This is a genomic window from Streptomyces sp. NPDC058773, from assembly GCF_042746015.1.
Taxonomy (GTDB): Bacteria; Actinomycetota; Actinomycetes; order Streptomycetales; family Streptomycetaceae; genus Streptomyces.
Genome location: NZ_JBHYPE010000014.1, coordinates 1 through 57,671 on the forward strand (window position 1 = coordinate 1; position 57,671 = coordinate 57,671).

Consider the following 57,671-nt stretch of genomic DNA (forward strand, 5'->3'; position numbering starts at 1 on the left):
GAGGGGACGGGCCGGAGGGGTCTGGTGTGTGGACGTAAAGCGAAGCAGTCCACACACCAGGCACCGGAGGCCCGTCACCGCACCCACAAACCACCTGGCCCGCCGCAGGCGCAACGGCGAGCAACCCACACGGCGGGCAAGCCGAAAACGCGGGCCGAGGCAAAGCGCAGCGAAACGGCGGGCCAGCCGAAAACGCGGGCCGAGGCAAAGCGCAGCGAAACGGCGGGAAAGCCAAAAACGTGGGGCAAAAGCAAGGCGCAGCCACTACGTGGATCCGTGCCAGTCGTCGCCGTTCACGATCAGGCCCGCGACGATCGCGCCGGACATCCCGGCATGGGCCGTCCCGCCGCCCGGGTGCGACCAGCCGCCGACCGCGTAGAGCCCCGGTATCCGGGTGCGGTTGCCGGGCCGCAGGAACCGGCCGTCCTGGCCCGCCAGCGCCGGTCCCGGCACCAGCGCGTCGTCCGCCGGGGGCAGCACCTCCCGCCACAGCACCCGCTCCCGCAGCCCGGGAACCGCGGCCTCGGCGACGTCCGTCATCCGGTCCGCGCCGGCCGTCACGGCCGCGCTGTCGTGCCAGTCGACCGGGCCGTGCGGAGCCACCGTCGCGGTCAGGGTCACGGCCTCATGGGCGTCGTCGGGCCGGGTGGCCGGGTCGTCCGGGCGCAGCACCGTGACCGTGGGCCGCTCGCAGGGGGTCCGCGGCCCGGAACCGTCGCCGAACACACCCGCCAACTCGGCCGTGCGGTCCGCGGCATGGACCACCGTCCGATGAGCGGCGTCCGCGGGGCGCGCCCCGCGCAGCGCGAGGCAGACCGTGAGCCGCGCGGTGGCACGGTCCCCGGGCCGCGGGGCGGGGCGGACATCCTCCGCACCCCACGGCTCCCGCCCCCGGCAGAGCTCCACGAGCCGCACCGGATCGACGCCCGCGACCACGAACTCCGCCTCGGACACCCGGCCGTCGGCCAGCTCCACGCCCGCCGCCCGGCCGTCCTTCTCGACGATCCCGGTCACCGCGGTGCCGAAGCTGAACTCCACCTTGCGCGCCACACAGCGCTCGTACAGCGCGTCGGCCAGCGCCCGCATCCCGCCGCGCGGATACCAGCTCCCGAAGGTCTGCTCCATGTACGGCAGCACGACGGCGCTCGCCGGGGCGCTGCGCGGATCGAAGCCGTACGCCAGCGCATGGCTCTCCAGCAGCGCGACCAGCCGGGGATCGGCCAGCTCCCGGCGCGCCACCTCGGCGAGGGTGGCGGTGGTGGGTCCCTTGCCCCGGCCGAACAGGCCGCGCCTGCGCACCGCCGGATACGGATCGCGGCCCAGCACCCGCCAGTCCTGCCAGAGCGGCTCCTCCAGGAGCGGCCGGCGGGTGGCGTCCCAGGCCTGGCGGGCGCGGCCCACCAGCTCGCTCCAGCGCTCCCCGGAGCCCGCACCCAGTGCCTCGTCCAGGGCGGCCAGCACACCGGCCCGCGAGGCGTTCGGCAGCGAGACGGCCGTGCCGTCGGCGAAGACATGACGGGCGGCGGGGTCCACCTGGGACAGCTCGACGCAGCTCTCCAGCGGCTCCCGGCCGGTCTTGAGGAACAGATCGCGGTAGACGGCAGGCAGATGCAGCAGTCCGGGCCCCGTGTCGAAGCAGAAGCCGTCCCGTGTCAGCCGCCGCACCGCGCCGCCGTGCGTCGCGTCACGCTCGAACACCGCCACCTGGTGGCCCGCGACGGCCAGCCGGGCAGCGGCCGCCATCGCGCCCATCCCGGCGCCGATCACCGCAATCCGTGCCATGCCTGCGACTTTATCCGGCCCCACTGACAACGCCCGCACGGCCGTGGCGGACCGCCCCGCGACGGCCGCGGGCCGACATCGGGAGCGGCCGGCGGCCGCCGCCGTCAGGTCACCGGCGGTGCCGCACCGCCCGCGGCGGCCGGGCGCTTGTCCGCGCGCCGCTGTCGCCGCCGCTGGAGGAACCGGCGGATGCGCGACCAGAGGAGGACCACCACCGCGATGCCCGCGGCCAGCAGCGTCCCCGCGATGACCGCCGCGGCCACGGGATGGAACACGGCGAAGGCGATCAGCCCCGCGACCCCCAGATCCTCGGCCAGGCTCAGCACGATGTTGCTGGCCGGCTCCGGCGAGGTGTTGACCGCGATCCGGGTGCCCGCCTTGACCAGGTGGCTCAGCAGCGCCGTGGAGCCGCCCACCGCGCCCGCCGCCAGCTCGGGCAGCGAACCGTTGTGGCCGGCCAGCAGCGCAGCCACCACACCACCGGCGACCGGCCGGATCACCAGGTGCACGGCGTCCCACACCGAGTCCACGTACGGGACCTTGTCGGCGACGGCCTCGGCCACGAACAGCAGCCCGGCCACGATCAGCACATCCGGGCGCTGCAGCGCGGCGGGCACCTCATCGGTGACGCCGGTCGCGCCGAGCAGGCCGAAGAGCAGGACGACGGCGTAGGCGTTGATCCCGCTCGCCCAGCCACTGGTGAACACCAAGGGAAGTACGGACACGCCGCAGATCGTAGGCCCCTGCTGGGGGCCGGTGCTCAGCTTTGAGTATCCGTACTCAGACGCCGAGATGAGTAGGTACGCGGATGGGCCGGAACCCGCCCGGACGGAAGAGTAGGGGCCACGGAAGGGAAGCGGTGCCGCACCGCCGACACGGGGCGGCGGAACGGCACGGCTCCCGGACGTGACGGGGGAGCACGGGGATACGGGGGATACGGGGGAGAACGGGGGAAGCGCTGTCCTGGTCGGATCGGTGGGGGAACGATCCGTGCCAGGGCAGCGCACTCTTTTGTGCGGGCCCAGGGGGAAGAAGAAGGGGTGCGCGCCGTACCTGACCACTACGGCGCGCACCCTCTTCCCGTTCCCGGGCAACGCCCTCCCGTCACTGCGAGGGCCGGCCGCTGATCCGCCCCTGGAGCAGCCGCGACAGCGCCGCGTGCACCTCGTCGAGCGACCGGTCCGGCTGGTACGACTGCCAGTCCAGGGCGGCCACCAGGACCATCCCGAACAACGCCGAGGCGGTCAGCGGGATATCGATCTCCTCGCTCAGCTCCTCACGGGCGACCGCCTCCCGCAGCACGTCCTCCACCACCGTGATGGCCCGCTGCCGCACCACCATCAGCGTCGACTGCCAGGCCCGGTTGGTGCGCCACAGTTCCGCGACGTAGAGCTGGGTGAGCGCCGGGTAACGGGAGATGAAGTCCAGCCCGGCCCGGATCATCGCGTCCAGCGCGTCGATCCGGCTGCCGCCCCCTTCGGACACCTCCTCCGCGGCCGCCTGCAAGGACGTCGCCAGCATCTCGATGCCGTGCCGCAGCAGCTCTTCGAAGAGCACGTTCTTGCTCGCGAAGTTGTAGTAGACGGTGCCCTTCGCGACACCCGCCCGCTCGGCGATCTCATCCACCGTGGTGGAGGAGAAGCCTTGTTCGGCGATGAGTGTGACCGCGGCCTCGAAGAGCTTGCGCCGGGTGGCGTCGCGGCGTGAATTGGAGCTGTCCATGGGGGCGATTGTGCCGCCCCCGGACGATTGATGCGCCTCCGGCAGGGCGGTGGTGGGCGACGGGTGGGCGCTCACAGGCTCAGTTCCGGGTGCAGGTCCTTCATCCGCACCACCTGGCGCCCGCGCGCCGTCAGGGACGTCAGCACGAGTGCCCCCACGGTGAACGCCAGCAGCACCACACTCCCCTGCCACACGGGCGCGAGGCCACCGCCCGTGATGAGCCGGCGCAGCCCCTCCACGATGTAACTCATCGGCAGATACGGGTGGATGGCGCCGAAGAAGCCGGGGCTGGTCTGCACCGGGTAAGTGCCGCCGGCCGAGGTCAGCTGGAGCATCAGCAGCGCCAGCACCAGGATCCGCCCGGCCGGTCCGAACTGCGCGTTCAGCCATTGCACGATCGCCGAGAAACACGCCGTGACCAGGACCAGGAAGCCGATCGTGCCGGCCGCCCGTACCATCTCCAGACCGATGGCGAAGTGCAGTACGGACATCAGCGCCGCGGTCTGCAGCACCCCCACACCGAACACCGGCAGCCAGCCGGACAGCGCCACCCGCCAGGAGGCCGCGCCCATCGCCAGCGCCCGCCGGTTGAGCGGCTGGATCAGCATGTACGCCACCATCGCGCCGACCCACAGGGACAGCGGGATGAAGTACGGGGCGAACCCCGTGCCGTAGTTCGGCGCCTTGTGCGCCGCGTCCGAAGACAGCTGCACCGGGTCGGACATGACCAGGGTGCGCGCGTCGCGGTCCTTCTTGCCGTAGTCGGGGATCTGCTTCGCCCCGTCGTGCAGCCCGCCGGCCAGCTTCTGCGAGCCGTCCGAGAGCTTGAACATGCCGCCGTTCAGTGTCTGCGCACCGTCCTTGAGCCTGCCCACACCGGAGTCGAGGTCGCCGATCCCGGCGGCCGCGCGGCCCGTGCCGTCGTGCAACTGGTGCGCACCCTCGTTGAGCCGGTCCGCGCCGTCGGCCAGCCGGGCGTTGCCGGCGGCCAGTTTGCGCGCCCCCGCGGACACCTGGTGCGCCCCGTCGTTCAGATCGTTGATCTTCTTTACCGCGGCGTCCATGTCGGCGCCCAGAGTGGGCCCGTGCCGCGCCAGTTCGCTCGCCAGGGAGTGCAGCGTGTCCAGGTCCCGGCCCAGTTGGTCGAGGTTCTTCTGGTCGTGGACGTACCCGCTGACCTCCTCGGCCTTGTCCGCCGCGGTGGCCGCCTCCTCCTTGAGCTGCTTCAGCTCCGCGCAGGAGGTGTCGAGCCGGATCCCGCTCTCACAGCGCAGCCTGTAGTAGGAGGCCATGTGGTCGGAGATCCCCCGGGAGAGCTTCGCCCCCGTGGAGGCCGCGGCGGGAAGCTTGTCCAGATGGTCCCGGATCGCCTGCGAACCGTCGGCGACGAGCTGCGCCGCCTCGCCGATCTCCTTGCCGTGCGCCCGTACGAACGGCCCCACCTTGCCGACGACGCCGTTGACCTTGTCGGCCAGCTGCTGGGTGCCCTGCGCCACCTGCCCGGAACCGTCGGCCAGTTGGCGCGAGCCCTGGGCGGCGCTCCCGGCTCCCCGGGCGAGATCGGAGCTCCCCCGGGAGAGCCGCCCCGCACCCGCGTCGAGGTCGCCCAGGCCGGTGACCAGCTTGCCGCTGCCGTCCTTGGCGGTGCCCAGGCCGTCGGCCAGCTTGCCCGTGCCGTGCTTGGCCTGCCCGATGCCGTCCTGGAGCCGGTCGGCGCCGTTCGCGGCCTCCTCGGTCTTGCCGTGCAGCGTCGAGAACGAGACGAAGATCTTGTCGAGGAAGGTGCGCGCCGATTTCGTGGAGGCCGCGGAGCGCACCTCGGAGAACACCGTCCGGGAGATCTGCCCGACGATGTAGTTGTTCGCGTCGTTCGTCCGCACCTTCAGGGCGCCGGTCTCCGGATGGTCCCCGGAGCTGGAGGCGATCCGCCGGCTGAAGTCCTCAGGGATGGACAGCGACAGGTAGTACGAGCCGTCCTCGATGCCCCGGGCGGCCTCCTTGGCGTCCACCGGCCGCCAGTCGAAGGTGTGGCTGTCGCGCAGCCCGGAGACGATGCTGTCGCCCGCCGAGATCCGCTTCCCGTCGACGGCCGCGCCGGTGTCCTCGTTGACCAGCGCGACCGGGATCTTGTCCAGCCGCCCGTACGGGTCCCAGAAGGACCACAGGTAGAGCGCGCCGTACAGGAGCGGCAGCAGCAGAAGGGCGGCCAGTGCGGCGCGCGGAAGCTTGCCCCTCCCGAAGCGCTTCAGTTCAAGCGCGGCCAGTTTCGGCGAGCGCATCGGCCACCCCCTCCTCGTCGTCGGGCCCGTCGCCGGAGGTGGGGCCGGCGGGTGTGCGGTCGGCGCCCTCGGGTTCGGGCGTACCGCCTTGCCCGGCCTGCTCGTCTTTCCCGTCCTGCCCGGCGACGCCCTCCGTGCTGCCCTCGCTGCCCTCCTGGTCGTCGCCGTCCCCGTGTTGCCGGCCGCCCTCGGGGTCCGTGGTGGCGGTGGAGGCGCCGGGCGCGCTCTCAGGGGTCGGCTCCGGGCGGCTGCCCGTACGGACCAGCACCACGTCCTCATCGCCCACGGGCGGCTCGCTGCACACCGCGAGCACCGTGGTGCCGGCCGCCGCGAGACCGTGCAGCATCTTCCAGGCCGCGCCGCGCTCCTCGTCCGACAGTTTCAGATCGGTGTCGTCGACGGCCAGCAGCCGCGGACCGCCGATCAGCGCGAGCGCCACGGACAGCCGCAGCGCCTCCAGCCGTTCCAGGTCACGCACGGACGTACGGATCCCCTTGGGCAGCGTCTCCAGGTCGAGACCGGCCGCCGTCAGCGCGGTGTCCACCAGGGCGCGGGCCGCTGCCCTGCGCTCGCGCCGGGGCCGCAGCAGCGCCCGCAGCGAACCGCCGAACCGGCCCTGCAGCAGGGCGCGTTCGCGCAGATGCTCGCCCACGGTGAGCACCGGATCGAGCTCGGCGACCCCCGGCACATGGGCGAGTGCGGTGGTGGACCGGACCGCGGCCTTCTTCTTCGGCAGCGGCAGTCCGCCGACTTCGGCGGTGCCCGCGGCGGACTTCATCCTGCCGGTGAGCGCGAGCAGCAGACACGTACGGCCCGAGCCCGATGGGCCCTGGACGGCGATCAGCGAGCCGGGTCCGGCCGTGAAGCCGATGTCCTGGAACGCCCATCCGCGGGGGCCCTTGAGCCCGAATCCCGTGGCCGTGACCGCCGCTCCGTGCGGGGTGCTGTCCACGATCCCCTCCCTTGAACTGACTGGTCAGTTCAAAAAGTATCCGCACGCCACCCCCGGTTCCGCAAGGGGATGCTGCGAATCCGATCCCGGGAATCCATCCGCGCATGCGCGCCCTTTTCGACGAAAGTGCAGGTCGGTGCCGATTGTCAGTGGCGTACGTCACGATGGCTGCATCCGGTCCGAATCGGCATTCGGTCCCGAACCGGCATGCGACGACAGGAGGTTCGTCATGGCAGCTCGTCCCGCCAGGGGCAGCTCCGCTGCGTACGGTCCCCCGAGCGATGTCCACCCCGTCCTGCGGCGGGCGGCCGCACCACCCGCCGCACTCGACCTGCTCGCCCAGGCCCAGCAGGGCCTCGACGAAGCACAGGCCCTCGAAACCGCCAACGAGCAGTTCGCCACGGCCCATCTGGCCGCGCTGCGCACCGCCGCTGCCGTCCTGGCCGTCCGTGGCCGGCCGGAGGCCACCGTGCGCCGCAGGCAGCGTATCCGCAGCGCCTGGGAAGTGCTGCCCGAGGTCGCTCCCGAACTGGCCGAGTGGAGCGCCCTGTTCGCCGCCGGCGCCACCCGCAGGGCGAAGGCCGAGGCCGGTATAGCGAACGCGGCGAGCCGTCGCGACGCCGACGATCTCCTGCGTGACGCCGCCATGTTCCTGCGCCTGGTGGAGCGGATGCTGCTCCTCCAGCCCTCTCTGCCACCCCAGCGGGAGCGGGCGGGGTGAGCAGCGACCTGAGGCGGCTGGGGCGGCGGGGGAGCGGGTGGCGGGGGAACGGCTGAGATGAAGTGAGCCGGAGGAGGGGGAGCGGGGTGGGGTGGGGAGGGGCCCCGGGGGGGAGGGGAAGGGGAGGAACGGCGCGGCGGACCCGCCCCCACCCCTCGCGGATGCGGGCGCCTTGGCCCCCGTCGCTTCCCCGCCTGCCTCTCTGCCCCCCTGCCCCTGTCCCTCTGCCCCACCGCCCCACCCATCGCCACACCCGTCACAGGCGCCTCCGCAGGCGGCGGACGGCGCGGAACGGAATAGGGTGGTGCACGCCTAGACGTTCATGCCCCCGCCGAGGAGCCACCCGCCGTGTCTGACCCGCTGCGCCCGCGCGCATCCCTTCGTACCGCCGTGGTCTGGGAGGTCCTCAAGGACGCCCTGGAGCGCAGGGTCAAGGCCGCCGGCCGCGACGCCCTGGACGTCCTCGACACCGGCGGCGGCACCGGCAACTTCGCCGTGCCGGTCGCCCGCCTGGGCCACCGCGTCACGGTCGTCGACCCCAGCCCCAACGCCCTGTTCGCCCTGGAGCGCCGCGCCGCGGAGGCGGGCGTCGCCGACCGGGTGCGCGCGGTCCAGGGCGACGCCCACGGCCTGTTCGACGTCGTCGAGCGCGGCGGCTACGACACCGTGCTCTGCCACGGCGTGCTGGAGTACGTCGACGACCCGGCCGAGGGCGTCCGGAACGCCGTCGACGCGCTGCGCCCGGCCGGTACCCTCAGCCTGCTCGCGGCCGGACTGGGCGGCGCCGTCCTCGCGCGCGCCCTGGCGGGCCACTTCACCGAGGCCCGCCAGGCCCTCACCGACCCGGCCGGGCGCTGGGGCGAGGGTGACCCGGTGCCGCGCCGCTTCACCGCCGAGCAGCTCACCGAGCTGGTCTCCGCTGCCGGTCTGGAGGTCGGCGCGGTCCATGGCGTACGGGTCTTCGCCGACCTGGTCCCCGGCGTGCTCGTCGACACCGAGCCCGGCGCGATGGAAGCCCTGCTGAAGCTGGAGGCGGCCGCCGCCGAACAGCCCGCCTTCCACTCCGTGGCCACCCAGCTGCACGTCCTCGCGGAGCGCGACTGACCCAGGCGGTGCACGCGACTACCGCGTGCAGTCGGCCACAGACCACCCGATCAGCCCCTTCGCCCCGTATGATCGGGGTACGACGTTCCGGCATGGCGGACAGGCGGGTGGGGAATGCAGGCAGCATCACCACCGGCCGCCGCGGCGGCCCGGACAGTGAACTGGCGTCGAGGGGCGGGTTTCACGGGGGCGAATCCCTGCCTATCCTGAAAGGGTCGCACCCCGGTCGCCCCCCGCGACCGACGAGTAGGAGGACTCCGTGCCGCTCTCGGAGCACGAGCAGCGCATGCTCGAGCAAATGGAGCGAGCGCTGTACGCCGAAGATCCCAAGTTCGCGACAGCGCTTGAGGGAAGCGGGCTGCGTACGTACACCCGGCGACGGGTCTACCAAGCGGTCGCGGGCTTCCTGGTGGGTATCGCCCTGCTCATGGCCGGTATGGTCGCGCAGCAGATCTGGATCAGCGTGGTGGGCTTCCTCGTGATGCTCGGCTGCGCCGTGCTGGCGGTCACCGGCTGGCGGAAAGCGCCAAAGTCGGGCGAGCAGCGGCACGGTGCGGGTTCCGGAGCCGGTGCGGGTACCCAGGTACGCCGTCAGGCCAAGCAGCGGCGCTCGATGATGAACCGCATTGAGGACCGCTGGCAGCGACGCCGGGACGAGCAACAGGGCCACTGAGCCCCGACGAAGCGTCGTGCCGTGGAATTCCCTGCGTCCGTCGATTGTGTCGAGAGCGTCACCTCGGGCGAGTTCCCCGCGCTCTGGAAGACGTTTCCTTGCGCCTCTTTCACGTCTTTTTGCCCTTTCCGTCTTTCCTTTCCCGGTTGCGCCCTGCGGCGCTTTCCGTCACCCTTTTCCGCCGGATTTTCGTCGTCCCGCGCCGGGATTTCGCCAAACCCGTTCGCCAAACCGGTTCACCGCTCCGTCCCGCGGTTCCTTTTCCGCCGGGCCTGAGTGTTCTCCGCTGATTTCCCGCCGCCGGTGCGCAACCGCGTGCCCCGTTGGCGCAGTGCGTCGTGCCGTGGGTCAGACCCGCCGTGGGCCCCGCCGGACGGCGGCCGTTGCGCGCCGGGCCCAGGCCACCGGGCGGCTGTCACGGCACCGGAGCCGCAGCGCCGACCAGCGGGCCGACCCGGCGTGACGGAGCCGGGCCACGGAGCGCGGAGCGAATTCGGCACGCAGTCGCCGGCCACGGCCCGCACCGGCCCGCAGCCCGGAGCGCACCTGCGCCACGTCCGCGGCGAGCCCGGATACCGACTGCGGTTGCGGGGCGTACAGGACCTGCTCGACCGCCGCGGCGACCCTGCGGGTGGCCTCGGCGGGCTCCGGTTGCAGATCTCCGATGCGGATGATCCGCTCGGCGGCCTTGCGCGGGGTCAGTGACTCGTCCGGCAGGATGCCGAAGTCCCAGGCGGTGTCCAGCAGCTCCTGCCAGGCGGCCAGGGTGCTCGCCGCCGGGTCGCCGTCCTGGTCCGCCAGCCGTGCGGAGCGTATGCGCCGGCGCCACAGCAGCGGGCCCGCGGGCAGCAGCAGGACGAGCAGCGCGGCCGGTGCCAGGGCAACGACCGTCCAGGGGGACGAGCCGCCGTCCGGCGGCTGGGTGCCGGACTCCGTGGGCACCGCGATACAGGCCATACCGGAGCCGGCCCGGCGCTCATCGGGGCCGCAGGTCGGGTCCGCCGACGGGCTGTCCGGGGCCGTGGGCCGCGAGGGCTCGGGGTCCGGGCTGTCCGGGTCGGGGGTGTCCGGGGCGGCGGGGTAGGCGTAGTCCGGGATGCTGCCGCGGCTCGGGGTCGGCTCGAAGCGGGTCCAGCCGATGCCCTGGAAGTACAGCTCCGGCCAGGCGTGCGCGTCCTTGAGACCGACCGAGGTGGTGCCGTCGGGCTGCTTGGTGCCGGGGGTGAAACCGACCGCCACCCGGGCCGGGATACCCAGCGTCCGGGCCATCGCCGCCATCGAGAAGGAGAAGTGGACGCAAAAGCCCTCCTTCTGCCGCAGGAAGCGCGCTATGGCCTGGGAGCCGCTGCCGGCCCGGACGTCGGTGTTGTAGCTGAAGCCGCCGTTGAGCGCGAACCAGTCCTGGAGTTTGACGGCCTTCGCATAGGCGGTCGGGGCGCCGCGGGTGACCTGGCGTGCGGTGCTGCGGACGACCCGGGGCAGCGAGCGCGGAACCTTGGTGTACTCGCGCAGCAGACCGGACGGGGGCGCGGGGGCGGCGGCCAGCTGCCCGGACGTGGGCCGCACCTGGAGGCTCTCGACCTGGTACTGGAGGCCGCGGGTGTTCTGTCCGCGGTCGCCGACGAGCGTGCGGCCCTTGGGCTCGAAGCGCCAGCGTCCGGAGATGTCCACCTTGGCCGCCGGGTAGGGGAGCGGCAGCCAGTTCTGGGCGTACCACTCGGCGGTCGAGATCGAGGTGTTGATCCGGTTGAGGTCGACGGCGGGGCTCAGGCCGGGCGGTTCGGGCAGCCGGTCGGGGACGTCCGTGACCGTGCGCTCGGACGGCTTCCAGGTCGTGCCGTCGAACTGGTCGAGGGCGACGATCCGCAGATACAGGTCGCGGGTGTCGGTGGCGGTCGTGCGGTAGTTGAGGACTTCCTTGTCCTCGGGCTGGTTGAGGCTGTCCTGCAGCGACACCAGGGGGTTCACCGCGGAGATCGTGCCGCCCCCGCCACCGGGGCCCGCACCGCCGCCGGAGCCGCCGAACAGCCCCCCGCCGAGGGAGGGCAGCAGGGCGGGCACCACCAAGGCGATCCCGAGGACCAGGGCGCCGATCCTGCGGCCCGTACGGACCGGGGCCAGGGCCGGACCGCCGAGGGCGGCGAATCCCGGTCCGCGGTCCGGCCGGTCCGCTCCGCCGCCGCCGAACACCCGGCCCCACTGGGAGAGCCGGTCCCGGCCCTCGGCCAGCAGGAGCAGCAGATAGCCGGCCGCCGCGACCAGGAACCGCAGCCAGCCCGCGCCGCCCTGGGACAGTCCCGCCGCCACGGAGTAGAGCGCGAGCAGCGGCAGCCCGGCGGGAGCGGCGCTGCGGTACGTGACCGCCAGCGCGTCCACGATCAGGCCGATCAGCAGCACACCGGAGATCAGCAGCAGCCGGATGCCGGGGGTGACGGGGGCGGGGGTGGCGTACCGGCCCACGTCCCGGATGCCGGCCTGCACCAGCCGGCCGAATTCCCCGAGGGCGTCCGGGCCGGGCAGCAGGCCGAGGATCGCCTCGCCCGGGGTGAAGAGCAGGGTCATCAGCAGCACACAGGTCAGCACCTGGGCGCCGATAACCAGTGGTCCGGCCAGGGGGACCCGGCGGACGGCCGCGCCCACTCCGGTCACGACGGCCAGCAGGACCGCCGCCTGGATCAGCCAGCTGATCGGTTCCACCAGCGGCAGCAGCGCGCCGGCGGCGCACAGCGTGGCCACCGCCGCACACAGTGCCAGCCGGGCCCGGCCGCTCATGCCTGTGCCTCGCTTCGCTCGGGGCCGCCGGGGCGAGGGCCGCGCCGGCCGCTGATCCGGCCGCGGGAACACCGCGCTCCCGGCCGTCCTTCCGCGGGCGGCCTCTCGTCCCTCAGCGGCCGCCCGTCCCTGATACGTCCACGGCGCGTGTCCCCGTTCATGACCGGCCACCCGCCACCGTCTCCGGGGCGCCCGTACGGTCCGCGGCCGCGCGCCACAGGGCGGCGAGGCTGTCGCCGGGGGCCACCGGCAGCGCCGTCCAGCCGGCCTCCCGCAGCAGCCGCAGCCGTTCGGCCAGCGGGACCTGGCCGTCGGAGAAGGCGAGGCCGCCGGGGCCCCGGGTCCAGGCGTCGCCGTCCAGGACGAAGGCGACGGCCGCGCCGCTGCGCTGCCGCATCCGTCCGGCGACCGCCGCCTGTTCCTCGTCCAGATCACCGAAGAAGGCGACCAGCAGTCCTTCGTTGCCGCCGCGCAGGACCTCGTACGCCGCCGACAGGCCGGGCTGCTCGGAGTGGTCCACGACGGCGAGGGTGTCCAGCAGCAGGCCCGCGGCGTCGGCGGAGTCGGAGCCGCCCGCGAGGCCGCCGGTGCCGTCGGGGCCCGGCACCGAGCTGCCGGTGTCGGTCAGCAGCCGCACCGAGAAGCCGCGCTCCAGCAGATGCACCGCGGTGGAGGCGGCGCCCGCCACCGCCCACTCGAAGGCCGAGTCGGGACCCGAGCCGGGGTGGGCGGTCTCGCGGGTGTCGAGCAGGACCGTGCAGCGCGCCTTCTGCGGCTGCTCCTCCCTGCGGACCATCAGCTCGCCGTAGCGGGCGGTGGAGCGCCAGTGGATGCGGCGGAGATCGTCGCCGTGCCGGTAACCGCGCGGGATGACGTCGTCCTCTCCGGCCAGCGCCGGTGAGTGCTGCCGCCCCTCGCCGTAGCCGGTGGCCTCGCCCGGCTGCGGTACCGCCGGCAGCGGTTCGACCCGCGGCACGACCGTCAGGATGTCGGAGGTGCTGAACGAGCGGGTCAGCTCGCACATTCCGAACGGGTCCGAGAGCCGCAGTTGCAGCGGCCCCAGCGGATAGCGTCCGCGCAGGTCGGAGCGGACGCGGTAGGAGACCTCGCGGAGGCCGCCGGCCTCCACCCGGTCCAGGACGAAGCGCGGCCGGGGTCCGAGGACGTACGGCACCCGGTCCTGGAGCATCAGCACGCCCGTCGGCAGCCGGGAGATGTTCTCCATCCGCAGCCGCACCCGGGATTCGGCGGCCACCGGCACCCGGGCGGGGGTGAGCGCCCGGCTGCCCGCGACGCGGTAGCGGGTGCGGTGCAGGACCAGCACACACACCAGTGGGAGGGCGGCGAGCAGCAGACCGACCCGCAGCAGGTCCGCCTGCCCCAGGAGGTAGGAGCACACCGCGGCGGCCACCCCGGCCGCCAGGAACGAGCGGCCCCGGGTCGTCAGTCCCCCGAGGGCGGCCCGCAGCCCGTCCCGCTCCGGAGCGCCCTCGCTCCCCCCGCCCGACATCACAACCCCCGTACGCCGGGCGGTCGTTGTCCGGGGGTCCGCCATGGTTGTGCGGTCGGCTCGGGGACCGGGACGCGCTGGAGGATCTCCAGCACGATCTGCTCGGCCGTACGGCGGTTCAACTGGGCCTGGGCGGTGGGCAGCAGCCGGTGGGCGAGCACCGGCACCGCCAGTGACTGGACATCGTCCGGGAGGGTGTACTCCCGCCCCTGGAGCGCGGCCGAGGCCTTGGCGGCGCGCAGCAGATGCAGGGTCGCCCGGGGCGAGGCGCCGAGCCGCAGCTCGGGGTGGCTGCGGGTGGCCACCACCAGATCGACGGTGTATCTGCGCACCGTATCGGCGACATGGACCGTCCGCACCGCGTCGATCAGTTTGACGATCTCGTGGGCGTGCGCGACCGGCTGGAGGTCGTCGAGCGGTGAGGCGCCGCCGTGCACATCCAGCATCTGGAGCTCGGCCGCCGGGCTGGGGTAGCCGATCGACACCCGCGCCATGAAGCGGTCCCGCTGCGCCTCGGGGAGCGGGTAGGTGCCCTCCATCTCCACCGGGTTCTGGGTGGCGACCACCATGAACGGATCGGGGAGCTGGTAGGTCTGCCCGTCCATCGTGACCTGGCGCTCCTCCATGGACTCCAGGAGCGCCGACTGGGTCTTGGGCGAGGCGCGGTTGATCTCGTCGCCGATCACGATCTGGGAGAAGATCGCGCCGGGCTTGAACTCGAAGTCCCGCTGCTGCTGGTCGAAGATGCTGACGCCGGTGATGTCGGAGGGCAGCAGGTCGGGCGTGAACTGGATGCGCCGCACCGAGCAGTCGATGGAGCGGGCCAGTGCCTTGGCGAGCATGGTCTTGCCGACGCCGGGCACGTCCTCGATGAGCAGATGTCCCTCGGCCAGCAGCACCGTCAGCGCGAGGCGTACGACCTCCGGCTTGCCCTCGATCACTTCCTCCACCGACCGGTGAACCCGCTCCGCGGTGGAGGTCAGATCGCTGAGGCTCGCTCGTTCGTCATACGTCGTCACTCGGCCCTCCTCGGCCCGTACCACGGGCCGATGCCCCCTTTGCGGACCCGGCCCACCCCGACACAGTGCGCATCGTGCCCGGCCGGGGCCGGGACGACGGCACTTACGCATTCTTGCCGCCCGCGCGGCTCCGCGTCATGACCTGTGGATAACTCACAAGGTTATCTCCCGGCGTTCCGGGCGAACCCGGTCTTTCCGGGCCGGTCCGGACGCCGGGAGCGCCGGGGCGGGGGTCAGCCCTGCGGGTCGATCTCCCGCAGCAGGCCGGTCGTCACGTCGAAGACGAAGCCGCGGACGTCGTCGGTGTGCAGCAGGAACGGCGAGGTGCGCACCCGCTGCATGGACTGCCGGACGTCCTCGTCGAGGTCCTTGAACGCCTCGACCGCCCAGGTGGGGCGCTGTCCGACCTCGGCCGCCAGGTCGTGGCGGAAGTCCTCGGTCAGGCTGAGCAGACCGCACCCGGTGTGGTGGATGAGGACGACGGTGCGGGTGCCGAGGGCACGCTGGCTGATCGTCAGGGAACGGATGATGTCGTCGGTGACCACGCCGCCCGCATTGCGGATGGTGTGGCAGTCGCCGAGTTCGAGACCGAGCGCGGCATGCAGGTCGAGCCGGGCGTCCATACAGGCCACGACGGCGACCTTGCGGACCGGCCGGGCATCCATCCCGGGGTCGGTGAAGGCCGCGGCGTAGCGCTTGTTCGCCTCGACGAGACTGTCGGTGACCGTGTCACCGGTACGGACGGCGGCACCATCGGCGGACGGGGGCAGCGGCTGCGACGCAGGTATGGACATGGAATCACCGTAATCGGCGCCGGTCGTTTCAGCCGCACGAGAGGTCGGGCATAGGGGTCATCATCACCCCTTGTGAGGTAACCCACAGGTCCGCCCGTGTCGCCGCCGTCCGGGTGACGAGCCCAAGGGGGAGGCGGCGGGAAAGCCGTCGCAGGACGCGCTGCACCGGTTGATTGACCGGGGCAGCCGGTGGACTAAAGTGGCGCGAAGTGGGAGGCGTGACGCTCTCCTTGGATACCGAATTCCTCGCGTGCGCGCGTCGTACGTACGGCTCGGCCTCCTCCCGCTCCCAGGGTCTTCCGACGTCACTTCCCCGTCGCCGGAGGGCCACTTCCCCTTCAGAGCGGGCGGGGACCAAGCGGTACGTGCGGCATCCCCCAGCCAGCGGCCGGGGCCCCACCTGCCGCCCAGCCCCATCGGAAGGCACATGAGCGAGCGTAGCGAGCGAATCAGGAAGAGGTGCGCGCTCTGTCCCGGCAGGCGGGCCGAGCGCGTGGGGGCCGCCGCATGAGCAACAACACTCGCCACGTACCCGTCATGCTCCAGCGGTGTCTGGACCTGCTCGCTCCCGCCCTCGCCGAGCCCGGTGCGGTCGTCGTCGACTGCACGCTCGGCCTCGGAGGCCACAGCGAGGCACTGCTGTCCACCTTCCCGGCGGCCCGGCTCATCGCCCTCGACCGTGACCCCTCCGCCCTGAAGCTGGCGGGCGAGCGGCTCGCCCCGTACGGGGACCGCGCCACCCTGGTGCACGCCGTCTACGACGAGCTCCCCGAGGTCCTCGACCGGCTCGGGACCCCGCGCGTCCAGGGCGTGCTGTTCGACCTGGGCGTGTCCTCCATGCAGCTCGACGAGGCCGACCGCGGCTTCGCGTACGCGCAGGACGCCCCGCTGGACATGCGGATGGACCAGTCGGCCGGCATCAGCGCCGCGGATGTCCTCAACACCTACGCGCCCGGTGAGCTGGTCCGCATCCTCCGCACCTACGGGGAGGAGAAGCAGGCCAAGCGGATCGTCGAGGCCGTTGTACGGGAGCGCGCCAAGGAACCGTTCACCAACAGCGCACGGCTGGTCGAGCTGATCCGTGACGCACTGCCGCAGGCCGCCAAGCGCACCGGCGGCAACCCCGCCAAGCGCACGTTCCAGGCGCTGCGCATCGAGGTCAACGGCGAGCTGGCGTGTGTGGAGCGGGCCGTCCCAGCCGCCGTCGACGCCCTCGCGGTGGGCGGCCGGATCGCCGTGCTCGCCTACCACTCCCTGGAGGACCGCCTGGTCAAGCAGGTCTTCGCGGCCGGCGCCGCCAACACGGCGCCGCCCGGCCTGCCGGTGGTCCCGGAGCAGTATCAGCCCCGGCTCAAGCTGCTGACCCGCGGCGCCGAACTCCCCACGGAGGAGGAGATCGCCGAGAACCGCCGCGCCGCCCCGGCCCGGCTGCGCGGCGCGGAGCGCATCCGCGAGAGCGTCGGGGCCAGCGCATGAAAGGCCAGGGGGCGCGCGGCGGGCAGAAACGCCTCGCCGCGCTGTTCCCCTCCGGCGGCGGTGCCCGCGGTACCGCCGCACGCACGCCCTTCGTGCTGCTCATCGTCGTCCTCCTCGGCTCCGGCCTGATCACCCTGCTGCTGCTCAACTCCGCCCTCAACCAAGGGTCGTTCGAGCTCAGCAAGCTGGAGAAGCAGACCGACGAGCTGACGGACGAGCAGCAGGCGCTCCAGCAGGACGTCGACGCCTACTCCGCCCCGGGCGCGCTGGAACGGCGGGCCCGGAAGCTGGGCATGGTGCCCGGCGGCACCCCGGCGTTCCTGCTCCCGGACGGCACGGTCCGCGGCAGGCCGAGCGTGGCCGGGCCGGAGGGGGCGCCGCTGAGCAGCTCCGCCGGGCCGTCGCCGCTGGGCGCGCCCGCCTCCGCCGCCCTGCCCCGCCCGGCGGTGCCCCCGGTCCCGGCGGTGTCCGGCGTGCTGGGCCAGGAGGGCGCACCGGGTATCGCCACGGGCCCGGCCGCTCCCGCCCCACCGGCCTCCCCGGCCTCCCTGACCTCGTCCGCCACCCGCGCCCCGTCCGACGGCGGCGCCCCACCCGGGCCGGGCACCGCGGCCCCTCCTTCCCCGACGACCTCCGGCAGGTGAACGCGGCATGACCGAGCCCAGGGACCCCCGCCGGGTGCCGCGCCCCGCCCAGCGCGGCGGCCGGGCGGGCAGCGGGGCCGGCCGCCCGCCCGCTGCCCGGCGGCCCACACCCCGCCCCGGCTCCCGGCCCCGGCCCGCCGCCCGTCCCGTACGCCCCCGCCCCGGCTCCCCGGCGCTCCGGCTCGGCAGCCCGCGCCCGCGGCTGCGGCTGGTCGCCCTCGGGCTGACGCTGATCATGCTGATCTTCGTCGTACGGCTTTTCCAGGTGCAGGCCGTGGACGCCGCGGCGTTCGCCGCCAAGGCCAACGAGAACCGGTACGTACCGGTCAAGCTGGCCGCCGAACGCGGTGCGATCACCGACCGCAACGGCGTGGACCTGGCCACCACCGTCGACGCGTACGACATCACCGCCGACCCGAGCCTGCTGGCGCCCGACAAGACCAAGATCGACGATGCCCCGCAGCGGGCCGCCGCGCTGCTCGCCCCGATCCTCGGCACGGACAAGGCCACCCTGGCCGGCAAGCTCGACCGGCCGAAGGCGCGCTACGCCCTGCTCGCCCGGCAGCAGAGCCCGCAGGTCTGGAAGAAGATCAAGGACCTGCGCACGACCCTCGACGCGGAGGCGGCTGCCGCGCCCAAGAACGCGCCCCGGCCCGACGTCCTGCTCGGGATCTTCGCCGACAAGCACAGCAAGCGCCTCTACCCCAACAAGAACCTCGCCGCCGGCGTGCTCGGCTTCGTCAACGGCGCCGGCAAGGGCGGCGGCGGCCTGGAAGCGCGCCTGGACAAGCAGCTGGCGGGCAAGGACGGCAAACTCGTCTACGCCCAGTCCGGCGGCCGCCGGGTGCCCACCGCCGACACCCAGGAACACCCCGCCGTCCCCGGCAGCGATGTCGAGCTGACCCTGGACCGCGACATCCAGTGGGCGGCCCAGCAGGCCATCACTCAGCAGGTCGCCAAGTCCGGCGCCGACCGCGGCTACGTCGTCGTCCAGGACACCCGGACCGGTGAGATCCTGGCGCTCGCCAACGCTCCCGGCTTCGACCCCAACGAGGTGTCCGAGGCCGACCCGGAAGCGCTGGGCAACGCCGCGCTGACCGACGCGTTCGAACCGGGCTCCACCAGCAAGGTGATGTCGATGGCCGCCGTCCTGGAGGAGGGCGTCGCCACACCGGCCACCCGGGTCACCGTGCCCAACCGGCTGCACCGGGGCGACCGGCTGTTCGCGGACGACGTCGACCACGCCACCTGGCATCTGACCCTCAACGGGGTGCTCGCCAAGTCCAGCAACATCGGCACCATCCTCGCGACCGGCCAGCTCGGCAGGACCCAGCCCGAGGCCAACCGGGTCCTCCACTCCTACCTGCGCAAGTTCGGGATCGGCCGGCCCACGGGGCTCGGCTTCCCCGGGGAGACCGACGGCATCCTGGCCCCGCCGCAGAAGTGGAACACCTCGCAGCAGTTCACCATCCCGTTCGGCCAGGGGCTGTCCCTCAACGCCGTACAGGCCGCCTCCGTCTACTCCACGATCGCCAACGGCGGCCGGCGCATCGCCCCTTCCCTGGTCCGCGGCAGCACCGGGCCCGACGGGCACTACACCCGGGCGCCCGCGCCCGCCAAGAACCGCGTGATCAGCCGGAAGACCGCGGCCACGCTGGCCACCATGCTGGAATCGGTGGTGGACGACGAGGAAGGCACCGGCGCGAAGGCGAAGATCGACGGCTACCGTGTCGGCGGCAAGACCGGCACGTCCAACCGGGTGGACCCCAGGACCGGCCGCTACCACGGCTACACCGCCTCGTTCGCCGGCTTCGCCCCCGCCGACAAACCCCGCATCACGGTCTACTGCGCCGTCCAGAACCCCACGACGGGCAGCTATTTCGGCGGCCAGGTCTGCGGCCCGATCTACCAGCAGGTCATGGCCTTCGCGCTGAAAACCCTCCAGGTACCGCCGACCGGCGCCAAGCCCCCGCGGCTGCCGGTCACCTTCACGCCAGGCCAATGAAATCGAGGCAATTCCGCCGTGATGACCATCACTCCAGACGGCACCCCGGAGGGCACCCCCACTCCGGGAAACTGCTCCTCCACAAGGCCCTCACTTCGCCCCGGGCCGGTGGTGCCCGGTACGCTCACCGCCGTGTCACACGCTGATCAGTCCCCGAAACCCCAGCACGCCGAGAAGGGCTCCGGTACCTACCCGGGAGCTCCGCGCCCTGAACGGGTCCGCCCCACCCCCCTGGCGGACCTCGCCGAGCAGCTGGGAAGCCCGGCTCCGGACGCCGGCCACCCCGGTGCAGGCACCGGCTCCACCGGAGCGGCTGACGCCGCGCAGCCCGTCATGGTCACCGGCATCACCCATGACTCCCGGGCGGTCCGCCCCGGTGACGTCTACGCGGCGCTGCCCGGCGCGCGTCTGCACGGTGCCGACTTCGTCGCCCAGGCCGCCGACCTCGGTGCCGCCGCGGTGCTGACCGACCCGTCCGGCGCCGAGCGCGCCGCCGCGACCGGTCTGCCGGTCCTCGTGGTCGAGAACCCCCGCGCCCGGATGGGTGCCCTCGCCGTCTCCATCTACGGAGCGCCGGGCGAGGACCTCCTCCAGATCGGCATCACCGGCACCTCCGGCAAGACCACCACGGCCTACCTCATCGAGGGCGGACTGCGGGCCGCGGCCGCCCGGCGCCCCGACGGCGGGCTGACCGGACTGATCGGCACTGTCGAGACCCGTATCGGCGACGAGCGCATCAAGTCCGAGCGCACCACCCCCGAGGCCACCGACCTCCAGGCGCTGTTCGCGGTGATGCGTGAGCGCGGCGTCCGCGCGCTGGCCATGGAGGTCTCCAGCCACGCGCTGGTCCTGGGCCGGGTCGACGGCTGCGTCTTCGACGTGGCGATCTTCAACAACCTCAGCCCGGAGCACATGGAGTTCCACTCCGGCATGGAGGACTACTTCCAGGCGAAGGCCCAGCTCTTCACCAAGGCCCGCAGCCGCGCCGGTGTCGTCAACCTCGACGACGAGTACGGCAAGCGGCTGGCCGAGGGCGAGTCCGAGGTCCCGGTCACCACCTTCTCCGCGGAGGGCCACCCCGACGCCGACTGGCGGGCGGCCGACGTCGAGGTCGGCACCCTCGGCTCGACCTTCACCGTGCACGGCCCGGACGGCGTCACCCTGCGCGCCGCGTCCCCGATCGCCGGCCCGTTCAACGTCGCCAACGCGCTCGCCGCGATCGTTTCGCTGGTCGTCGCCGGTATCGACCCGCAGACCGCGGCCGACGGTGTCGCCGCCGTCCCCGGCGTCCCCGGCCGCCTGGAGCGCATCGACGCCGGCCAGCCGTATCTGGCGGTCGTCGACTACGCGCACAAGACCGACGCCGTCGAATCGGTTCTGCGCGCCCTGCGCAAGGTCACCGACGGCAAACTGCACGCCGTTCTCGGCTGCGGCGGCGACCGCGACCCGCACAAGCGCGCCCCCATGGGTGCCGCGGTGGCCCGGCTCGCCGACACGGCCGTACTCACCTCCGACAACCCGCGCGGCGAGGACCCCCTGGCGATCCTCGCGACCATGCTCGCGGGCGCCTCGGAGGTCCCCATCCATGAACGCGGCACGGTGCTCGTCGAAGAAGAGCGTGCCGCCGCCATCGCCGCCGCCGTCGCCCGTGCCGAGCCCGGTGACACCGTGATCGTCGCCGGCAAGGGCCACGAGCAGGGCCAGGACATCGCCGGAGTGGTCCGCCCCTTCGACGACCGCCAGGTACTGCGCGAGGCCATCGAGGCTTCCTTGAAGTCACCGCAGCCGAACCACCAGGGATGACACACCGCCATGCGTGCACAACCCGTTTACCGTCACCGCCCGCCCAGAGCCGGGGGTGACCTGTGATCTCCCTGTCGCTCGCCGAGATCGCGAGCATCGTCGGAGGGCAGCAGTACGACATACCGGACGACGGCCGCCAGGTGACCGGACCGGTCGTGGCGGACTCCCGTGCGGTCCGCCCCGGCGCCCTGTTCGTGGCCTTCGCCGGTGAACGCGTCGACGGCCACGACTTCGCGGCCGCCGCCGTCGAGGCCGGCGCGGTGGCCGTGCTGGCCGCCCGTCCGCTCGGCGTCCCCGCGATCGTCGTCGACGACGTGGTCGCCGCGCTCGGCGCACTCGCCCGCGCCGTCGTCGCGCGGCTGGGCACCACCGTCGTGGGCCTCACCGGCTCGGCCGGCAAGACCAGCACCAAGGACCTGATCGCGCAGCTGCTGCAGCGCCACGGCCCGACGGTCTGGCCCGAGGGGAACCTCAACAACGAGATCGGGCTGCCGCTGACCGCGCTGCGCGCCGAGGACTCCACCCGCCATCTCGTCCTGGAGATGGGCGCCCGCGGCGTCGGCCACATCCGCTACCTCGCCGGGCTGACCCCGCCGAGGATCGGTGTGGTGCTGAACGTCGGCAGCGCGCACATCGGCGAGTTCGGCGGCCGTGAGCAGATCGCCCTGGCCAAGGGCGAGCTCGTCGAGGCGCTGCCCGCGGCCGACGACGGCGGGGTCGCGGTGCTCAACGCCGACGACCCGTACGTCCGTGCCATGGCGCCGCGCACCAAGGCCCGCACGGTTCTGTTCGGCGAGTCCCCGGAGGCCGCCGTACGTGCCGAGAATGTCCGGCTCACGGATCTTGGTCAGCCCGCTTTCACGCTTCGCACACCCTCCGGGTGCAGCGATGTGACCATGCGGCTGTACGGTGAGCACCACGTGTCGAACGCGCTCGCCGCGGCCGCCGTAGCCCATGAGTTGGGCATGCCCGTGGACGAGATCGCCGCAGCGCTCTCCGAAGCCGGCACGCTCTCCCGCTGGCGTATGGAGGTCACCGAGCGCGCGGACGGCGTGACGGTCGTCAACGACGCCTACAACGCGAACCCCGAGTCCATGCGAGCGGCGCTGCGAGCGCTGGTCGCGATGGGCGCAGCCGGCCAGGCGAAGGGCGGTCGTACGTGGGCGGTGCTCGGTGAGATGGCCGAGCTGGGCGAGGAGTCACTCGCCGAACACGACGCGGTCGGGCGCCTGGTCGTCCGGCTCAACGTCAGCAAGCTCGTGGCGGTCGGCGGCAGGGAAGCGGCCTGGCTCGACATGGGCGCCAAGAACGAGGGTTCGTGGGGTGAGGAGTCGGTGCACGTGTCCGACGCGCGGGCGGCGATCGACCTGTTGCGCAGCGAGTTGCGGCCGGGAGATGTCGTGCTGGTGAAGGCGTCCAGGTCGGTGGGGCTGGAGCGGGTCGCCGCAGCCTTGCTGGACGACGGCATGCTGGGCGCCGCGGGCGCCGAGGGTGGAGCCGCGTCCCGATGAACTCGATGAAGCAGATCCTCTTCTCCGGAATGATCGGTCTCTTCCTGACCCTGATCGGCACTCCGCTGCTGATCAAGTTGCTGGCCAAGAAGGGGTACGGGCAGTTCATCCGCGATGACGGCCCACGGACCCACGGCAGCAAGAAGGGCACGCCCACCATGGGCGGTATCTCCTTCATCCTGGCCACGATCATCGCCTACGCCGTGACGAAGGTGATCACCTCCAGCGATCCGACGTTCTCCGGTGTGCTGGTGCTGTTCCTCTTCGCCGGGATGGGCCTGGTCGGCTTCCTGGACGACTACATCAAGATCGTCAAGCAGCGTTCGCTGGGCCTCCGGGCCAAGGCGAAGATGGCCGGCCAGCTGATCGTCGGTATCGCCTTCGCAGTGCTCTCACTGCAGTTCGCCGATCTGCGCGGGCAGACCCCGGCGTCCGACCGGCTCTCCTTCACCCAGGACTTCGGCTGGCAGATCGGCCCGGTGATCTTCGTGATCTGGGCGCTGTTCATGATCCTGGCGATGTCCAACGGCGTGAACCTCACCGACGGCCTCGACGGCCTCGCCACCGGTGCCTCGGTGATGGTCTTCGGCGCGTACACCTTCATCGGCATCTGGCAGCACCAGGAGTCCTGCGCCAACCAGATCACCGCGGGGCCGGGCTGTTACGAGGTCCGTGACCCACTCGACCTCGCGGTCGTCGCCTCGGCCCTGATGGGCGCCTGCTTCGGCTTCCTGTGGTGGAACACCTCGCCCGCCAAGATCTTCATGGGTGACACCGGCTCGCTGGCCCTGGGCGGCGCGCTGGCCGGTCTGGCCATCTGCTCCCGTACGGAGCTGCTGCTGGCCATCCTCGGCGGTCTCTTCGTCCTGATCACCATGTCGGTGGTGATCCAGGTCGGGTCGTTCCGGCTGACCGGAAAGCGGGTCTTCCGGATGGCGCCGCTCCAGCACCACTTCGAACTCAAGGGGTGGTCGGAAGTCCTTGTGGTGGTCCGGTTCTGGATCATCCAGGGCATGTGCGTCATTGTGGGACTCGGCATCTTCTACGGCGGCTGGCAGGCAGCAAAGTGACCACCCATGCTCCGGCGGACTTCGCCGGTCAGCACATCACCGTCGCCGGCCTGGGCGTGAGCGGCAGCAGTGCCGCCCGCGCGCTGGCCGGCCTCGGCGCCCGCGTCACCGTCGTCGACGGCGGCGACGGCGAGAAGCAGCGGGCGGCCGCCGGTGAACTGGCGGAGCAGGGGATCACCGTCCGCCTCGGTGACGGCGACACCCTCCCCGAGGGCACCGACCTGGTCGTCACCTCGCCCGGCTGGAAGCCGGACAGCCCGCTGTTCGCGGCGGCCGCGGCGGCGGGCGTCGAGGCCGTCGGCGATGTGGAGATCGCCTGGCGGCTGCGGGGCCCCGGCGCCGCGGCCTGGCTCGGGGTCACCGGCACCAACGGCAAGACCACCACCGTGCGCATGCTGGCCTCGATCCTGGCCGCCGAGGGACTCAACACCCTGGCCGTCGGCAACATCGGCACCCCGATCATCGATGTCGTCCTGGGGCAGGGCAAGGACGGTGAGCCCCCGTACGACGTGCTCGCCGTCGAGCTCTCCAGCTACCAGCTGCACTGGGCGCCGTCGCTGCGCGCGCACTCCGCCGCGGTCCTCAACCTCGCCCCCGACCACCTCGACTGGCACGGCTCCATGGAGGCCTACGCCGCCGACAAGGGCCGGATCTACGAGGGCAACACCGTCGCCTGCGTCTACAACGCCGCCGACAAGGCGACCGAGGACCTGGTGCGCGAGGCCGACGTCGAGGAGGGCTGCCGGGCCATCGGCTTCACCCTCGGCACCCCCGGCCCTTCCCAACTCGGCGTCGTCGACGGCATCCTCGTCGACCGCGCCTTCGTGGAGAACCGCCGGCAGCAGGCCCAGGAGCTGGCCGAGGTCTCCGACATCGCGCCCGGCTCCGGGCCCGCCGCCCCGCACAACATCGCCAACGCCCTCGCGGCGGCGGCGCTGGCCCGTGCCTTCGGCGTCCGGCCCGCCGCCGTACGCGACGGACTGCGCGCCTTCCACCCGGACGCACACCGCATCCAGCACATCGCGGAGCTCGACGGCGTCACCTACATCGACGACTCCAAGGCCACCAACACCCACGCCGCCGAGGCGTCGTTGGCGGCGTACGAGCACATCGTGTGGATCGCCGGCGGCCTCGCCAAGGGTGCGACCTTCGACGAGCTGGTCCAGAAGTCCGCGGGCCGGCTGCGCGGGGCGGTACTGATCGGTGCCGACCGGGCGCTGATCCGGGAAGCCCTGGCGCGACACGCCCCCGATGTCCCGGTGGCCGACCTCGACCGGACCGACACTGGGGCGATGTCCGAGGCGGTCCGGGAAGCGGCCCGTCTGGCCGAGCCCGGCGACACCGTCCTGCTGGCACCGGCCTGCGCCTCGATGGACATGTTCGTCAACTACAACAAGCGGGGCGACGCCTTCGCCGCGGCGGTCGGTGAGCTGACCGCACGGGATCACTAGCACCGTTTCTCCCCGCTGCCGCCGAGCGCCGGCGGCTCGCGCACCTGTGGAGGGGACGAGGATGACGGCCCGATCGGCGAAGGCGGCCGCCTCGCGCCCGGTGCGCCGGCCCGCCACGGTGCGCAAGCCACGCGGCGGGCGCACCCCGGGCGGCCCCCGGGGGCTCCACATCCGGCTGAGACGGGCCTGGGACCGCCCGCTGACCGCGTACTACCTGATCCTCGGCGGCAGCCTGCTGATCACTGTCCTGGGGCTGGTGATGGTCTACTCGGCGTCCCAGATCAAGGCGCTGCAGTCCGGGCTCGCCCCGACGTTCTTCTTCCGCAAGCAGCTGCTGGCCGCCGTCCTCGGCGGCGGGCTGCTGCTGGCCGCCTCCCGGATGACCGTGCGGCTGCACCGCGGGCTGGCCTATCCGCTGCTGGCCGTCTCGGTGTTCCTGATGTGTCTGGTGCAGATTCCGGGCATAGGGGTCGCGGTCAACGGCAATCAGAACTGGATCAGCCTCGGCGGACCTTTCCAGATGCAACCGAGCGAGTTCGCCAAGCTCGCGCTGGTGCTGTGGGGCGCCGATCTGCTGGCCCGCAAACAGGACAAAAGGCTGCTGGTGCAGTGGAAGCATCTGCTGGTGCCGCTGATCCCGGTGGCGTTCCTGCTGCTCGGGCTGATCATGCTCGGCGGCGACATGGGTACCGCGATCATTCTCACGGCGATCCTCTTCGGGCTGCTGTGGCTGGCCGGGGCGCCGACCCGGCTGTTCGCGGGGGTGCTGGGCGCCGCCGCCGTGATCGGGGCGCTGCTGATCAAGACCAGCGCCAACCGGATGTCCCGGCTGGCCTGCATCGGCGCCACCGATCCCGGGCCCGGTGACCAGTGCTGGCAGGCCGTGCACGGCATCTATGCTCTGGCGTCCGGTGGATTCTTCGGTTCCGGCCTCGGCGCGAGTATGGAAAAATGGGGTGAACTCCCCGAACCGCACACCGACTTCATCTTCGCCATCACCGGGGAGGAACTGGGTCTGGCGGGGACGCTGTCGGTACTCGCCCTCTTCGCGGCTCTAGGCTATGCGGGTATCCGCGTGGCAGGACGCACGGAGGACCCCTTCGTACGGTATGCCGCGGGCGGCGTGACCACCTGGATCACGGCCCAGGCCGTGATCAATATCGGTGCGGTGCTCGGCCTGTTGCCGATCGCCGGTGTCCCGCTCCCGCTGTTTTCCTACGGAGGCTCCGCCCTGCTGCCGACGATGTTCGCCATCGGGCTGCTGATCGCCTTCGCGCGTGACGAGCCCGCTGCACGGGCGGCCTTGTCGGCCCGGTCGGCGCGGAAGCCGGCCTTCGGCAGGGGGCGGGCCGGGGTGAGATGGAAGACGATGAGACGGCGCGTCAAGAAGCGGCCGTCCGGAGAGCGGTGAATTTCGGTGCATGTCGTACTCGCCGGTGGGGGGACCGCCGGCCACATCGAGCCCGCGCTCGCCCTCGCGGACGCACTGCGGAGGCAGGACCCCACCGTGGGGATCACGGCACTCGGTACGGAGAAGGGCCTGGAGACCCGGCTCGTCCCCGAGCGCGGCTATGAGCTGGGCCTCATCCCGGCCGTACCGCTGCCGCGCAAGCCCACCCCCGAACTGATCACCGTCCCCGGGCGGCTGCGCGGCACGATCAAGGCCGCCGAGCAGATCCTGGAGCGCACCAAGGCGGACTGCGTCGTCGGCTTCGGCGGCTATGTGGCGCTGCCCGGCTATCTGGCCGCCAAGCGGCTCGGAGTGCCGATCATCGTCCACGAGGCCAACGCCCGTCCGGGCCTGGCCAACAAGATCGGCTCGCGCTACGCCAAGTTCGTCGCGGTCAGCACCCCGGACAGCAAGCTGCGCGGGGCCCGGTACGTCGGCATCCCGCTGCGCCGCACCATCGCCACGCTGGACCGCGCCGCGGTCCGCCCCGAGGCGCGGGCCGCCTTCGGCCTCGACCCCAACCTCCCGACCCTCCTGGTGTCCGGCGGTTCCCAGGGCGCCCGCCGGCTGAACGAGGTCATCCAGGCCGCCGTTCCGGTTCTCCAGCGGGCCGGTATCCAGGTGCTGCACGCGGTCGGCCCGAAGAACGAACTGCCGCATGTGAACAACATGCCCGGGATGCCCCCCTATGTCCCGGTACCGTACGTGGACCGGATGGATCTCGCGTACGCCGCGGCCGACATGATGCTCTGCCGCGCGGGCGCGATGACCGTCGCCGAGTTGTCCGCCGTCGGGCTGCCGGCCGCCTTCGTCCCGCTGCCCATCGGCAACGGCGAGCAGCGGCTCAACGCCCAGCCGCTGGTCAACGCCGGCGGGGGCCTGCTGGTCGACGACGCCCAGCTGACCCCGGACTGGGTGCAGAACAGCGTGCTCCCGGTCCTGGCCGATCCGCACCGGCTGTACGAGATGTCGCGCGCGGCCTCCGAGTTCGGCCGCCGGGACGCCGATGAGCTGTTGGTCGGCATGGTGTACGAGGCGATCGCGCAGCACAACAAGTAGCGCACGAGAGAAGGCAGGGAGCGTGGCCGGACCGGCAACCGCCCGCAGAGGCGAGAAGAAGTCACCGTCCGGCCCGCCCTCCGCCGCGGCACCCCCGGGGCGAAGATTCCCGTGGGAGCGCCTTCCGTTTCGCGCGCCGAGCCGCCGCGGTCTGATCATCATCCTGGTTACCGCGGTACTGCTCGGCGCGTTCGGCGTCTGGGTCCTCTACGCCTCGAACTGGCTCCGGCTGGAACGCGTCCGGACCACCGGCACCAAGGTTCTGACGCCGCATGACGTCATCGCCGCCGCGGACGCCCCGATGAACGCGCCGCTGGTCTCGGTCGATACGGACGCGCTGGCCCGCCGGCTGCGCGCACGGCTGCCGCGCATCAAGGCCGTGGACGTCGAGCGGTCCTGGCCGCACACAATCGGCCTGAAGGTGACCGAAAGAGTGCCGGAACTGCTGGTGCCGTCGGGCGGAAAGTTCATCGAAGTGGACGCCGCGGGCGTCCGGTTCGCCGCCGTCCGCACTGCCCCCAAGGGCGTTCCGCTTCTGGAAATGTCCGCTTCCGACTCCCCGAGTCTGCGCCGTTTCGGAATCGACCGGCTGCGCCGTGCCGCGGTCGAGGTCGCCCGGGACGTGCCCGCGGCCGTGCACAAGGACGTACGGAAGGTCCGGGTGCGGTCCTACGACGCCATCAGCCTCGAACTGGCCGGCGGCCGCACGGTCGCGTGGGGCAGCCGCGAACAGGGCGCCGAGAAGGCAAAGGTGCTGACCGCGCTGCTGAAAGCGGCGCGTGACGCGCGCCACTTCGACATCTCGGTGCCCAGCGCCCCTGCGGTGTCCGGGAGTTGACGTCCGTAGCCGCAGGCCAGCACCCTGGATGGCTACGACTATGGGTGATCACATAGGGTGAAAAGAAAAACGGGAGGTTCGGCGTGTTCGTTGAACGGGCGCGCCTTGTCGACTTAGTGTCTCGTTCCAAAGGGACTATGGAAGCAAGGAACACAGGCACAGGTAACCCTAAACTTCAACGTTAGGGTTCGGGTCGGCGATACGAACCGTCCCATCGGCATCAGTCGGCGTCCACACGCAGTGCGGCGACGACACGTAACTCGAGGCGAGAGGCCTTCGACGTGGCAGCACCGCAGAACTACCTCGCAGTCATCAAGGTCGTCGGCATCGGCGGCGGTGGCGTGAACGCCATCAACCGGATGATCGAGGTCGGGCTCAAGGGCGTCGAGTTCATCGCGATCAACACCGATGCGCAGGCGCTGCTGATGAGCGACGCCGACGTCAAGCTCGACGTCGGCCGCGAAATGACCCGCGGACTCGGCGCCGGCGCCAACCCGGATGTGGGTCGCAAGGCGGCCGAGGACCACCGCGAGGAGATCGAAGAGGTCCTCAAGGGGGCCGACATGGTCTTCGTGACCGCGGGCGAGGGCGGCGGCACCGGCACCGGCGGCGCCCCCGTCGTCGCCAACATCGCCCGCTCGCTGGGCGCCCTGACGATCGGTGTGGTCACCCGGCCGTTCACCTTCGAGGGCCGCCGTCGCGCCAACCAGGCCGAGGACGGCATCGCCCAGCTGCGCGAAGAGGTCGACACCCTCATCGTGATTCCCAACGACCGACTGCTGTCCATCTCGGACCGCCAGGTGAGCGTGCTCGACGCGTTCAAGTCCGCGGACCAGGTGCTGCTGTCGGGTGTCCAGGGCATCACCGATCTGATCACCACCCCGGGTCTGATCAACCTCGACTTCGCCGACGTCAAGTCCGTGATGTCGGAGGCCGGCTCGGCCCTCATGGGGATCGGCTCGGCGCGCGGCGACGACCGCGCGGTGGCCGCCGCGGAGATGGCGATCTCCTCGCCGCTCCTGGAAGCGTCCATCGACGGTGCCCGCGGGGTGCTGCTCTCCATCTCCGGCGGCTCCGACCTCGGTCTCTTCGAGATCAACGAGGCCGCGCAGCTGGTCAGCGAGGCGGCGCACCCGGAAGCCAACATCATCTTCGGTGCGGTCATCGACGACGCGCTGGGCGACGAGGTCCGGGTGACGGTCATCGCCGCGGGCTTCGACGGCGGTCAGCCGCCGGCCCGCCGGGATGCGCAGTCCTCCGCACTGTCGTCCCCGCCGAAGCGCGAGGAGCCGGCCCCGGCGGCCCCCAGCCGTCCGGCCACTCCGCCCGAGCCGCGTTCGTCGTCCTTCGGCGGACTGGGTTCGGTGCCCGTACGGGACGAGGAGCCGGCGCCCGCCGAGTCCTCCTCCTCGCTGGGTGATGTTTCGTCCACCCCGTCGAGCGCTCCGCAGGTTCCCCCGGCCCGTCCGTCGTACTCGGACTCCTCGGCCGAGGAACTGGACGTCCCCGACTTCCTGAAGTGACCGAAGCACTGAAGTGATAGGGCAACTGCACCACGAGAGCGGCGCGCACTTCGCCTTCACCGACAGGTGGGGCGGGGTGAGCGCCGCTCCGTATGACCAGCTCAACCTGGGCGGCGCGGTCGGTGACGACCCGCGGGCCGTCCGTGCCAACCGTGCCCGCGCCGCCGGGGAACTCGGGCTCGACCCGGCCGTGGTGGTCTGGATGAACCAGGTCCACGGCCGGGACGTCGCGGTGGTCGACGGGCCGTGGCAGGGCGACGACATCCCCGGTGTGGACGCGGTGGTGACGGAACGCCGGGGCCTCGCGCTCGCGGTCCTGACCGCCGACTGCACCCCGGTCCTCCTCGCCGACCCGGTCGCGGGGATCGCGGGGGCCGCGCACGCCGGCCGGCCCGGCCTGGTCGCCGGGGTCGTCCCGGCGGTGGTCGAGGCCATGGTGAAGCGGGGTGCGGACCCGGCGCGGATCATCGCCCGCACCGGACCGGCGATCTGCGGACGCTGTTACGAGGTGCCCGAGCAGATGCGTGCCGACGTCGCCGCGGTGGTGCCCGAGGCCCGTGCGACGACGAGCTGGGGCACCCCCGCGGTGGACGTCACCGCAGGCGTACGGGCCCAACTCGCCGCGCAGGGCGTGCTGGTGCGTGAAGATTCCCACATCTGCACCCGCGAATCCGCGGACCACTTCTCTTATCGGCGCGACCGTACGACGGGGCGGCTCGCGAGCTATGTATGGCTCGGGGACCTCCCCGGCCCGGGGCTGGGGGAGGCCACGCCGTGACGGAGGACCGGAAGACGCAACTGGCGGAGAACCTGGCCCGGGTGGAGGAACGTATCTCCGCCGCCTGCGCCCAGGCCGGCCGGCCTCGGGACGAGGTGACCCTGATCGTGGTCACCAAGACCTATCCCGCGAGCGATGTCCGGCTGCTTGCGGAACTCGGGGTGCGGCAGGTTGCGGAGAACCGCGATCAGGAGGCGGCCGTCAAGGCCGCGGAATGCGCTGATTTGCCCCTTACTTGGCACTTCGTTGGTCAACTACAGACCAACAAGGTGCGGTCCGTGGCGGGTTATGCCGGAATTGTTCAGTCGGTCGACCGGGCCCGGCTCGTCACCGCGCTCTCCAAAGAGGCGGTGCGCGCCGGGCGTGAGCTGGGCTGCCTGATCCAGGTGGCACTTGACGCCGAGTCGGGAGTGCGGGGTGAGCGGGGCGGTGTGGCGCCGGACGGTGTCGCGGCGCTCGCCGGGCAGATCGCCGGGGCCCAAGGTCTGCGCGTGGACGGTGTGATGACCGTCGCGCCGCTGGCCGGGCCCTATGCGGGACGTGAACTCGCCGCCTTCGAACGGCTCATGGAAATCTCATCCGACCTGCGCGCCGACCATCCTGCTGCCACCATGGTGTCCGCAGGCATGAGCGCGGACCTCGAGCACGCCGTGGCGGCCGGGGCGACACATGTGCGCGTCGGCACTGCGGTACTCGGAGTCCGACCACGGCTCCGGTAACGTCGCCAAGCAAGTCGGACCACAGCACAAAATATGGTCATTCCCGTAAAAAACGGGGCAGGCCGAGTGGATCCAAGGCCCCTGCTGACGGAGCCGATCCACCACAGAGCGGAGGACGCAGAGAATGGCCGGCGCGATGCGCAAGATGGCGGTCTACCTCGGCCTCGTGGAGGACGATGGGTACGACGGCCGGGGGTTCGACCCCGACGACGAGTTCGAGCCCGAGCTTGACCCGGAGCCCGACCGGGGGCGGCGTCAACAGCACCCAGTGCAGGCCGAAATTCCCCCCGAAAGGGAGGAACCCGTCCGTGCCGTGACGCCTCCGGCGCAACGTGAACCAGCCCCGCTTGCCACGGAAAACGGACGACCCGCGCGAATCGCCCCCGTGGCATCCATCACACCCGACCGTCCGAATCTGGAGAAGAACGCACCGGTGATCATGCCCAAGGTTGTGTCCGAGCGGGAGCCCTACCGCATCACCACGCTCCACCCCCGGACCTACAACGAAGCCCGTACCATCGGGGAACACTTCCGTGAGGGCACTCCGGTGATCATGAATCTGACGGAGATGGATGACACCGACGCGAAGCGACTTGTCGACTTTGCGGCCGGTTTGGTGTTTGGTCTTCACGGCAGCATCGAGCGGGTGACGCAGAAGGTGTTCCTGTTGTCGCCTGCTAACGTCGATGTCACGGCGGAGGACAAGGCCCGTATCGCAGAGGGCGGATTCTTCAACCAGAGCTGAGACGCAACACCGGGCACACCGGGTCGGTGAGGCCAACACAGGAGCAAGGCAAGGGGAGAGGGACCGCGCGAGATGAGTGTCTTTGGTCAGGTGATCTACATCGCGCTGTACTGCTTCCTGATCGTGTTGATCTTCCGGCTGGTGATGGACTATGTCTTCCAGTTCGCCCGCTCATGGCAACCCGGCAAGGCGATGGTGGTCATTCTTGAGGCCGCTTACACTGTCACTGATCCGCCACTCAAGCTTCTGCGGCGGGTCATTCCGCCGCTGCGTCTCGGGGGCGTGGCGCTCGACCTGTCCTTCTTCGTATTGATGATCATCGTGTACATCCTGATCACCGCTGTGAGGTCGGTGTTGTTGGTGTGAACGATACGGTCTTGCCGATTGCCGACGACTACGTTGAGGTGAAGTAGAGATGCCGTTGACCCCCGAGGACGTGCGGAACAAGCAGTTCACGACCGTCCGCCTCCGAGAAGGCTATGACGAGGACGAGGTCGATGCCTTCCTCGATGAGGTCGAAGCCGAACTGACGCGGCTCCTGCGGGAGAACGAGGATCTTCGCGCCAAGCTCGCCGCTGCCACCCGCGCCGCCGCGCAGAACCAGCAGCAGCAGGGCCTGCGCAAGGGACCGGACCAGCAGCAGCAGGAGCAGCAGCAGCGTCCGGGGGCTCCGGTGCCCGCCGCCATATCCGGTCCGCAGCCGGTGCCGCCGCAGCAGCAGGGGATGGGTGGACCTCCCCAACTGCCCGGTGGAGCACCTCAGCTGCCTCCTGGTCCCGGTGGTCACGGCCCGCAGGGTCACGGCCCCGGTCCGATGGGTCCCGGTGGTCCCATGGGCGGCCCGATGGGCGGCCCCGGTGGACCGCAGCTGCCCGGCCCCGGTGGCCAGCAGGGCGGCCCGGGTGGCGACAGCGCCGCGCGCGTGCTGTCGCTGGCACAGCAGACCGCTGACCAGGCGATCGCGGAGGCCCGTTCCGAGGCCAACAAGATCGTCGGCGAGGCGCGCAGCCGTGCCGAGGGCCTGGAGCGGGACGCCCGCGCCAAGGCCGACGCGCTGGAGCGGGACGCGCAGGAGAAGCACCGCGTGGCGATGGGCTCGCTGGAGTCGGCCCGCGCGACGCTGGAGCGCAAGGTCGAGGACCTGCGCGGCTTCGAGCGCGAGTACCGCACGCGGCTGAAGTCCTACCTGGAGAGCCAGCTGCGTCAGCTGGAGAACCAGGCGGACGACTCGCTGGCCCCGCCGCGGACCCCGGCCGCTGCCCCGTCGCTGCCGCCGTCGCCGTCGATGGCGTCGGCCGGTGCGGGCACCATGGGTGGCAACCACACCATGGGTGGCGGCCAGTCGATGGGTGGCGGCAACCACTCCATGGCCGGTCCGTCCGGCAACGGTCCGTCCTACGGCGGTCAGCAGCAGATGTCGCCGGCGATGACCCAGCCGATGGCTCCGGTGCGTCCGCAGAGCCCGCAGCCGATGCAGCAGACGCCGTCGCCGATGCGCGGCTTCCTGATCGACGAGGACGACAACTGACGTCCGCGTAGCGCGCACAGTCGGCAATCAGGGCCGGGCCCCGAGGGAACACTCCTTCGGGGCCCGGCCCTTTTGTGTGTACTTGCGCGCGGGTGCGGCCCGGTCCCCGGGGACGGCAGAGCCCCCCGGGGCCGTGGCGCCGGGGGGCTCGGTGCGTCGCGGTGGGTGCCGCGTGCGTGGTTACGCCTTGCGCAGCCGGAAGGTGAGGGCCAGGCTCTCGTCCGTGAACTCGGAGCCGTAGGAGTCGTCCGCCTCGCCGGGGGCGAAGTCCGTGGCGAGCACCTCGTCGGAGATCAGGCCGGCGTGGTCGGCCAGCGCCGTGCGCACCTCCTCGTCGGTGGACTCCCAGCGCAGCGCGATCCGGTCGGCGACGTCGAGGCCGCTGTTCTTACGCGCCTCCTGGATCAGCCGGATCGCGTCGCGGGCCAGGCCCGCCCGGCGCAGCTCCGGGGTGATCTCCAGGTCGAGGGCGACGGTCGCGCCCGCGTCGGAGGCCACCGACCAGCCCTCGCGCGGGGTTTCGGTGATGATGACCTCGTCGGGCGCGAGGGTGACGGTCTCCCCGTCGACCTCGACGCTCGCCGTGCCCTCGCGCAGGGCGAGCGAGAGGGCGGCGGCGTTCGCCGACGCGACGGCCTTGGCGACCGCCTGGACGCCCTTGCCGAACCGCTTGCCCAGGGCGCGGAAGTTCGCCTTGGCGGTGGTGTCGACCAGGGAGCCCCCCACCTCGGAGAGCGAGGCCAGCGAGCTGACGTTGAGTTCCTCGGCGATCTGTGCGCGCAGGTCGTCGGTCAGGCCCGCGAAGCCGTGGGCCGCGACCAGGGCGCGGGACAGCGGCTGGCGGGTCTTCACACCGGACTCGGCGCGGGTGGCCCGGCCCAGCTCGACCAGCCGGCGCACCAGCTGCATGCGGTCGGACAGCGCCGGGTCGATCAGCGTCCGGTCGGCGGCCGGCCAGGTGGAGAGGTGGACGGAGTCCGGGGCGTCCGGGGTGACCGGGACGACCAGGTCCTGCCAGACCCGCTCGGTGATGAACGGGGTGAGCGGCGCCATGAGGCGGGTGACGGTCTCGATGACCTCGTGGAGGGTGCGCAGCGCGGCCGCGTCGCCCTGCCAGAAGCGGCGGCGGGAGCGGCGGACGTACCAGTTGGAGAGGTCGTCGACGAAGGCGGAGAGCAGCTTGCCGGCGCGCTGGGTGTCGAACGCCTCCAGCGATTCGGTGACCTGCTCGACCAGGGTGTTCAGCTCGCCCAGCAGCCAGCGGTCCAGCAGCGGGCGGTCGGCGGGGGCCGGGTCGGCCGCGGAGGGCGCCCAGCCGGACGTACGGGCGTAGAGCGCCTGGAAGGCGACGGTGTTCCAGTACGTCAGCAGCGTCTTGCGGACGACTTCCTGGATGGTGGAGTGGCCCACCCGGCGGGCGGCCCAGGGGGAGCCGCCGGCGGCCATGAACCAGCGGACCGCGTCGGCGCCGTGCTGATCCATCAGCGGGATCGGCTGGAGGATGTTGCCGAGGTGCTTGGACATCTTCCGGCCGTCCTCGGCGAGGATGTGGCCGAGGCAGACCACGTTCTCGTACGAGGACTTGTCGAAGACGAGGGTGCCGACCGCCATCAGCGTGTAGAACCAGCCGCGGGTCTGGTCGATGGCCTCGGAGATGAACTGCGCCGGGTAGCGCTTCTCGAACAGCTCCTTGTTGCGGTACGGGTAGCCCCACTGCGCGAACGGCATCGAGCCCGAGTCGTACCAGGCGTCGATGACCTCGGGGACGCGGGTGGCGGTGAGCGCGCAGCCCTCGTGGGTGCAGGGGAAGGTGACGGCGTCGATGTACGGGCGGTGCGGGTCCAGGCCGGACTGGTCGGTGCCGGTCAGCTCGGACAGCTCGGTGAGCGAGCCGACGCAGGTGAGGTGGCCCTCCTCGCAGCGCCAGATGGGCAGCGGGGTGCCCCAGTAGCGGTTGCGGGACAGTGCCCAGTCGATGTTGTTGTTGAGCCAGTCGCCGAAGCGGCCGTGCTTGACCGACTCGGGGAACCAGTTGGTGTTCTCGTTCTCCCGCAGCAGGGCGTCCTTGACCGCGGTGGTGCGGATGTACCACGACGGCTGCGCGTAGTAGAGCAGTGCGGTGTGGCAGCGCCAGCAGTGCGGGTAACTGTGCTCGTAGGCGAGGTGCCGGAAGAGCAGCCCGCGGGCGCCCAGGTCGGCGACCAGCGCCTCGTCGGCCTTCTTGAAGAACTGGCCGCCTACCAGGGCAAGTTGCTCCTCGAAGGTGCCGTCCGGGCGGACCGGGTTGATCACCGGGAGTTCGTACGCCTTGCAGGTCCTGAGGTCGTCCTCACCGAAGGCCGGGGCCTGGTGGACGAGGCCGGTGCCGTCGTCGGTGGTGACGTACTCGGCGTTGACGACGATGTTGGCGCCGTCCAGCTCAACGAGGTCGAAGGGGCGCTGATAGGCCCAGCGCTCCATCTCACGGCCGGTGAAGGACTCGCCGGTGGCGGTCCAGCCCTCGCCGAGCGCCTTCTCCAGCAGCGGTTCGGCGACGACCAGCTGCTCGCTGCCGTCGGTGGCGACGACATAGGTGACGTCGGGGTGTGCGGCGACGGCGGTGTTGGAGACCAGGGTCCAGGGGGTGGTCGTCCAGATGAGCAGCGCGGCCCGGCCGGCCAGCGGGCCGGAGGTCAGCGGCAGCCGGACGAAGACGGAGGGGTCGACGACGTTCTCGTACCCCTGGGCCAGCTCGTGGTCCGAGAGGCCGGTGCCGCAGCGCGGGCACCAGGGGGCGACGCGGTGGTCCTGGACCAGCAGGCCCTTGCCGAAGATCTCCTTCAGCGACCACCACACCGACTCGATGTAGTCGGGGTCCATCGTGCGGTACGGGGCATCGAGGTCGGTCCAGTAGCCCATACGGGTCGTGAGCTCGGCGAACGCGTCGGTGTGGCGGGTCACCGACTCCCGGCACTTGGCGTTGAACTCGGCGATGCCGTACGCCTCGATGTCCTTCTTGCCGTTGAAGCCCAGCTCCTTCTCCACCGCCAGCTCGACCGGGAGGCCGTGGCAGTCCCAGCCGGCCTTGCGGTCGACGTGGTAGCCCTGCATCGTCCGGAACCGGGGGAAGACGTCCTTGAAGACGCGCGCCTCGATGTGGTGGGCGCCGGGCATGCCGTTGGCGGTCGGGGGGCCCTCGTAGAAGACCCACTCGGGCCGGCCCTCGGACTGCTGGAGGGTGCGGGCGAAGACCTTCTGCTCCTGCCAGAAGTCGAGCACGGCGTGCTCGAGGGCGGGAAGGTCTACCTGGGCGGGTACCTGGCGGTACTGGGGCTGCGGACTCATCGGGGGCTTCCTCCGGCGGACACCTGCTGCGTTCTCCGTCCGGAGGGACGAGAGCCTGGGCTCCCGCGGTACCACCCTCCTTGGCGGTGCCGCTGCACCGCCCCCTCATTGGGGTCGCGCTGCCGGTTCTACTCGTCTTGGGGCCGAGGCCCGTGGGCGGGGCCCACTGTCCAGACCCGTGGGCGGGCCCACTGTCCAAGACTTTCTTCCGGCGGCTCCGGGGTGATCTTCACGTCGTGCACGCCCCCGGGCTCCCACCGTCCCCGGGTCGCTGCTGGCTGCGTACGGCGCTACTCGTCCCGTCATTGCCTTTCGCTGGGCCCAGTGTACGGGCCCGCGCCGACAGCGGCCGACCGGTTTTCCGGCGGCCGGGCGGGGCCCGGTGCGGGACGCCGAAACGGGGGTGCTGTCGGGCGGGTGCCGGGTCCCGTGGCGATGACCCGAATGGCCAGCGGGCCGCTGCGTCTCCTGCACGGCGGGTTCGGCCCGGCGGGAAGCGGGCACAACCGGGGCGTAACGCACTCCCGGGGCGGGCGCGGGGCCCGGTGGGCGGTGCGTCCCGTTGCCGCGTGGCGTGTGGCGATTTATCGTTCCCGTCACGATTCGCGAACAAAGTCACATATGTGAAGGGGTCGCGGCCATGGTGGCGAAAAAGACCGCCGCGGAGAAGAGCACGACGCCTGCCGACGAGGCCGTCGCGAAGCAGCCTGCAGCGAAGAAGACAGCTCCGAAGAAGGCCGCGGCCAAGAGGACGGCGGCCGGGACGGCCACGCCGGAGAAAACGACGGCCAAGAAGGCGGCGGCGAAGAAGACCGTGAAGAAGACGGCGGCGAAGAAGACGGTGGTGAAGAAGGCGGCAGCAAAGAAGGCCGCGAAGAAAGCTCCGGCCAAGACGGCCGCGGTGTCCGCCAAGAAGACGGGAGCCAAGACGGTGGTGGCGAAGAAGACCGCGGCCACGGCGCACGGCGACGACTCCGCGGTGCCCATGGCCCGGGTGGCCGCGGCGCCGGACGAGCTCGCCGTACGGCCCGGTGAGGAACCCTGGACGCCCGCGGAGGTCGCCGAGGCGCGGACGGAGCTGATGGCGGAGACGGAGCGGCTGCGGCTGGAGATCGTCTCGGCCGAGGACGCCATCGCCGGGCTGATGCGCGACTCCGGCGACGGCGCGGGCGACGACGAGGCCGACACCGGCAGCAAGAACATCACCCGCGAACACGAGCTGGCGCTCGCCTCCAACGCCCGCGAGATGCTCCACCAGACCGAACGGGCCCTCGGCCGGCTGGACGCGGGCACCTATGGACTGTGCGAGAACTGCGGCAACCCCATCGGCAAGGCACGGATGCAGGCATTCCCGCGCGCGACGCTGTGCGTGGAGTGCAAACAGCAACAGGAGCGCCGCTGAGTGCGCCACCCCGTGGCGCGGACGGCACCCCGTACCGCCCGCGCCCGTACGCGTGTGCCGTACTCTCGTGGTTCAGCCGGGCACGGCCCGGCCGGGGACACAACGGGCTGAGGGACGCACACGTGGCAGAGGCCGAACGCATCACCGGTACGCCGGAACCCGAGCCGGGGACCGGGGCGGATCCCGCGACGGGGTCCGAAGGGGGAGATCCGGTGCAGCCGGAGCAGGGCAAGGGCCGCGGCACGCGGCGGATCGCCGCACTGCTGCTGGTCGCGCTCTTCGTCTACCTGCTCGACCTGGGCAGCAAGCTCCTCGTGGTCGCCAAGCTGGAGCACCACGCGCCCATCGAGGTGATCGGGACGCTGCTGCGGTTCACGGTGATCCGTAACCGCGGCGCCGCGTTCGGCATGGGCGAGGCGCTGACGATCTTCCTCACCATCATCGCGACGGCCGTGATCCTGGTGATCGCCCGGATCGCCCGCAAGCTCTACAGCCTGCCCTGGGCGATCGCGCTCGGGCTGCTGCTCGGCGGCGCCTTCGGCAATCTCACCGACCGGATCTTCCGCGCGCCGGGCGTCTTCGAGGGTGCGGTGGTCGACTTCATCGCACCGGCGCACTTCGCGGTCTTCAACCTCGCCGACTCCGCGATCGTCTGCGGCGGCATCCTCATCGTGATCCTCTCCTTCAAGGGTCTGGACCCCGACGGAACCGTCCACAAGGACTGAACCGGCGCGTCCGGGGCCGCCCTCCGGGACGCCCCGCCCACCGGGCAGGACACCGTGGCGGGACTGCCATACTCGTGGGGTGAGCACCATTCCCGAGATCCGCACCCTGCCCGTACCGGACGGCCTGGAGGGCGAGCGCGTAGACGCCGCGCTGGCCCGGATGTTCGGCTTCTCCCGTACGAAGGCGGCCGAACTCGCCGCCGCCGGAAAGGTCCGGGTCGACGGATCCGAGGTGATGAAGTCGGAGCGGGTGCACGGCGGCGCGTGGCTGGAGGTCGAGATGCCGCAGGCCGCGCCGCCCGTCGAGATCGTCGCCGAGCCCGTCGAGGGCATGGAGATCGTGCACGACGACGACGACATCGTGGTGATCATGAAGCCGGTCGGGGTCGCCGCGCACCCCAGCCCCGGCTGGACCGGAACGACCGTCATCGGTGGCCTGGCCGCGGCCGGCTACCGCATCTCCACCTCCGGCGCCGCCGAGCGCCAGGGCATCGTGCACCGTCTCGACGTCGGCACCTCCGGCCTGATGGTGGTCGCCAAGTCCGAGCGCGCCTACACCCTGCTCAAGCAGCAGTTCCGGGAGCGGACGGTCGACAAGCGCTACCACTCCCTGGTCCAGGGGCACCCGGACCCGATGAGCGGCACCATCGACGCCCCGATCGGCCGCCACCCCCAGCACGACTACAAGTGGGCGGTCACCGCCGAGGGCAAGCCTTCGGTCACCCACTACGACCTGATCGAGGCGTTCCGCGCGGCCAGCCTGCTCGACATCAAGCTGGAGACCGGCCGCACCCACCAGATCCGGGTGCACATGGCCGCGCACCGCCACCCCTGCGTCGGCGATCTGACCTACGGCGCGGACCCCACCCTCGCCAAGCGGCTGGGCGTCGGCCGGCAGTGGCTGCACGCGGTCCGGCTGGGCTTCGAGCACCCCGCGGACGGCCGCTGGGCCGAGTTCGAGAGCAGCTACCCGGACGATCTGCAGCACGCCCTGGACACCGTCCGGCGCGAGAGCAGCTGACGCGGCGGACCGCACGGGCCGCCACGGCGGGTGGCTGACAGCTTCATGGCAGGCTGGGGGCGGAACATGACCGGATCCGACCCCGGAGCGTCGCCACGTGGACCAGCTGGCCCTGATCTTCGTTCTGCTGCTCGGGGCCGTGGTCATGGTTCCGGTCGGCGACCGGCTGGGGCTTCCCTCACCGGTGCTGATGACGCTCGCCGGGGCCGTGCTGGCGCTGCTGCCGTTCGTGCCCAATGTCGAGGTGCCGCCCGAGTTCATCCTGCCGGTGGTGCTGCCGCCGCTGCTCTACGCGGCCGTCCAGCGCACCTCCTGGCGGCAGTTCACCGCCAACCTCCGGCCGATCTTCCTGCTCGCCGTGGCACTGGTCTTCGCCACCACGGCCGCGGTCGCCGCGGTCGCCCAGGCGGTGGTGCCCGGGATGCCGGTGGCCGCGGCGGTGGTGCTCGGTGCGCTGGTCGCACCGCCCGACCCGGTCGCCGCGACCGCCGTCGCCGGCAAGCTCGGACTGCCCCGCCGGCTGGTCTCCATCCTGGAGGGCGAGGGGCTGTTCAACGACGTCACCGCGATCGTGCTCTACCACGTCGCGCTCGCCGCGGCGATCAGCGGCACCTTCTCGGTGCCCGCCGCGGTCGGTTCACTGGTGCTGTCCGCGGTGGTGGCCATAGCCGTCGGCCTGCTGCTCGGCTGGATCACCAACAAGCTGATGGGGCTGCTCGGTGACCCGACGCTGCAGATCGGGCTGACGCTGCTGGTGCCCTTCGTCTCCTATGTGCTGGCCGAGGAGTTCCACGGGTCCGGTGTGCTCGCGGTGCTGACCTGCGCGCTGTTCCTGGCCGAGTACGCCGTCGACGCGGACGACGTGATGGGCCGGCTGGCCGGCTACACCTTCTGGGAGGTCGTCGACACCCTCGTCACCGGCGTCGCGTTCGGGCTGATCGGTCTGGAGCTGCACAACATCTTCGGGGCCGCTTCGCACCGTTGGGGCCAGCTGCTCGGGGCCGGCGCCGCGGTCGTCGGGGTGGTCGTCGGCGTCCGGCTGCTGTGGCTGCTGCCCGCCGCCTGGCTGGCCAAGCGGATGCACAAGCTCCGGGACTACGACGAGGAGATCCCGATGAGCTGGCGGGAGACGCTCATCATGTGGTGGTCGGGGATGCGCGGGGTGGCGTCCGTGGCGCTGGCGCTGGCCATTCCCTTCACCGTCGACGGCGGCGACGGCTTCCCGGTCCGCGACGACATCCTCTTCATCGCCTTCGCGGTGGTGCTCAGCACCCTGCTCATCCAGGGGCTGACGCTGCCCTGGCTGGTGCGCAAGCTGCGGGTGCGCGCCGACACCGATGCCGTCGACGCGCTGGAGCGGGAGCTCGCGCTCCGGGTGATCAAGGCGTCCAAGCGGCGGCTGAAGGAGATCCTGGAGGTCGAGGAGGTGCCCGACGAGGTCAGCGACCAGCTGGCGCGCCGGGCGTACGACATGGGCGCCCGGATCGCGCCGGACATCGTCGACGACGAGCGGCGCGAGCTCTTCGAGAAGCGCATCCACCGGATGAAGAAGGTGCAGCGCATCCAGGGCGAGATGCTCTCGGCCGCGCGGCACGAGGTGCTCGCCGCGCGCAGTGAGCCGGGCGCGGACCCGGAGATCGTCGACCGGGTGCTGCGCCATCTCGACATGCGCAGTCTGCGGCACACCCCATGACGCGGGGGCACGGCCCTGACCGGCCGTGCCCCTGAGTGGTCCGCTCCTCGGCCCGTCAGCCCTTGGGCAGCTGCCGGGCATCCGGTTCCTCGCCGTGGCGGGCCTCCGGAACGCCGAGCGGGGCCGGGGCGGTGCTGATCCGTGGCAGCGCGTAGGCGTGCTCGGCCCGCAGCCACTCCAGCAGCCGCTCGCGGACCTCGCAGCGCACCGTCCAGAGGGTGTCCGCGTCCCGGGCGGTGACCAGTGCCCGCACCACGATCGTGGACGGAGTGGTGTCGGTGACCACCAGGCTCCAGGACCTGCCGTCCCAGTCCGGGCACTCCTGAAGAACCTCCAGCAGCCGCTGGCGCATCTTCTCCACCGGCGCGCTGTGGTCGAGGTGGAACAGGACCGTGCCGGTCATCTGCGCCCCGCCGCGCGACCAGTTCTCGAACGGCTTGCCGGTGAAGTACGACACCGGCATGGTGATCCGGCGCTCGTCCCAGGTCCGTACGGTCAGGAAGGTCAGCGTGATCTCCTCGACCGTGCCCCACTCACCGTCCACGACGACGGTGTCCCCTATCCGCACCATGTCGCCGAACGCGATCTGGAGCCCGGCGAAGAGGTTGCCGAGGGTGGACTGGGCGGCTATACCGGCGACGATGCCGAGCAGTCCGGCGGACGCCAGCATGGACGTGCCGACCGCCCGCATCTCCGGGAACGTCAGCAGCATCGACGCGGCGGCGACGACGATCACCACTGCCGTCACCACCCGCTGGATCAGCGTCACCTGCGTCCGCACCCGCCGGACCCGGGCCGCGTCCCGCGCGCCGGCCGCATAGCGCGAGTACGACGACTCGACGATCGCCGCCGCGGCCCGGACCACCAGCCAGGCGGTGGCCGCGATCAGGACCAGGGTCAGCGCCCGGCCGATCCCCGCCTCGTGATCCGCGGCGATCTTCAGCCCCGACTCGTCGAACGAGCCGCGCAGCAGGGCGGCGCACAGGGCCACCTGCAGCGGTATGCGGCAGCGGCGCAACAGCCCCCACAACGGGGTCTCCGGGTGCGCGGCGTCGACCCGGCGCAGGGCGCGGTCGGTGAGCCAGCCCAGGACGAGGGTGATGACGATCGAGCCGCCGATGACGACGATCGGACGCAGCACGGCCTCCAGGGACACGGTCATCCTCCTTGCTGTGGTGCGTGCGGTGTGCTCCTGCAAGTCCTGTCGACGGTAGCTGGCACGATGGGGGCAGTGCGATCCAACTCCAGGGAAGTGATGTCAGTGCCGGCCTCCGCCGAGTCCCCGACCAGCGGGCTTTCGACGATTGTGCTCTTTCATTCGGTGTGCGGGCTGCGTCCTGCGGTGCACGCCGCGGCGGACCGGCTGCGGGCCGCGGGACACGAGGTCGTCGTCCCCGATCTGTTCGACGGCCGGACCGCGGACACGGTGCCGGACGGCATCCTCATCAAGGACGAGATCGGCAAGGAGGAGCTGCTCAAGCGGGCCATCACGGCCGTGGCGCCGTACTCCGACCGCGGGCTGGTCTACGCCGGCTTCTCCTTCGGCGGCTCGGTCGCCCAGAACCTCGCGCTGGGCGACGACAGGACCCGCGGGCTGCTCCTGCTGCACGGCACCTCGGACCTCGCCGAGGACGCGGTCGCCGACGATCTGCCGGTGCAGCTGCACGTCGCCGACCCGGACCCGTACGAGCCGCACGACTGGCTGAACGCCTGGTACCTGCGGATGCGCCGGGCCGGCGCGGACGTAGAGGTCTTCCGCTACGCCGGCGCCGGCCACCTCTTCACCGATCCCGAGCTGCCCGACTACGACGCGGAGGCCGCCGAGCGCGCCTGGAAGGTGGCGCTGGGCTTCCTCGCCGAGCTGTGATCCGGGCGGACCCTGGGGCGGGGGAGGCGCGGGAGGTGTTCCGTCAGCCGACCGGCTGGTCCGCCCGCTCGATTTGCTGGGTGCCGGACCGGGTGCGGTACGAGCGCAGCAGTGTGCTGGTGGCCTCGGGGTCGGTCTTGTCGGAGATCCCGAAGTAGTCCATCTGCGTGCGCTCGGTGCTGACGTCCAGGACCCCGTAGCCGTGGGAGTCCATGTCCAGCCACTTCACATGGCGGTTGGCGGCCTTGAGGGCGGCGACCCCGGCCAGCGAGATGGTGTGCGGGGCGACGTGCAGGAAGTCGTCCACGTTGTCGGAGGTGACGGAGGTGACCACGAACTCCGTCGCCACCGCCTGGTCGGCGGGGTAGGTCGCCGCCTGCAGCGGCACCTCGTTGGCCCAGGCCATGTGGATGTCGCCGGTCAGGAAGACGGTGTTGTCGATCCCGCGGTCGCTGAGGTGGCTCAGCAGCTCGCGGCGGTCGTCGGTGTAGCCGTCCCACTGGTCGGTGTTGATCGCCAGGCCCTCCTTGGGTATCCCGAGGATGTCGGCGAGCGGTCCGAGCAGCTTCGCGGGGACGGCGCCGAAGGCGACCTGCGAGATCATCACCGAGGTGCCGACCAGCCGCCAGGCGGTGTCCGAGCGCTCCAGACCGGCCTTGAGCCAGTCCAGCTGCGCCCGCCCGGTCAGGGTGCGGCTCGGGTCGTCGACCGCGCCGCTGCCCGGCTTGGCCTGCTCGTCGCGGAACGACCGCAGATCCAGCAGGTGCAGATCGGCGAGGGTGCCGAAGCGCAGCCTGCGGTAGGTGGTGCCGGCGGTCGACGGGCGCACCGGCATCCACTCGAAGTACGCCTGCTTCGCCGCGGCCATCCTCGCGGACCAGGAGCCCTCGCTGTCCGGGGTGTGGTTCGTCGCGCCGCCCTTCCAGGCGTTGTCGGCGAACTCGTGGTCGTCCCAGATGGCGATGACCGGGTGCGTGGCGTGCATGGCCAGCGCGTCCGGGTCGGTCTTGTGGACGCCGTGCCGGATGCGGTAGTCGGCGAGCGTCAGCAGCTCGTGGGCGGGGGAGTGCGGGCGGACGACGTACTTGAACTCCGGGTACTCGCCGGACTTGTACTCGTAGAGGTAGTCGCCCAGGTGCAGCACCGCGTCCAGGTCGGTGCGGGCGGCCAGGTGCCGGTACGGGGAGAAGTAGCCGGACTCCCAGTTGGCGCAGGAGACCACGCCGAAGCGGACGTTGCCGGCGGCGGTGTCGTGGGCCGGGGTGGTGCGGGTCCGGCCCACGGGGGAGTGCTGCCCGTCGACGGTGAAGCGGTAGTAGTAGTGGGTGGCGGGGCGCAGGCCGCGGACGTCCGCCTTGACGGTGTGGTCGGTGGCGGCCGAGGAGGTCAGGCTCCCCCGGGCGACGACGGCCTTGAAGTCCTTGTCGGTCGCCACCTGCCAGCTCACCTTGGTCGCCGGTCCCCGGCCGGAGCCGGGGGTGGCCGCCGCGGTCGGGGTGACCCGGGTCCACAGCAGGACGCCGTCCGGGAGCGGGTCACCGGAGGCGACGCCGTGCTGGAAGAAGCGGGCCGGGTCCGGCCCGTCTTGGGCCTGCGCGGTGGCGGCGCCGGCGAACGGGAGAAGAGCGGCGGTGGCGGCTACGGCCGTGACGGCAGTGCGGCGCGAGATCTGGTCATGATCGGTCACGGCCGCACACCCTACTGGCCGGTAAGCGGTCCCGGGAGGGCGAATTCAGCGGAACTCCGAGAATTCGCCCGCCCGTTGGCCAAAAGGCACTCAGCGAGAGGCCGTGGGGTCCTTTTCGCCCTCGCGGATGCCCTTCTGGCCGTCTTCGCCCTTGCCGCCGCCCTTGCCCGGGTCCGGCTTCCCGGAGCCCTTCGCCGGGCCGAACTCCTTGTCGATCATCTTCTTGAAGTTGGCCTGCGCGAGCTGGTTGTACTGCGCCTGCGTCATCTGCTGCTGCGGGACCTGGGGGATCGTCAGCTTCTTGTCGCCGTGCATGAAGTTGGGCGTGGCCTTGACGCCCTTACGGCCGAAGAGCGCGGTCATGTCCATCACCCAGCGGTCGTAGGTGCCCTGCTTCACCGCCGTCTCGAACGCCTTGTTGTCCTTCAGCTCCGGCACCGTCGCGGCGACCTTGAGCAGTTCGGCGTCCTTGGCGTAGCTGTCCACCTGCTCCTCGGGGTGGAACTTGGTGGAGTACAGCGCCGTCTTGTACTTCAGGAACGCCTCCGGGCTGACATTCAGCGCCGCGCCGAGCGCGCTCAGCGCGTTCTTCGAGCCCTCGCCGCCGGCCGGTGTGTCGTCGATGAAGGTGTACATGGAGAAGCGGACCCGGTAGCGGCCGTCCTTGATGTCCTTGAGCAGTGCCTCGCCGCTGCTCTGCTCGAAGGCGGCGCACGCCGGGCAGCGGACGTCCTCGAAGACCTCCAGGGTCTCCTTGGCGTTCTTGTCGCCTATCAGGATCTCGGTGCCGTTCTTGCCCTGGGTGTGCGCGGGCGCGACGGGCTTGGCCTCCTTGGCGGCCTCCCAGCCCGTGGGCTGGTTGGCCTTCATCACCAGGTAGCCGACGCCGCCGGCCACCGCCAGGACGCCGACCAGGGCGCCGGCCACGACGAGTTGACGGCGCAGCTTCTCCTGCTTCTTCTGGCGTTCGCGCTCGGCCCGGATGCGCTCGCGGGCCGCGGCCTTGTTGGCCTGGGTGTTGCGGTTGCTCATGGGGGGGTTCCGTCCCTCGGAATGGGGTGACTGCTGCGGACCGGTCAGACGGCGGCCGGCGGCGGGCCGCGGCGCAGTACGCAGTGCACGAGGAGGGGCAGCGGGCGGGCCGGTGGCGGCGGGAGCAGGGGGCGGATGCGCCGGCGGGGCGCGGGGGCCGCGGTGCCGGCCGCCGCGGCCGCGGTGCGCAGCGGGCGGAAGGCGGCGGCCGCGGCGGCGCACAGCAGGGCGTCCAGGGCGGTGTCCCCGCGGTGCAGCCAGCCGGCCGCGAGCAGACCGACGGCGACATGGGCGGCGAGCAGCAGCCAGGGTCCGGCCGCCGGTACCGGCGGCAGCGGGGTGTCCGTATGGGCGGCGATTCTGGCGAGCGGGGTGCCCAACTCGCCGCCCCCGCACAGCAGACCGACGCCGACCGAGCGCAGCGGCCCGGTGACCGGGCCGCCGGCCGCGCCGTAACAGGTGTGCTGGCCGGCGGTGAAGACGGTGTCGGCGGCCAGCTCCAGCGGCACCAGCAGCGCGGCGATCCGGCCGTAGCCGCGCTCCCGTCCGGTCAGCGCATAGGCCGCTGCGAAGACGCCGGCGCAGATCGCGGCCACCGAGGCGGGCGGCAACGGGGCGCGGGAGAGCAGGACATGGGAGGTCGCGGACAGGGTGGTGCACAGCGCGGTGAACAACGCCGCCCGCACCGCCCTGAGCTGGACCCCCGGCGCGGATGCCGGCCGGGCCCCGGGACGCCCTCCCGTCGCCTGCACGTTCGGAGTCTGCCATGTGCACGGCGCCCGGACGGGTCAAGATTTGGCATCGGCCGGTGTGCGGGGAGCACACCGGCCGAGGCGGGGGACGGAGCGCCGGACGCGGGACCGGCGCTCCGCCGTGTCACTTCTTCAGTTCCTTGTCCACCATGGAGTTGAAGGCGGCGACGCTGGACGGCGCGGCCTTGCCCTGCGGGGTGTCCGTGCCCAGCACCGTGCCGTTGAGCTTGATGGTGGGGGTGCTCTTGACGTCCTTGACGGAGTCGAAGGCCTTGGAGACCCCGAGCGCCCAGCGGTCGTACGTACCGGACTTGACGGCCTTCTGGAAGGCGGCGTTCCCCTTCAGCGCGGGGACGGTGTCGGCCACCTTGATCAGGTAGCTGTCGTCGGCGAACTTGTCCGGCCCGGTCTCGTCCGGGTGGAACTCCTTGGAGTACAGCGCGTACTTGTACTTCAGGAAGGCGTCCGGGCTGACGTTGAGGGCGGCGCCCAGTGCATTGAGCGCGTTCTTGGAGCCGGTGCCCTGGAGGTTGTTGTCCAGGAACGTCCCCAGGTGGTAGGTGGCCTTGTACTTGCCGTCCTTGATGTCCTTCTCGATGGTGGCGCCGGCGGTCTGCTCGAAGGCGGCGCAGCCGGGGCAGCGCGGGTCCTCGAAGAGTTCCAGGGTGTTCTTGGCGTCCGCCTTGCCGACGACGATCGTGGTGCCGTTGGCGCCGCTGGAGTTGGCGGGCTTGACCAGCGGGCCGGTCGCGGCGTCGTCACCCGAGCCGGCGACGACCAGCCCGATGCCGCCGGCGATCGCCAGGACGCCGACGATCGCGCCGCCGACGATCAGCTGCCGGCGGAGCCGGTCCCGCTTGGCCTGCCGCTCGCGCTCGGCGCGCAGCCGCTCGCGGGCCGCCTGCTTGTTGGCCTGGTTGTTGCGATTGCTCATGACTGTTCGTGCTCCGTGGGATTCCGTGGGACGGGGAGGTGTGCGGTGGCCTACGCGGCGAGCGCGCAGGGCGGCCCACGGCGCACGACACAGTGCACGAGCAGGGGTACGGTGCGGGCCGGACGGCCGGACCGTACGGGAACGGGCGCCGGGCGGCGCGGGGCGGCGGTGGCGCCGTTGACCGCGACGGCGAGGAGCAGCGGGCGGAAGGCGAAACCGGCCACCGCGCGCAGCAGCCCGACCAGCGCGGCCTCACCACGGCGCAGCCAGCCCGCCGCCAGCAGCCCGATCAGCAGATGCGCGGCGAGCAGGACCAGCCAGCTGCTCACCGGACCGGCCTGGTCCGCGGGCAGCCGGGTCAGCGGGGCCCCGACCGGGTCACCGCCGCACAGCAGGTCCACGCCGAGCGAACGCAACGGGCCGGCGACCGGGCCGCCGGCCGCGCCGTAACAGGTGTGCTGGCCGAGGCTGAAGACCAGATCCGCGGCGAGTTCCAGGGGGACCAGCAGCGCCGCGATGCGCCAGTAGCCGCGCTCCCGGCCGGCCAGCGCATAGGCGAGGACGAACACGGCGGTGCTGAGCGCGGCCACGGTGACCAGCGGCAGCGGCATACGGGACAGCAGGACGTGGGACGTCGAGGACAGCGTGACGCACAGCGCCGTGAAGAGCGCCGCGCGCAGTGCCCGCAGGTGTCCCGCCGAAATGTCCATCGCAGCCGAGTGTGCCATGAGCAGGGATAAGAGGTGCTTAAGGGGGGCCGAAGCCGTACGCACCGGTGGATACGGCGCGTACGGAACGTTGCGGGCCCCCGAAGCCGTGCCTACAGGCCGGGGATCCGGCCGTTGCGGAAGAGGTCCACGAAGATCTGGTGGTCGGCACGGGCACGGGCGCCGTAGGAGTGCGCGAAGTCCACCAGCAGCGCCGCGAAGCCCTCCTCGTCGGCCGCGATGGCCGCGTCGATGGCCCGCTCCGTGGAGAACGGGACCAGTGAGTGGCCGCTCTCGTCGTCCGCGGCGGCGTGCATGGTCGCGGTGGCCCGGCCCAGGTCGGCCACCACGGCCGCGATCTCCTCCGGGTCGTCGATGTCGGACCAGTCCAGGTCGACCGCGTACGGCGAGATCTCGGCGACCAGCTGGCCCGCGCCGTCGAGTTCGGTCCAGCCCAGCCACGGGTCGGCGTGGTCCTGCAGGGCGCGCTGCGAGATCACCGTGCGGTGGCCCTCGTGCCGGAAGTAGCCGCGGACCGCGGGGTCGGTGATGTGCCGGGAGACGGCCGGGGTCTGGGCCTGCTTCATGTAGATCACGACATCGTTCTCCAGGGCGTCGCTGTTGCCCTCCAGAAGGATGTTGTACGACGGCAGACCGGCCGAGCCGATGCCGATGCCGCGGCGGCCCACCACGTCCTTGACGCGGTAGGAGTCCGGGCGGTCCAGGCTCGACTCCGGCAGCGTCTCCAGATAGCCGTCGAAGGCGGCGAGGACCTTGTAGCGGGTCGCCGCGTCCAGCTCGACGCTGCCGCCGCCCGGGGCGAAGCGCCGCTCGAAGTCACGGATCTCGGTCATCGAGTCCAGCAGCCCGAACCGGGTCAGCGAGCGGGCGTCGCGCAGCGCGTCCAGCAGCGGGCCCTCGGCGGTGTCGAGGGTGAAGGGCGGCAGCTCGTCCTTGTCGGAGCGCCGGGTCCGAGAGGCGAGGGCGTGGATGCGCTCCCGGTAGGCGGCCGCGTAGGTGCGCACCAGGTCGGTGATCTGCTTGTCGCTGAGCGCCTTGGCGTAGCCGATCAGCGCGACCGAGGCGGCGAACCGCTTCAGGTCCCAGGTGAACGGGCCGACATAGGCCTCGTCGAAGTCGTTGACGTTGAAGATCAGCCGGCCCGTGGCGTCCATGTACGTGCCGAAGTTCTCGGCGTGCAGATCGCCGTGGATCCACACCCGGGCGGTCCGCTCGTCCAGATACGGGCCGTTGTCGGTGCCGCCGTCCTCCGTGGCGAACGCCTCCAGGTCCCGGTAGAACAGGCAGGCCGTTCCCCGGTAGAAGGCGAAGGCGGAGGCGGCCATCTTGCGGAACTTGACACGGAAGGCCGCGGGGTCGGCGGCGAGCAGCTCCCCGAAGGCGGTGTCGAAAACGGCGAGGATCTCCTCGCCGCGCTGCGCGGCGTCCTGCGCCGGGGCGTGCTGGGACGGCATCGCTGGGTGCCTCCTGAGGTGCGGAACGGTACGGGATCCGTGACATGACGCCCGGCGCCGGCCGGGCGGGATCTGCCACTGACAACGCGCGAGGCTACTCGTCGGTGCCCGCCGGATGTCACCGGGGCGCCGTAGACTTCGAGACCGATATCCCGCCCCTCCCGGTCCTGCCGGGGAGGTGCCCCACACCGACCGTTTCCCGGAGGTCCTCCGCCGTGGCAGCCTCGTCCAGGCCCCCCTTCACGCACCTGCATGTCCACACCCAGTACTCACTGCTGGACGGTGCGGCGCGGCTGTCGGACATGTTCAAGGCGTGCGAGCAGATGGACATGACGCACATCGCCATGTCCGACCACGGCAACCTCCACGGCGCCTACGACTTCTTCCACACGGCGAAGAAGGCCGGGGTGACGCCGATCATCGGCATCGAGGCGTATGTCGCCCCCGAGTCGCGCCGCAACAAGCGCAAGATCCAGTGGGGCCAGCCGCACCAGAAGCGCGATGACGTCTCCGGTTCCGGTGGTTACACCCACAAGACGATCTGGGCGGCCAACAAGACCGGTCTGCACAACCTCTTCCGGCTGTCCTCGGACGCATACGCCGAGGGCTGGCTCCAGAAGTGGCCGCGGATGGACAAGGAGACCATCGCCCAGTGGTCCGAGGGCCTGATCGCCTCCACCGGCTGCCCCTCCGGTGAGCTCCAGACCCGGCTGCGGCTCGGCCAGTTCGACGAGGCGCTGAAGTCCGCGTCCGAGTATCAGGACATCTTCGGCAAGGACCGGTATTTCCTGGAGCTGATGGACCACGGCATCGAGATCGAACGCCGGGTCCGCGACGGCCTGCTGGAGATCGGCAAGAAGCTCGGCATCCCGCCGCTGGTCACCAACGACTCGCACTACACCTACGCCCACGAGTCCACGGCGCACGACGCCCTGCTCTGCATCCAGACCGGCAAGAACCTCTCCGACCCGGACCGCTTCCGCTTCGACGGCACCGGCTACTACCTCAAGTCCACGGACGAGATGTACGCCATCGACTCCTCGGACGCCTGGCAGCAGGGCTGCGACAACACCCGCCTGGTCGCCGACCAGATCGACGTCAGCGGGATGTTCGAGAAGCGTGACCTGATGCCGAAGTTCGACATCCCGGAGGGCTTCACGGAGGTCACCTGGTTCCAGGAGGAGGTCCGGGCCGGCATGCAGCGCCGCTTCCCGGGCGGCGTCCCCGAGGACCGGCAGAAGCAGGTCGAGTACGAGATGGACATCATCATCCAGATGGGGTTCCCGGGCTACTTCCTCGTCGTCGCCGACTTCATCATGTGGGCCAAGAACAACGGCATCGCGGTCGGCCCCGGCCGAGGCTCCGCGGCCGGTTCGATCGTGGCGTACGCCATGGGCATCACCGACCTCGACCCGATCACGCACGGACTGATCTTCGAGCGGTTCCTCAACCCCGAGCGTGTCTCCATGCCCGATGTCGACATCGACTTCGACGAGCGCAGGCGCGTCGAAGTGATCCGGTACGTCACGGAGAAGTACGGCGCCGACAAGGTCGCCATGATCGGCACCTACGGCAAGATCAAGGCCAAGAACGCCATCAAGGACTCCGCGCGCGTTCTGGGCTACCCGTACGCCATGGGCGACCGCCTCACCAAGGCGATGCCCGCCGACGTCCTCGGCAAGGGCATCGACCTCTCCGGCATCACCGACCCGAAGCACCCGCGCTACAGCGAAGCGGGCGAGATCCGGGGGATGTACGAGAACGAACCGGACGTCAAGAAGGTCATCGACACCGCCAAGGGCGTCGAGGGCCTGGTCCGTCAGATGGGTGTGCACGCGGCCGGCGTCATCATGTCCAGCGAGCCCATCGTCGACCACGCCCCGGTCTGGGTCCGGCACACCGACAACGTCACCATCACGCAGTGGGACTACCCCCAGTGCGAGTCGCTCGGCCTGCTGAAGATGGACTTCCTGGGCCTGCGCAACCTCACCATCATGGACGACGCCGTCAAGATGGTGAAGAAGAACAAGGGCGTCGACCTGGAGATGCTCTCCGTCCCGCTGGACGACCCCAAGACCTACGAGATGCTCTGCCGCGGTGACACCCTCGGCGTCTTCCAGTTCGACGGCGGCCCGATGCGTTCGCTGCTGCGGCTGATGAAGCCCGACAACTTCGAGGACATTTCCGCCGTCTCGGCCCTGTACCGCCCCGGCCCCATGGGCATGGACTCGCACACCAACTACGCGCTGCGCAAGAACGGCCTCCAGGAGATCACCCCGATCCACAAGGAGCTGGAGGAGCCGCTCAAGGAGGTCCTGGGCCTCACCCACGGCCTGATCGTCTACCAGGAGCAGGTGCAGAAGGCCGCCCAGATCATCGCCGGGTACTCCCTCGGCGAGGCCGACATCCTCCGCCGCGTCATGGGCAAGAAGAAGCCCGAGGAACTGGCGAAGAACTTCGTGCTCTTCCAGGAGGGCGCCCGCAAGAACGGCTTCTCCGACGAGGCGATCCAGGCGCTGTGGGACGTCCTGGTCCCGTTCGCCGGCTACGCCTTCAACAAGGCGCACTCCTCCGCGTACGGCCTGGTCACCTACTGGACCGCCTACCTCAAGGCGAATTACCCCGCCGAATACATGTCCGCGCTGCTGACGTCCGTGCGCGACGACAAGGACAAGTCCGCGGTCTATCTGAACGAGTGCCGGCGCATGGGCATCAAGGTGCTGCCGCCGAACGTCAACGAGTCCGAGGCGAACTTCGCCGCCCAGGGCGACGACGTGATCCTCTTCGGACTCACCGCGGTCCGCAACGTCGGCCAGAACGTCGTTGATTCGATCATCCGCTGCCGCAAGGCGAAGGGGAAGTACCTCTCCTTCCCCGACTACCTCGACAAGGTCGACGCGGTCGTCTGCAACAAGCGCACCACCGAATCACTGATCAAGGCCGGGGCCTTCGACGAGATGGGCCACACCCGCAAGGGGCTGACGGCCCACTACGAGCCGATGATCGACAACGTCGTCCAGGTCAAGCGCAAGGAGGCCGAGGGGCAGTTCGACCTCTTCGGCGGGATGGGCGACGACAGCGTCGACGAGGGGCCCGGCTTCGGTCTGGACATCGAGTTCTCGGACGTGGAGTGGGACAAGACCTACCTCCTCGCCCAGGAGCGGGAGATGCTCGGCCTCTACGTCTCCGACCACCCGCTCTTCGGCCTGGAGCACGTCCTGTCCGACAAGGCGGACGCCGCCATCGCCCAGCTGACCGGCGGCGACTACTCGGACGGCTCGATCGTCACCATCGGCGGCATCATCTCCGGCCTCCAGCGCAAGATGACCAAACAGGGCAACGCCTGGGCCATCGCCACCGTCGAGGACCTGGCCGGCTCCATCGACTGCATGTTCTTCCCGGCCACCTACCAGCTGGTGTCCACCCAACTCGTCGAGGACACCGTCGTCTTCGTCAAGGGCCGGCTCGACAAGCGGGAGGACATCCCGCGCCTGGTCGCCATGGAGATGATGGTCCCCGACCTCTCCGAGGCCGGCACCAACGCCCCCGTGACGATCACCATTCCGACCGTCAAGGTCACCCCGCCGATGGTCGAGAAGCTCGGCGAGGTGCTCAGCAGCCACCGCGGCTCCACGGAGGTGCGGATCAAGCTCCTGGGGGCCCGCAAGACGACGGTGCTCCGGCTGGACCGGCACCGGGTCACGCCCGACCCGTCGCTGTTCGGCGATCTGAAGGTGCTGCTCGGCCCGTCCTGCCTGGCGGGCTGACCGGCCGGCCCCGTGGGGCCTCGGTTACCCCGAGGGGCGCGTCCGTTGCGGACGCGCCCCTCACTTCCCCTGCGGCGAAGGTCAGTTGTGACCGAAGCGCCGCTGGTGCTTACGTGCCACGTCCGCCGGGCTGCCCTGCGCCTGGGACCGCGCCTGGGACTGTGCCTCCAGGCTCGCCTTCTCGGCCTCCTGCCGGCCGCGCTCGGCCGGGGACGACTTCTGCTGACTGCGGTCCTGCTTCTTGTCCTTGGCCATGATCGTTGCCTCCTGTGGGGGGAATCCGGGATCCGGGCCGGAACCAGACTTACATGACGGACAGACGCCTGCATTTCGGGCAATTACCGTGCGTTATATGGTTGATCACGCACCGTGCACGAAGTCCCCGCCGAATCCGCCACGCCGAAGATCGAGTTCGGGCAGATAACGCCCGTGCGGTCGGGCAGACTCGAAGGAAAGCCGAAGCACTCGAGCCATGGGCCGAGCCGGGGGGCGACCGGACTTTCAGCACCTCAGAGAAGAGGGTGGAACATGGATCGCTGCGTCGTCCTGGTGGACGCCGGGTATTTGCTCGGTGCCGCCGCCAGTCTGCTCGCCGGAGAGCCCGCCCGTTCCCGGATCACCGTCGACCATGCCGCCCTCATCCAGGGGCTGCGGCAGCGCGCCGAGGCGGAGACCGAACGGCCGCTGCTGCGGATCTACTGGTTCGACGGCGCCCCTGACCGCGTCCCGCAGCCCGAGCACCGCAGGCTGCGGGTGATGCCCCGGGTCACCGTCCGGCTGGGCGCCCTGACCCGCAGCGACGGCCGCTGGGCGCAGAAGGGCGTGGACGCCGCCATGCACGCCGAACTGACCGAACTCGCCCGTAACCGCGCCTGTTCCGACATCGTGCTGGTCACCGGCGACGGCGATCTGCTGCCCGGACTGATGTCGGCGAAGGAGCATGGCGTCGCCGTCCACCTCTGGGCCGTCCAGGCCGCGGACGGCGACTACAACCAGTCCGAGGATCTGGTCGCCGAGGCCGACGAGCGGCGGGTGCTGGACCGGACCTGGATCACCCGCGCGGTACGCGCCAAGGAACTCGGCGGCCCGTGCGCCCCGCCTCCGGTGCCCCGTCCCGAGATCGCCGCGATCCTCTCCGCGCCGCTGCCCGAGTCCGCGGTCGCCGCCGCGGCCGCCGCAGCCGCCGCGGCGGCCGGTCCGGACTCCGCCGAGCACACCCGCGACCACAACGGCGCCAACGGCGTCTCCCGCCCGGCAGCCGGTACGGGAAGCGGGCCGGCGGCCGGCGGGGAGCCCGGCGCGGCCGGAGTCAAGGTGGTACCCACCCCCAAGGACCTGGCCGGGCTCGGCCGGGCGCACGCCGCGGGCCAGCAGCCCGCCGCCGCGGGCGGCCCGGCACCCGCCGCCGGCGCCACCCTGCGCTGGTCGTCCGACAAGGGCTGGGTCGAGCGCGGCGGCCCGGCCGGCGAACCGGACGGGGCCGCCGCCCTGCCGACCCTCGCCCAGCTCACCAGCGCCGAGCAGCGCTGGGCCGACCGCGAGGAGGACATCACCGCCGTCAGCGGCGACCCCTTCGAGGTCGGCCAGGTCTTCGCCCGCCGCTGGACCGACCGGCTCTCCGACGCCGCACACCTCCAGCAGCTGTCCACGGAGTACCCGCGCATCCCGCACCGGATCGACGGTGAACTGCTGCGCTACGCCGCCCGGTTCGGTCTGCTCGCCCACAAGGACGACCAGATCGACGAGCACGACCGCTATGCGATCCGGGCCGGTTTCTGGCGCGAGGTCGATCTGCGGACGGCCGCCGAGCACGCCCCGGCCGGGGACTGACGGGCCGCACGGCCGCGGGGCCCGGCTCGCCCGCCGGTGCCCCGCGGGCCGGGCGCGGGCCGGGGACGCGTACCCTCGTAGCTCGTGAGGACGGGCACACAGCAGGTGGAGCGCGGAGCGCCGGTGTGCGCCGTGCGGGACCTGGTCAAGACGTACCCCGCGGTGCGCGGGCGCCGCGGGGCGGCACAGGCGCCCGCCGTACGCGCCAACGACGGCATCACCCTGGATGTGCACCGCGGCGAGATCTTCGGGCTGCTCGGCCCCAACGGCGCCGGCAAGTCCACCCTGGTACGCCAGCTCACCGGGCTGCTGCGCCCGGACTCCGGCGCGATCTCCGTCCTCGGTCACGACCTGGTGCGGCACCCGGAGCGCGCCGCTCGGCTGCTCGGCTACCTGGGGCAGGAATCCACCGCCCTGGACGAGATGACGGTCGCGCTCGCCGTGGAGACCACCGGCCGGCTGCGCGGTCTTGGCGTCCGTGAGGCGCGCGCCGAGCGGGACGCGGTGATCGACGAACTGGGCCTGGCCGAACTCACCGGACGGGCGCTGAAGAAGCTGTCCGGCGGGCAGCGCCGGCTGGCCTGCTTCGCCACCGCGCTGATCGGCGCCCGGCCGCTGCTGGTGCTGGACGAGCCGACCACCGGCATGGACCCGGTCGCACGGCGCGCCGTATGGGCCGCGGTGGACCGGCGGCGGGCCGAGCGCGGCGTCACGGTGGTGCTGGTGACGCACAACGTCCTGGAGGCCGAGAGCGTGCTGGACCGGGTCGCGGTGATCGACCGCGGCCGGGTCATCGCCTGCGACACGCCCGGGGGACTGAAGGAAATGGTGAGCGACGAGGTGCGGCTGGAGCTGGTGTGGCGCGACCGCCCGCCGCTGGAGGTGCCCGAGGTCGCCGCCCTCGAAGCCGCCGCACACGCCTCCGGGCGCCGCTGGACCCTCCGCCTCCCCGCCGACCGGGCCCGCTCCGCGGTGGCCGCCGTCACCGCGGGCCCCGCCTTCGCCGCCCTCGACGACTTCACCCTCGCCACGCCGAGCCTGGAAGATGTGTACCTGGCCCTCGGCGGCCGGGCCGAGGGGCTGGTCAAGGCGTGAACGGGGTCCGGTCCGGCGGACGTATGACCTACCACGGGGGTAGCGAGGAAGGCGTGATGACAGCGTGAGTGTGGTTCCCGTGCAGGCGGTGGCCGGGGCGGCCCCGGCCGGCGGGGTGCGCGACGAGGAGGCCGCCCCGCTGGCGCCGCCCGCCCGTCTGCTGCCCGCGCTGGCCGCCGTCTACCGCGCCCAGCTCTCCCGGGCCCGGGTCGCCCGCATCCCGCTGCTGTTCGTCGCGACCTTCCAGTCCATCGGGATCATGGTCCTGCTGCGCGGTGTGGTCGACGGCGGTGCGGCGGCGCGCTCGGTGGTGTCCGGCTCCAGCGTGCTGGTCGTCGCCTTCGTGGCGCTCAATCTCCTCGCCCAGTACTTCGGCCAGCTGCGGGCCGGCGGCGGGCTCGACCACTACGCCACGCTGCCGGTGCCGCCGGC

The 57,671-nt window shown here is 71.6% G+C and carries 46 protein-coding genes (1 of these 46 running past the window's edge); 28 read left to right on the forward strand and 18 right to left on the reverse strand.

What is annotated here, in order from left to right; genetic code table 11:
* Positions 1 to 264: 264 nt before the first annotated feature.
* From ACFW5B_RS14920 to ACFW5B_RS14940, 5 genes are all read right to left on the reverse strand, one after another.
* Positions 265 to 1,782 carry a phytoene desaturase family protein gene (locus ACFW5B_RS14920; protein ID WP_386438754.1) on the reverse strand — a complete coding sequence of 506 codons (1,518 nt, stop codon included), beginning with the start codon at positions 1,780 to 1,782 and terminating at the stop codon, positions 265 to 267.
* Between the two features lie 104 nt (positions 1,783 to 1,886).
* Positions 1,887 to 2,507: a DUF4126 domain-containing protein gene (locus ACFW5B_RS14925; protein ID WP_386438757.1), complete on the reverse strand. Its 621-nt coding sequence runs from the start codon at positions 2,505 to 2,507 to the stop codon at positions 1,887 to 1,889.
* Between the two features lie 379 nt (positions 2,508 to 2,886).
* Positions 2,887 to 3,504, reverse strand: a complete 618-nt coding sequence (locus tag ACFW5B_RS14930) for a TetR/AcrR family transcriptional regulator (protein ID WP_386438760.1) — start codon at positions 3,502 to 3,504, stop codon at positions 2,887 to 2,889.
* Between the two features lie 71 nt (positions 3,505 to 3,575).
* Positions 3,576 to 5,783 (reverse strand): YhgE/Pip family protein, encoded by a 2,208-nt coding sequence (locus ACFW5B_RS14935; protein ID WP_386438763.1) that lies wholly within the window; start codon positions 5,781 to 5,783, stop codon positions 3,576 to 3,578.
* Positions 5,755 to 6,735, reverse strand: coding sequence for an ATP-binding cassette domain-containing protein (locus ACFW5B_RS14940; protein ID WP_386438766.1), 981 nt, complete (start codon positions 6,733 to 6,735; stop codon positions 5,755 to 5,757). The genes ACFW5B_RS14935 and ACFW5B_RS14940 overlap by 29 nt, the downstream gene beginning before the upstream one ends.
* A 229-nt stretch (positions 6,736 to 6,964) precedes the next feature.
* Between ACFW5B_RS14940 and ACFW5B_RS14945 the strand changes: the two genes are divergently transcribed.
* From ACFW5B_RS14945 to ACFW5B_RS14955, 3 genes are all read left to right on the forward strand, one after another.
* Positions 6,965 to 7,456, forward strand: coding sequence for an SAV_6107 family HEPN domain-containing protein (locus tag ACFW5B_RS14945; protein WP_386438769.1), 492 nt, complete (start codon positions 6,965 to 6,967; stop codon positions 7,454 to 7,456).
* 348 nt (positions 7,457 to 7,804) lie between these two features.
* Positions 7,805 to 8,560 carry a methyltransferase gene (locus ACFW5B_RS14950; protein ID WP_386438772.1) on the forward strand — a complete coding sequence of 252 codons (756 nt, stop codon included), beginning with the start codon at positions 7,805 to 7,807 and terminating at the stop codon, positions 8,558 to 8,560.
* A 259-nt stretch (positions 8,561 to 8,819) separates the two neighbouring features.
* Entirely contained in the window at positions 8,820 to 9,233 is a 414-nt protein-coding gene (locus tag ACFW5B_RS14955) for a DUF3040 domain-containing protein (RefSeq protein WP_386438775.1), read from the forward strand.
* Positions 9,234 to 9,581: 348 nt separating this feature from the next.
* Here the strand turns inward: ACFW5B_RS14955 and ACFW5B_RS14960 are convergent, their stop codons facing one another.
* The 4 genes from ACFW5B_RS14960 to ACFW5B_RS14975 all read right to left on the reverse strand — a co-directional run bounded on the left by ACFW5B_RS14960 (position 9,582) and on the right by ACFW5B_RS14975 (position 15,328).
* Positions 9,582 to 12,005, reverse strand: a complete 2,424-nt coding sequence (locus ACFW5B_RS14960) for a DUF3488 and DUF4129 domain-containing transglutaminase family protein (RefSeq protein WP_386438778.1) — start codon at positions 12,003 to 12,005, stop codon at positions 9,582 to 9,584.
* A gap of 157 nt (positions 12,006 to 12,162) precedes the next feature.
* Positions 12,163 to 13,515, reverse strand: coding sequence for a DUF58 domain-containing protein (locus ACFW5B_RS14965; protein WP_386438781.1), 1,353 nt, complete (start codon positions 13,513 to 13,515; stop codon positions 12,163 to 12,165).
* Positions 13,515 to 14,534, reverse strand: a complete 1,020-nt coding sequence (locus tag ACFW5B_RS14970; protein WP_386438784.1) for an AAA family ATPase — start codon at positions 14,532 to 14,534, stop codon at positions 13,515 to 13,517. The genes ACFW5B_RS14965 and ACFW5B_RS14970 overlap by 1 nt, the downstream gene beginning before the upstream one ends.
* 233 nt (positions 14,535 to 14,767) lie before the next feature.
* Positions 14,768 to 15,328, reverse strand: coding sequence for a beta-class carbonic anhydrase (locus ACFW5B_RS14975; protein WP_386438786.1), 561 nt, complete (start codon positions 15,326 to 15,328; stop codon positions 14,768 to 14,770).
* 507 nt (positions 15,329 to 15,835) lie between these two features.
* Here ACFW5B_RS14975 and rsmH point away from each other — a divergent pair.
* The 16 genes from rsmH (at position 15,836) to ACFW5B_RS15055 (ending at position 33,928) form a co-directional block, all read left to right on the forward strand.
* Positions 15,836 to 16,804, forward strand: a complete 969-nt coding sequence (gene rsmH, locus ACFW5B_RS14980; RefSeq protein WP_386438789.1) for a 16S rRNA (cytosine(1402)-N(4))-methyltransferase RsmH — start codon at positions 15,836 to 15,838, stop codon at positions 16,802 to 16,804.
* The gene (locus ACFW5B_RS14985; protein ID WP_386438792.1) at positions 16,801 to 17,448 is read left to right on the forward strand and encodes a septum formation initiator family protein; all 648 of its coding nucleotides are present in this window, start codon (positions 16,801 to 16,803) and stop codon (positions 17,446 to 17,448) included. Before rsmH ends, ACFW5B_RS14985 begins: the two co-directional genes overlap by 4 nt.
* Before the next feature lie 7 nt (positions 17,449 to 17,455).
* Complete coding sequence (locus ACFW5B_RS14990; protein WP_386438795.1) at positions 17,456 to 19,453, forward strand: peptidoglycan D,D-transpeptidase FtsI family protein; 1,998 nt, start codon at positions 17,456 to 17,458, stop codon at positions 19,451 to 19,453.
* Between the two features lie 18 nt (positions 19,454 to 19,471).
* A complete protein-coding gene (locus ACFW5B_RS14995) occupies positions 19,472 to 21,256 on the forward strand; it encodes a UDP-N-acetylmuramoyl-L-alanyl-D-glutamate--2,6-diaminopimelate ligase (RefSeq protein WP_386438798.1) in 1,785 nt (594 codons plus the stop codon).
* Positions 21,257 to 21,318: 62 nt separating this feature from the next.
* Positions 21,319 to 22,767 carry a UDP-N-acetylmuramoyl-tripeptide--D-alanyl-D-alanine ligase gene (gene murF / locus ACFW5B_RS15000; protein ID WP_386438801.1) on the forward strand — a complete coding sequence of 483 codons (1,449 nt, stop codon included), beginning with the start codon at positions 21,319 to 21,321 and terminating at the stop codon, positions 22,765 to 22,767.
* Positions 22,768 to 22,772: 5 nt separating this feature from the next.
* Positions 22,773 to 23,837, forward strand: a complete 1,065-nt coding sequence (mraY, locus tag ACFW5B_RS15005; RefSeq protein ID WP_042162194.1) for a phospho-N-acetylmuramoyl-pentapeptide-transferase — start codon at positions 22,773 to 22,775, stop codon at positions 23,835 to 23,837.
* Positions 23,834 to 25,288, forward strand: a complete 1,455-nt coding sequence (murD, locus tag ACFW5B_RS15010; RefSeq protein WP_386438804.1) for a UDP-N-acetylmuramoyl-L-alanine--D-glutamate ligase — start codon at positions 23,834 to 23,836, stop codon at positions 25,286 to 25,288. The genes mraY and murD overlap by 4 nt, the downstream gene beginning before the upstream one ends.
* 61 nt (positions 25,289 to 25,349) lie before the next feature.
* Positions 25,350 to 26,699, forward strand: a complete 1,350-nt coding sequence (gene ftsW / locus ACFW5B_RS15015; RefSeq protein ID WP_386438808.1) for a putative lipid II flippase FtsW — start codon at positions 25,350 to 25,352, stop codon at positions 26,697 to 26,699.
* Between the two features lie 6 nt (positions 26,700 to 26,705).
* On the forward strand, positions 26,706 to 27,797 hold the full coding sequence (murG, locus tag ACFW5B_RS15020) for an undecaprenyldiphospho-muramoylpentapeptide beta-N-acetylglucosaminyltransferase (RefSeq protein ID WP_386438811.1): 1,092 nt from the start codon (positions 26,706 to 26,708) through the stop codon (positions 27,795 to 27,797).
* 22 nt (positions 27,798 to 27,819) lie between these two features.
* Positions 27,820 to 28,635: a cell division protein FtsQ/DivIB gene (locus tag ACFW5B_RS15025; RefSeq protein ID WP_386438813.1), complete on the forward strand. Its 816-nt coding sequence runs from the start codon at positions 27,820 to 27,822 to the stop codon at positions 28,633 to 28,635.
* A 281-nt stretch (positions 28,636 to 28,916) separates the two neighbouring features.
* Complete coding sequence (ftsZ, locus tag ACFW5B_RS15030; protein WP_386438815.1) at positions 28,917 to 30,158, forward strand: cell division protein FtsZ; 1,242 nt, start codon at positions 28,917 to 28,919, stop codon at positions 30,156 to 30,158.
* Between the two features lie 13 nt (positions 30,159 to 30,171).
* Positions 30,172 to 30,936, forward strand: coding sequence for a peptidoglycan editing factor PgeF (pgeF, locus tag ACFW5B_RS15035; RefSeq protein WP_386438818.1), 765 nt, complete (start codon positions 30,172 to 30,174; stop codon positions 30,934 to 30,936).
* On the forward strand, positions 30,888 to 31,655 hold the full coding sequence (locus tag ACFW5B_RS15040; protein WP_386438820.1) for a YggS family pyridoxal phosphate-dependent enzyme: 768 nt from the start codon (positions 30,888 to 30,890) through the stop codon (positions 31,653 to 31,655). The genes pgeF and ACFW5B_RS15040 overlap by 49 nt, the downstream gene beginning before the upstream one ends.
* 124 nt (positions 31,656 to 31,779) lie before the next feature.
* A complete protein-coding gene (locus tag ACFW5B_RS15045; protein ID WP_018090256.1) occupies positions 31,780 to 32,400 on the forward strand; it encodes a cell division protein SepF in 621 nt (206 codons plus the stop codon).
* Positions 32,401 to 32,472: 72 nt separating this feature from the next.
* Positions 32,473 to 32,766 carry a YggT family protein gene (locus tag ACFW5B_RS15050; RefSeq protein WP_018090257.1) on the forward strand — a complete coding sequence of 98 codons (294 nt, stop codon included), beginning with the start codon at positions 32,473 to 32,475 and terminating at the stop codon, positions 32,764 to 32,766.
* 49 nt (positions 32,767 to 32,815) lie between these two features.
* Entirely contained in the window at positions 32,816 to 33,928 is a 1,113-nt protein-coding gene (locus ACFW5B_RS15055; protein ID WP_386438823.1) for a DivIVA domain-containing protein, read from the forward strand.
* A gap of 180 nt (positions 33,929 to 34,108) precedes the next feature.
* On the opposite strand, the gene ileS is transcribed toward ACFW5B_RS15055, so the two are convergent.
* Positions 34,109 to 37,252 (reverse strand): isoleucine--tRNA ligase, encoded by a 3,144-nt coding sequence (gene ileS, locus ACFW5B_RS15060; RefSeq protein ID WP_386438825.1) that lies wholly within the window; start codon positions 37,250 to 37,252, stop codon positions 34,109 to 34,111.
* 640 nt (positions 37,253 to 37,892) lie between these two features.
* Between ileS and ACFW5B_RS15065 the strand changes: the two genes are divergently transcribed.
* The 4 genes from ACFW5B_RS15065 to ACFW5B_RS15080 all read left to right on the forward strand — a co-directional run bounded on the left by ACFW5B_RS15065 (position 37,893) and on the right by ACFW5B_RS15080 (position 42,093).
* A complete protein-coding gene (locus ACFW5B_RS15065; protein WP_386438828.1) occupies positions 37,893 to 38,654 on the forward strand; it encodes a TraR/DksA family transcriptional regulator in 762 nt (253 codons plus the stop codon).
* Positions 38,655 to 38,776: 122 nt separating this feature from the next.
* On the forward strand, positions 38,777 to 39,379 hold the full coding sequence (gene lspA, locus ACFW5B_RS15070) for a signal peptidase II (protein ID WP_386438831.1): 603 nt from the start codon (positions 38,777 to 38,779) through the stop codon (positions 39,377 to 39,379).
* Between the two features lie 79 nt (positions 39,380 to 39,458).
* A complete protein-coding gene (locus tag ACFW5B_RS15075) occupies positions 39,459 to 40,400 on the forward strand; it encodes an RluA family pseudouridine synthase (protein WP_386438834.1) in 942 nt (313 codons plus the stop codon).
* Positions 40,401 to 40,497: 97 nt separating this feature from the next.
* Complete coding sequence (locus ACFW5B_RS15080) at positions 40,498 to 42,093, forward strand: Na+/H+ antiporter (RefSeq protein WP_386438837.1); 1,596 nt, start codon at positions 40,498 to 40,500, stop codon at positions 42,091 to 42,093.
* Between the two features lie 55 nt (positions 42,094 to 42,148).
* Here ACFW5B_RS15080 and ACFW5B_RS15085 read toward each other — a convergent pair whose 3' ends face one another.
* The gene (locus tag ACFW5B_RS15085) at positions 42,149 to 43,243 is read right to left on the reverse strand and encodes a mechanosensitive ion channel family protein (RefSeq protein ID WP_386439110.1); all 1,095 of its coding nucleotides are present in this window, start codon (positions 43,241 to 43,243) and stop codon (positions 42,149 to 42,151) included.
* Between the two features lie 105 nt (positions 43,244 to 43,348).
* On the opposite strand from ACFW5B_RS15085, the gene ACFW5B_RS15090 reads away from it, so the two are divergent.
* On the forward strand, positions 43,349 to 43,960 hold the full coding sequence (locus tag ACFW5B_RS15090) for a dienelactone hydrolase family protein (RefSeq protein WP_386439112.1): 612 nt from the start codon (positions 43,349 to 43,351) through the stop codon (positions 43,958 to 43,960).
* Positions 43,961 to 44,003: 43 nt separating this feature from the next.
* Here ACFW5B_RS15090 and ACFW5B_RS15095 read toward each other — a convergent pair whose 3' ends face one another.
* The 6 genes from ACFW5B_RS15095 to ACFW5B_RS15120 all read right to left on the reverse strand — a co-directional run bounded on the left by ACFW5B_RS15095 (position 44,004) and on the right by ACFW5B_RS15120 (position 50,547).
* Positions 44,004 to 45,647 carry an alkaline phosphatase D family protein gene (locus tag ACFW5B_RS15095; RefSeq protein ID WP_386438840.1) on the reverse strand — a complete coding sequence of 548 codons (1,644 nt, stop codon included), beginning with the start codon at positions 45,645 to 45,647 and terminating at the stop codon, positions 44,004 to 44,006.
* Positions 45,648 to 45,737: 90 nt separating this feature from the next.
* Entirely contained in the window at positions 45,738 to 46,679 is a 942-nt protein-coding gene (locus ACFW5B_RS15100) for a thioredoxin domain-containing protein (protein ID WP_386438843.1), read from the reverse strand.
* A 44-nt stretch (positions 46,680 to 46,723) separates the two neighbouring features.
* On the reverse strand, positions 46,724 to 47,431 hold the full coding sequence (locus ACFW5B_RS15105; RefSeq protein WP_386438846.1) for a hypothetical protein: 708 nt from the start codon (positions 47,429 to 47,431) through the stop codon (positions 46,724 to 46,726).
* Between the two features lie 124 nt (positions 47,432 to 47,555).
* Positions 47,556 to 48,365: a thioredoxin domain-containing protein gene (locus ACFW5B_RS15110; RefSeq protein WP_386438849.1), complete on the reverse strand. Its 810-nt coding sequence runs from the start codon at positions 48,363 to 48,365 to the stop codon at positions 47,556 to 47,558.
* Positions 48,366 to 48,415: 50 nt separating this feature from the next.
* Positions 48,416 to 49,075, reverse strand: coding sequence for a hypothetical protein (locus ACFW5B_RS15115; protein WP_386438852.1), 660 nt, complete (start codon positions 49,073 to 49,075; stop codon positions 48,416 to 48,418).
* Positions 49,076 to 49,185: 110 nt separating this feature from the next.
* Entirely contained in the window at positions 49,186 to 50,547 is a 1,362-nt protein-coding gene (locus tag ACFW5B_RS15120) for a DUF2252 domain-containing protein (protein ID WP_386438855.1), read from the reverse strand.
* 215 nt (positions 50,548 to 50,762) lie between these two features.
* On the opposite strand from ACFW5B_RS15120, the gene dnaE reads away from it, so the two are divergent.
* Positions 50,763 to 54,314, forward strand: coding sequence for a DNA polymerase III subunit alpha (dnaE, locus tag ACFW5B_RS15125; RefSeq protein WP_386438858.1), 3,552 nt, complete (start codon positions 50,763 to 50,765; stop codon positions 54,312 to 54,314).
* Between the two features lie 81 nt (positions 54,315 to 54,395).
* On the opposite strand, the gene ACFW5B_RS15130 is transcribed toward dnaE, so the two are convergent.
* Complete coding sequence (locus tag ACFW5B_RS15130) at positions 54,396 to 54,569, reverse strand: hypothetical protein (protein ID WP_386438861.1); 174 nt, start codon at positions 54,567 to 54,569, stop codon at positions 54,396 to 54,398.
* Positions 54,570 to 54,842: 273 nt separating this feature from the next.
* On the opposite strand from ACFW5B_RS15130, the gene ACFW5B_RS15135 reads away from it, so the two are divergent.
* The 3 genes from ACFW5B_RS15135 to ACFW5B_RS15145 form a co-directional block, all read left to right on the forward strand.
* Positions 54,843 to 56,144 carry an NYN domain-containing protein gene (locus tag ACFW5B_RS15135; protein WP_386438864.1) on the forward strand — a complete coding sequence of 434 codons (1,302 nt, stop codon included), beginning with the start codon at positions 54,843 to 54,845 and terminating at the stop codon, positions 56,142 to 56,144.
* Positions 56,145 to 56,228: 84 nt separating this feature from the next.
* Positions 56,229 to 57,239, forward strand: coding sequence for an ABC transporter ATP-binding protein (locus ACFW5B_RS15140; RefSeq protein ID WP_386438868.1), 1,011 nt, complete (start codon positions 56,229 to 56,231; stop codon positions 57,237 to 57,239).
* A 70-nt stretch (positions 57,240 to 57,309) separates the two neighbouring features.
* A protein-coding gene (locus tag ACFW5B_RS15145) for an ABC transporter permease (RefSeq protein ID WP_386439114.1) crosses the window boundary here: on the forward strand, positions 57,310 to 57,671 show its start. Its footprint extends 454 nt past the window's final position; the window shows 362 of its 816 coding nt (coding positions 1-362); the start codon lies at positions 57,310 to 57,312; its stop codon lies beyond the right edge, outside the window.

Excerpts from the sequence above, each read along its gene's own strand:
- ACFW5B_RS14990 (WP_386438795.1), top strand. The coding sequence starts at position 17,456 with ATGACCGAGCCCAGGGACCCCCGCCGGGTGCCGCGCCCCGCCCAGCGC.
- ACFW5B_RS15115 (WP_386438852.1), bottom strand. The coding sequence starts at position 49,075 with ATGGACATTTCGGCGGGACACCTGCGGGCACTGCGCGCGGCGCTCTTC.
- ACFW5B_RS15110 (WP_386438849.1), bottom strand. The coding sequence starts at position 48,365 with ATGAGCAATCGCAACAACCAGGCCAACAAGCAGGCGGCCCGCGAGCGG.
- ACFW5B_RS15045 (WP_018090256.1), top strand. The coding sequence starts at position 31,780 with ATGGCCGGCGCGATGCGCAAGATGGCGGTCTACCTCGGCCTCGTGGAG.
- ACFW5B_RS15120 (WP_386438855.1), bottom strand. The coding sequence starts at position 50,547 with ATGCCGTCCCAGCACGCCCCGGCGCAGGACGCCGCGCAGCGCGGCGAG.
- ACFW5B_RS14960 (WP_386438778.1), bottom strand. The coding sequence starts at position 12,005 with ATGAGCGGCCGGGCCCGGCTGGCACTGTGTGCGGCGGTGGCCACGCTG.
- mraY (WP_042162194.1), top strand. The coding sequence starts at position 22,773 with ATGAAGCAGATCCTCTTCTCCGGAATGATCGGTCTCTTCCTGACCCTG.
- ACFW5B_RS15130 (WP_386438861.1), bottom strand. The coding sequence starts at position 54,569 with ATGGCCAAGGACAAGAAGCAGGACCGCAGTCAGCAGAAGTCGTCCCCG.
- ACFW5B_RS15090 (WP_386439112.1), top strand. The coding sequence starts at position 43,349 with ATGTCAGTGCCGGCCTCCGCCGAGTCCCCGACCAGCGGGCTTTCGACG.
- ACFW5B_RS14975 (WP_386438786.1), bottom strand. The coding sequence starts at position 15,328 with ATGTCCATACCTGCGTCGCAGCCGCTGCCCCCGTCCGCCGATGGTGCC.
- ACFW5B_RS15065 (WP_386438828.1), top strand. The coding sequence starts at position 37,893 with ATGGTGGCGAAAAAGACCGCCGCGGAGAAGAGCACGACGCCTGCCGAC.
- ACFW5B_RS14920 (WP_386438754.1), bottom strand. The coding sequence starts at position 1,782 with ATGGCACGGATTGCGGTGATCGGCGCCGGGATGGGCGCGATGGCGGCC.
- ACFW5B_RS14965 (WP_386438781.1), bottom strand. The coding sequence starts at position 13,515 with ATGTCGGGCGGGGGGAGCGAGGGCGCTCCGGAGCGGGACGGGCTGCGG.
- ACFW5B_RS14935 (WP_386438763.1), bottom strand. The coding sequence starts at position 5,783 with ATGCGCTCGCCGAAACTGGCCGCGCTTGAACTGAAGCGCTTCGGGAGG.
- ACFW5B_RS15055 (WP_386438823.1), top strand. The coding sequence starts at position 32,816 with ATGCCGTTGACCCCCGAGGACGTGCGGAACAAGCAGTTCACGACCGTC.
- ACFW5B_RS15040 (WP_386438820.1), top strand. The coding sequence starts at position 30,888 with ATGGCTCGGGGACCTCCCCGGCCCGGGGCTGGGGGAGGCCACGCCGTG.
- ACFW5B_RS15050 (WP_018090257.1), top strand. The coding sequence starts at position 32,473 with ATGAGTGTCTTTGGTCAGGTGATCTACATCGCGCTGTACTGCTTCCTG.
- ACFW5B_RS14945 (WP_386438769.1), top strand. The coding sequence starts at position 6,965 with ATGGCAGCTCGTCCCGCCAGGGGCAGCTCCGCTGCGTACGGTCCCCCG.
- ACFW5B_RS15100 (WP_386438843.1), bottom strand. The coding sequence starts at position 46,679 with ATGAGCAACCGCAACACCCAGGCCAACAAGGCCGCGGCCCGCGAGCGC.
- ACFW5B_RS14930 (WP_386438760.1), bottom strand. The coding sequence starts at position 3,504 with ATGGACAGCTCCAATTCACGCCGCGACGCCACCCGGCGCAAGCTCTTC.
- ileS (WP_386438825.1), bottom strand. The coding sequence starts at position 37,252 with ATGAGTCCGCAGCCCCAGTACCGCCAGGTACCCGCCCAGGTAGACCTT.
- ACFW5B_RS14985 (WP_386438792.1), top strand. The coding sequence starts at position 16,801 with ATGAAAGGCCAGGGGGCGCGCGGCGGGCAGAAACGCCTCGCCGCGCTG.
- rsmH (WP_386438789.1), top strand. The coding sequence starts at position 15,836 with ATGAGCAACAACACTCGCCACGTACCCGTCATGCTCCAGCGGTGTCTG.
- ACFW5B_RS15135 (WP_386438864.1), top strand. The coding sequence starts at position 54,843 with ATGGATCGCTGCGTCGTCCTGGTGGACGCCGGGTATTTGCTCGGTGCC.
- ftsW (WP_386438808.1), top strand. The coding sequence starts at position 25,350 with ATGACGGCCCGATCGGCGAAGGCGGCCGCCTCGCGCCCGGTGCGCCGG.